Raw genomic sequence first — 52,940 nt, 5'->3', positions numbered from 1 at the left:
CGGGGTGGAGCAGCCCGGTAGCTCGTCAGGCTCATAACCTGAAGGTCACAGGTTCAAATCCTGTCCCCGCAACCAAACAAAAACGGCCCGCATCACGCGGGCCGTTTTGCGTTTGCAGCCTGGGGCTGTGCAGATCCGGCGTAAGCGGTGTTTTGGACCCACCTTTCGAAAATGGTCGCGATCTGTGAGGTTGCCGGTTCTGCATGGGAACGGAGGTCGGCTCGTGTTCTGGACTTGACCTTACGCTCACCTTGAGCGTCGGCCTCGACGTTTCGAGGTGATCAACGAGGCTGGTGATCATGCCTGCAGGCCGGATCCGAAGGTTTGGTGGTAGATCGCCTCGATCCGCGCCGCCTCGTCATCCGTTAGAGCGGCGAATTCCTTTTCACGGGCGCGGTTCGAAAGGCGGCCGCCGTTCTGATGAAGGAAGCGAAAGAGCGAATCGGTCAGACGCTCGGGCATGTCGATGAAGGTGTCGACCTGCTGCCGGAACTGATCGTAGCGGCGCAGGAAGGCGGTCTCGTCGGGAAGATCCTTTTCTATCGTCCGCCGGACGCAGGTGTAGAGAAATTCGGCGTGGGGTGTCGCGTCGAAGAAGCGGTAGAAATCCCCAGTGTCGTTCAGGACACGGACATTGAATTGCGGCGTCGGCTGCCATTCGATCAGCGGCAGCAGGCGCTGCGAATAACTCTCAAGCACGCCCCGGTACTCGTCGATTTTCTCCAGTATCGCGGCCGAAACAGGGAACACTACTCCTGGCGGGTTGAAGCCGCGCGCGGCAAGGACATGATGGATCAGGTAGCGGTGAATGCGGCCGTTTCCATCTTCGAATGGGTGGATGTAGACGAAGCCGAACGCGAGGATCGCCGCGACGATGACCGCATCGAGGCCTTGGGCGGGGCCGCGGTCGAACGCGACCATGCCGTCGATCAACGATTCCAGGTCCTCGGGCCGGGCGCTGACGTGATCGGGCAGCGGCATGCGGTTGTCGCGGTCATGCGCGCCGACGAAGCCGCCCTCCTGCCGAAAACCGAGCTTCACGAAGCGGGCATCGCCGAGCACGATCCTTTGCAGGCGCAGCAGCTCATCGCGATCAAGCGGCTGACGACCAGCCTCGCCGATGGCGCGGCCCCAGCGCTGCACGCGGTCCTGCGGCGGACGCTCGCCCTCTATCGCATAGCTTGATCGCGAGTCCTTGAGCAGAAGGAAAGCGGCCGTCCGAGCAAGCAGGTCGCGCGGCACGTTCGCGACGATCGCCTGCGCACGCCGAGGCAGGTCGAGGCCGATGAATTCTTCAAGGGCTTTGGTGCGGAACACGAGCGGGCAGAAATACGGCGTGCCGGGCAGGTTGTCCTTCACGCGGTAGCGCGGAGCGGTCTTGCCCTGCGCCGCCCATTGCAGTTCGGGGTCGACAACAGGAACATAGCGTCCGGCGGTCGCGTCGGGGAGATCGAGGCGCGTGTCCGTCAGCCACTCATAGAGAAACCAGATCCGGCGGGCGTAGCTGCCGGTCGGGCTTTTGCGAACAAGCGCTTCAATCGGTGCGGTTCCGGTCGCCAGAAACAGCCGCTTGAGGATTGCCAGGTCCAGTCCTTCGTATTTGAGAGCGAAGGTCAGGTGGCCTTCAAGGGTTGAATTCGGCGCATGCCGGGGCGTCATGATGCGCCAGCCGTCCCGCTCGGTGATGCGGTGATGCTCGCCGGTGGCGGAGAGAGTCCGCGGCAGAGGCACGGCAAGCCCATAGGCCCCGATCAGCGCGCTGTAGCCGGCAAGAGTCGCGGTTTCAGGAAGGCGCAGTTCCTGAAAAACCTTCACCGGCCCTGAAAATTGATGCTCCTGCGGAGCAGCCATGAAAACCGTACCTCGCGTTCGAATTTTGGTACGATCCACCAAAATCCCTGAAAAATGATTCTAACTTATGAAAAATGATGCGTCAAATGCGTATCTTGCGAAAAGTGATTCTGAGGGTAGCTGAAAAACTGCTTGAAAATACTTTTTGCTGCTGGTCGGGTTCGTCTGTTCAGCCCGCGCCTCTACCGCAGGCTTTCCAACTCGCGGATGCGTTTGGCGCCGTCGGCCTCGAGCTGCCGGGTGACGGCGCCGATCAGCGTTTCGGCCACGACGAAAAGCGCCGCCGAAGAATCCCAGGCCGAGGGCACGGCGGTGCGCCCGGCGATGACATGGCGGGCAAAGCGGGCGATCGGCGACAGCCACTGGTCGGTGAACAGCACGATCTGCACGCCGCGCTGGTGTGCCGTCTCGGCGAAGCGGACCAGGCTGTCCTGGTAGCGCCTGATGTCGAAGATCACCAGCACGTCGCGCTTGCCCATGTCGATCAGCCGATCGCGCCAGACGCTTTCCTGTCCGGCGAGGTGAAAGACGTTGGGCTGGATGATGGCGAGGTGGGCGGCCATGTAGCGCGCCAGTGGATCGGTGAAGCGGCCGCCGATCAGGAAGGTTTTGCCTCGTCGGTCGGCAAGCTTTGCGACGATGTCGGCAAGCTGCTTGTCGGACAGGTGCCTGAACGTTTCGCGCATGTTGTCGAGCGTCGCCTCCAGCATCGGCGACACCGCGCCGCCGTTCGGCGATGGCGGGTTGAGAGTGCGCGATGCCGGCGACTGCAGTTGCGCCGCCAGTTCGTCCTGCAGCGCCGACTGGAATTCCGGGTAGTTCTGGAAGCCGAGGCGGGCGACGAAACGCAGGATCGTCGGCGAGGAGACGCCAGCGGCAGCTGAGAATTCGGCGACCGTCTTCAGGCCGATCAGCGGATAGCTGGCGATCAGCGTCTGCGCTGCGCGGCGCTCGCCCGCCGGCATCGTGCCGATGCGGTCCGAGATCAGTTCGGCAATGCTCGAAATCATCATTTCCCCATGCCCGGCCGTTTTGCCGAAATCGCATTTGACCCGAAATCGCGTTTGACAAAGCCGGACAAACTGTATGAAATCATCCACAGGGACGCAATGAGGCAAAATACGTAACATACGATACAGCGCTCCCCGGGGACGACAGGATAATGGAGACAGCACGGCCCGCCAGCCTTGCATCGCCTGAAACCGTAGGGGTGACGAACCCCGGCGGATCGAGCCCTTTCGTGCTGACCTGCGACCACGCCTCCAATTTCCTGCCGCCGGAATTCGGAACGCTCGGCCTTGCTGCCGAAGAGCTTTCCCGCCACATCGCCTGGGATCCCGGCGCGCTGCCGGTGGCCCGCCGCATGGCCGCGGCGCTTGACGCGACGCTGGTCGAGACCCGCATTTCGCGGCTTGTCATCGACTGCAACCGCCCGCTCGACGCACCCGATCTGGTGCCGCCGGTCAGCGAGACTACAACCATTCCGGGCAATGCCGGCCTGTCGCAAAAGCAGCGCGCCGCGCGCATCGCCCTGTCCTGGCAACCTTTTCACGATGCGGTCGCTGACATCATCGACACAAGACTGGCGCGCGGGCTCGAGACGCGGCTGGTTTCAATCCATTCCTTCAACCCGGTCTACAACGGCAAGAGCCGGCCCTGGCACATCGGCGTCATCCATGACGAGGATCGTCGGCTGGCAGCGCCGCTCGTCGCCGCGCTGCAGCGGCTCGCCGGCGTCACAGTCGGCATCAACGAACCCTATTCGCCGGCCGACCGTGTCTATTTCACGCTGGAACGGCACGCGCGCCCGCGGGAGCTACTCTGCGCGATGATCGAAATCCGCAACGACGAAATATCCGACGAAGCCGGGCAGCGAAAATGGGCGGATCTGCTCGCGAGGATTTTTTCCGATCTCGAGCCGTCATCCGGATCCCAGGGATCTGGCCGGGGCGGGCTCGGCCATCCGGTGGAACCGGTCAACTGACAAGAAGAAGGGGACTTTCAAATGGCAGGCGGTAATACGAAGCAAGTTGGCAGCGTCGCATACGCGAAGCGCGACAAATCTTATTTCGAGGACCGGCAACTGGTGCGTCACGCCAATGTCTGGCATCTGTGGGCGCTCGGCGTCGGCGCCGTCATATCCGGGCATTTTTCGGGCTGGAATTTCGGATTCGGGACAGGCGGCTGGGGCGGCATGCTGGTGGCCGGCATCATCATCGCCATCATGTATGTCGGCCTCGTCTTCTCGATCGCCGAGATGAGCCCGGCTTTGCCGCACACCGGCGCTGCCTACTCCTTCGCCCGGACGGCGATGGGGCCGTGGGGCGGCTTCATCACCGGGCTTTGCGAAAACGTCGAGTATGTGGTGACGCCCGCCGTCATCGCCTTCTTCATCGGCTCCTATATGGGAGGCATCTGGTCGGTCGCCTTTCCCGACTCCAGCGTCTGGCCACCACTCTGGTGGCTGGTGACCTATGGGCTGTTCCTGGCGTTGAATATTTTCGGCGTCGCGCTGTCCTTCCGCGTCACCCTGATCGTCACGCTGCTGTCGCTGGCCGTGCTGATCGTGTTCTGGATCAGCGCCATCCCGAGCATGGACTTTTCGCGCTGGGCGCTGAACATCGGCGTCGGTCCGGACGGAGCGGCGATGGAGCTTCCCGAAGGCAATGGCTCGATGTTCCCGTTCGGCTTGTCGGGCGTGCTGGCAACGTTGCCTTTTGCGGTGTGGCTGTTCCTGGCGATCGAGCAGCTACCGTTGGCGGCGGAAGAATCGGTCGACCCCAAGCGCGACATGCCGCGCGGCATTATCGCCGGCATGCTGACGCTGATGGTCTCGGCCTTCATGATCGTGCTGCTCAACCCGTCGGTCGTCGGCGTTGGTTCGTTCAAGCTCGCGACTTCCGGCGAGCCTCTGCTTGACGGGTTCCGGGCGATTTATGGCGACTCGGGCGCAGTGCTGCTTGGCGTCATCGCGCTGATTGGATTGATCGCAAGCTTCCACACCATCATCTTCGCCATGGGCCGCCAGGTCTATTCGCTGAGCCGCGCCGGCTATTTCCCGTCGGCGCTGTCGGTCACCCACAAATCGTACAAGACGCCGTATGTGGCGATGTTTGCGGGCGCCATCGTCGGCTTCGGCATCATGCTGATCATGTGGTTCGCGCTTGGCGGCGCTACGGCAGGTTCGCTCATCGGCTCGGTGTTGCTGAATATGGCGGTGTTCGGCGCGATGTTCTCCTACATCCTGCAGGCGGTGTCCTTCATCCTGCTGCGCCAGAACCAGCCGAACATGGAACGTCCCTATCGCAGCCCGCTCGGCGTCCCGGGCGCCGTGCTGACGATCATCATCGGCGTGGTCACCCTGCTCTACCAGATTCAGGACGCGAACTTCACCAAGGGCGTGGTCTGGGTGGCGCTGTGGTTCGCCATCGCGATCGTCTATTTCGGGCTGGTCGGCCGTCACAAGCTGATCCTCTCGCCGGAAGAAGAGTTCGCGCTGGAGCACGCGCAGAAAGCCTGACCTGTCTCGAACCCGAAACCTACCCGGCCGCTTCCCGCGGCCGGGTCCAGATTTGAACTCTCGAAGCGCCACAAGGGCGGCGGAGCTTGCAAGAATGGCCGGAAATTTCTCGTTCGATCAGTTGAAAAAGGCGGTCTCCAGCGGTGAGGTCGATACGGTGCTGGCGTGCATTGTCGACATGCAGGGGCGGCTGGCGGGAAAGCGGTTCCTGGCACAGTATTTCGTCGATTCCGCCCATGACGAGACGCATGGCTGCAACTATCTCCTGGCCGCCGACATCGATATGGAACCGGTGCCCGGCTACAGGGCGGCGAGCTGGTCGAAAGGCTATGGCGACTTCGTCATGAAGCCGGATATGTCGACGCTGCGGCGCATTCCATGGCTGGAAAAGACGGCGCTGGTGATCTGCGACGTGCTCGACCACCACAGCCATGACGACCTTCCGCATTCGCCGCGCGCCATCCTGAAGAAGCAGGTCAAGCGTCTGACCGAGCGCGGCTATCTCGGCTATTTCGCCTCCGAGCTCGAATTCTATCTGTTCAGCGAAACCTACGATTCCGTCCGCAAGAAGCACTGGCAAGGCCTCGACACAGCCTCGCCCTATATCGGCGACTACCAGATCGGCATCACCACCAAGGAAGAAGGCGTCATGCGCCGGCTGCGCAACGAGATGCAGGCGGCCGGCATTCCGATCGAGAACTCCAAGGGCGAGTGGGGTCCGGGCCAGGAAGAAATCAATGTCCGCTATGCCGAGGCGCTCGAGATGGCCGACCGCCACGTCATCCTGAAGAACGGCGCCAAGGAAATCGCCGAGTCCGAAGGCAAGGCGGTCTCGTTCATGGCCAAGTACAATTACGGGCTGGCCGGCAATTCCAGCCATATCCACAATTCGCTGTGGAGCGCCGACGGCGAGACGCCGCTTTTTTACGACAGAAAGGCCGAATGGACACTGTCGACGCTCGGCCAGCAATGGGCGGCGGGCCAGCTCAAATATGCCAGGGAATTCACCTGGTTTCTGGCGCCCTACGTCAACTCCTACAAGCGCTTCCAGGCCGGCACCTTCGCGCCGACCAAGATCATGTGGAGCGAGGACAACCGCACCGCCGGTTTTCGCCTGTGCGGCGAGGGCACCAAGGGCATCCGCATGGAGTGCCGCATCGGCGGCGCCGACCTAAACCCCTATCTCGCCTTCGCCGCGCTGATCGCGGCCGGCCTTGCCGGCATCGATGAAAAGCTTGAACTGCAAAAACCCTTCGTCGGCGATGCCTATCAGGCCTCGCAGCTGCCGGAAATTCCGAAGACCCTGCGTGACGCCACCGAGACGCTGGCGAAATCGGAGATGCTGAAGCAGGCGCTCGGCGACGGCGTGCTCGAGCATTATGTCCATACGGCGCACTGGGAGCAGTTCGAATACGACCGCCGCATTACCGATTGGGAACTGCACAGGGGGTTCGAGCGGTACTAAACTACGCCAGCGTCGCCGTTCAGCTTTGCTGCCGGACGGGCGGGCGGCTCAAAACCGAGATTGTCGTAAATTGCGAGGACCCAAGGAATGACCGAAACGGTCAAGATAAAATCTCCCGTCGATGGTTCGATCTATGCGGAACGGCCCATCGCCACGGACCAGGCGATCAATGCGGCGGTCGAGCGTGCCAAGGCGGCGCAGGAGAAATGGGCCGAGACGCCGATCGTCGAGCGCGGCAAGTACATGCTCGCCATGCTGGAAGCGCTGGTCGCCATGACCGACGAGATCGTGCCGGAGATCGCCTGGCAGATGGGCCGCCCGGTCCGCTATGGCGGCGAGTTCGGCGGCGTCAGGGAACGCACCAGCTACATGGTCGAGATCGCCGAAGCGGCACTGAAGCCGGTGATGGCCTCCAATCCGAAGGACGGGTTTCGCCGCTATGTGAAGAAGGTGCCGCTCGGCGTGGTCCTGGTGATTGCGCCGTGGAACTATCCCTATCTCACCGCCGTCAACACCATCGTGCCGGCGCTGATGGCCGGCAGCGCCGTCATCCTCAAGCATGCGGCGCAGACGCTGCTGGTCGGCGAACGTTTTCAACAGGCGTTCGACAAGGCAGGCCTGCCCAAGGGTCTGTTCCAGAACCTCGTCATGAACCATGCGCAGACCGAAAAACTGCTCGGCTCGGGCAAGATCGACCATGTCAATTTCACCGGCTCGGTTGCCGGCGGCCGCGCCATCGAAAAGGCCGCAGCGGGCACCTTCATGACGCTAGGCCTTGAACTCGGCGGCAAGGATCCGGCCTATGTCCTGGCCGACGCCAAGATCGACCATGCCGTCGCCAACCTAGTCGACGGCGCCTTCTACAATTCCGGCCAGTGCTGCTGCGGCATCGAGCGCGTCTATGTCCACGAGAAGGTCTATGACGAATTCGTCGAAGGCTTCATCGCTGAAACCAGGAACTACGTCGTCGGCAACCCGCTCGACCAGGCGACGACAATGGGGCCGATGGCCCAGGCGCGCTTTGCCGACCTGATCCGCGAGCAGAAGGCCGAGGCCCTGCGCAAGGGCGCCAAAGCGCATATCAACATGAGGGTGGCCAACGACGAGCAAAGCTCGCCCTATCTGGCGCCGGAAGTGCTGACCGAAGTCGATCACCAGATGAGCGTCATGCGCGAGGAGAGCTTTGGGCCGATCGTCGGCATCATGAAGGTGCGCAACGACGAAGAGGCGATCGCGCTGATGAACGACAGCCCCTACGGTCTGACGGCCTCGATTTGGACCAGCGACACCGAGCATGCGGCGGCGATCGGTGATCGCGTCGAGACCGGCACCGTGTTCATGAACCGCTGCGACTATCTCGATCCGGCGCTGGTCTGGACCGGCGTCAAGGACACCGGCAAGGGCGCCGCACTCTCGGCCATCGGCTACGACAATCTGACGAGGCCGAAATCATATCATCTGCGTGAAGCCATCTGATTTTTTCGAAAGACAGAAATGACAAAATTGATTTCCAAATGGAACTATCCGACGACCGTGCGCTTCGGCGCGGGGCGCATCAAGGAATTGCCTGATGTGCTTGATGCCACCGGCATCAAGCGGCCGCTGTTCGTCACCGATCCTGGGCTGGCCAAACTTCCGGTCGTCGCTTCGACGTTGAAGATCCTCGACGACGCCAAGGTGCCCTATGGTGTGTTTTCCGAGGTCAAGCCGAACCCGGTGGACTCCAATCTGACCGCCGGGATTGCGGTGTTCAAGAAGGGCAAGCATGACGGCGTCATCGCCTTCGGCGGCGGCTCGGCGCTCGACCTCGGCAAGCTGATCGCTTTCCAGGCCGGCCAGACGCGGCCGGTCTGGGATTTCGAGGATATCGGCGACTGGTGGACGCGCGCCAACGCCGACGCGATCGCACCGATCATCGCCGTGCCGACCACGGCCGGCACCGGCTCGGAAGTCGGCCGCGCCGGCGTCATCACCAATGAAGCGACCCACACCAAGAAGGTGATCTTCCATCCGAAGCTTTTGCCGGCCATCGTCATCGCCGATCCGGAACTGTCGGTCGGCATGCCGGGCTTCATCACCGCCGGCACCGGCATGGATGCGCTCGCCCATTGCCTCGAAGCCTATTGCGCGCCGGGCTATCATCCGATGGCCGACGGCATCGCCGTCGAAGGCGTGCGGCTCGTCTTCGAAAACTTGCCGAAAGCCTTCGCCAACGGCAAGGATCTCGTCGCCCGCGCCCACATGATGAGCGCCGCCGCGATGGGCGCCGCCGCCTTCCAGAAAGGGCTGGGCGCCATCCACTCGCTGTCGCATCCGATCGGCGCGCTCTACGACACCCATCACGGCATGACCAACGCCGTGTTCATGCCTTACGTGCTGGCCTTCAACCGCGACGCCATCGAGGCGCGCATCGCCCGGCTCGCGGCTTATTGCGGCATCAAGGGCGGCTTCGACGGCTTCGCCAAGGCCGTCACCAAGCTGCGCAAGGAATTGAAGGTGCCGCACGCGCTGCCGGGCCTGATCCAGGGGCTCGACATGGACAAGAAGCGCAAGGGCCTGATCGCCGACATGGCGGTGGTCGATCCGACCGCCGGCGGCAACCCGGTCAAGCTGACCAGGAAGGCGGCGCTGACGCTGCTCGAAAATGCCATTGCCGGCACCGCCTGACACAGTATTCGCGCCGGAAACTGATCCGGGAAATTGAGGGCAAAGAAAGGGGGAAAGATGAAAGGTAAGACGGAAACTCGTTAGCCGGAAAAATAGTTGCGAGGCGATTGCTACAGCCGGTTAAAAAGAGTTTACTTTTTCGTACTGCAGGGCATCGCTTTCACAAACCATTCATCGGGCTGTCACACGAAAACGATACCGCATCGCAGGCGTCCAACGGCGTCAGTTCAACGGAGAGAACACATGTTCAAATTCACGGGAAAAGTACTTTCCCTTACGGCCGTCGCCCTGATGGCGACCTCTGCCATCTCGTCGGCGCAGTCAATGGATGAACTGGTCGCCGCCGCCAAGGCGGAAGGCCAACTCACCACCATCGCGCTGCCGCATGACTGGTGCGGCTATGGCGCGGTGATCGCCGGCTTCAAGGCGAAATATCCGGAAATCACCGTCAACGAGCTCAACCCCGATGCCGGCTCCGGCGACGAGATCGAGGCGATCAAGGCCAACAAGGACAATAAGGGCCCGCAGGCGCCCGACGTCATCGACGTCGGCCTGTCCTTCGGCCCGACCGCCAAGGCCGACGGCCTGATCCAACCCTACAAGGTGTCGACCTGGGACACGATCCCCGACAGCGCCAAGGATCCCGAAGGCTACTGGACCGGCGACTATTACGGCGTGCTGGCGATGATGGTGAACAAGGATCTGGTCAAGGAAGTGCCGACTGATTGGGCCGATCTTCTTAAGCCGGAATACGCCAACGCAGTCGCGCTCGCCGGTGATCCACGCGCCTCGAATCAGGCAATCCAGGCGGTCTACGCCGCTGGTCTTTCAAGCGGCGCCGCGGCCGGTGAAGCCGCAGGTACTGCCGGCCTCGAGTTCTTCAAGAAGCTCAATGCCGCCGGCAATTTCGTCCCGGTCATCGGCAAGCCGGCGACGCTTGCACAGGGTCAGACACCGATCCTGATCAACTGGGACTACAACGCGCTTGCCGGCCGCGACACGCTGAAAGGCAACCCGCCGGTCGACGTCGTCGTGCCGAAGACCGGTGTCGTCGCGGGCGTCTACGTGCAGGCGATCAGCGCCTACGCGCCGCATCCGAACGCTGCCAAGCTCTGGCTGGAATATCTCTATTCCGACGAAGGCCAGATCGGCTGGCTGAAGGGCTATTGCCACCCGATCCGCTTCAACGATCTCGCCAAGAACGGCAAAATCCCGGAGGACGTGATGGCCAAGCTGCCGCCGGCCGCATCCTATGAAGCCGCGGTGTTCCCGTCGCTCGATGAGCAGGGCAAGGCCAAGGAAGTCATCACCAAGAACTGGGACGCCGTCGTCGGCGCCAACGTTCAGTAAGGTTGAAAACCGCCGGGCGGCTTCACCGCCGCCCGGTATTCCCGCTAGAGCGACGTGCGTCGGACGCACAAAGTAGGCTCTAGAACTCAAATTTCCGCATCGTGCTTTCCGAAAATCGAGTTCGATTTTCGGGCCGATGCGATAAGACGGTAGCCGGCGCATGACCGATCTCTCGCTTTCCGATCACGCGATTGCCGGGAAGACGGCGCCGCCCAGCGAGGCGCGCGCGTTTCGGCTGCCGACGCAATGGCTGGGCGTGGCGCCGTTCTTCATCTTCGCCATCATGTTCCTGGTCCTGCCCACACTCTATCTGGTGCTTGGCGCCTTCCAGAACGCTGCCGGCACGTTCACCTTCGACAACATTGTCGGTATCTTCGACCCACCCAATCTGTCGAACTACATACAGTGCCAATATGATTCCTGGATCTCCTGGGTCGACGGAAACTGCAGGCTGCCCACTATCCTTGCCGCCTACTGGATCTCGATCAAGATCAGCCTCGCTTCGTCGCTCATCGGGGCATTTGCCGGTCTAGCCATTGCCATTGCCATCGTGCGCGGCGGCCTGCCGAACTGGATACGTTCGGCGACGCTGACCTTTTCCGGCGTGGCTTCGAATTTCGCCGGCGTGCCGCTAGCCTTTGCGTTCCTCGCTACGCTCGGCCGGCTCGGCCTCGCGACGGTGATCCTGAACACCGTGTTCGGCCTCAACATTTACGCCCACGGCTTCAACATCCTGTCGTTCTGGGGTCTGACGCTGACCTATGTCTATTTCCAGATCCCGCTGATGGTGGTCATCATCACGCCGGCGATCGACGGACTGAAGAAGGAATGGGGCGAGGCGGCCGCGACGCTTGGCGCCACCACGGCGCAATACTGGCGCATGGTCGTCATCCCAGTGATATGGCCGAGTTTTCTCGGCACCGTCATCCTGCTGTTTGCCAACGCCTTCGGCGCTATCGCCACCGCCTATGCGCTGACCGGCTCGTCGCTCAACATCATTCCCATCGTGCTTTACGCACAGATCCGCGGCGACGTGCTGCACAACCCGCATCTCGGCTATGCCATTGCCTTCGGCATGATCGTCATCACCGGCCTCGCCAACGTCTTCTACATCTGGTTCCGGACGCGCAGCGAAAGGTGGCTCAAATGAAGAGCGGACGTTTCTGGGCCTGGGTCGTCTTCGCGCTGGGCGCGGCCTATTTCTTCATTCCGCTGATCGCGACCGTGGAATTCTCGATGCGCATGCGGCGCGGGGTCTATTCCTTCGACGCCTACGAGGTCGTGCTAGGCGACCCCCGCTTCCAGGCGACCTTCGGCTATTCGGTGCTTGCCGCCATCTTCACCATCATCCTCGGCGTGCTCATTGTTGTGCCCACCGCCTACTGGATCCGGCTACGGCTGCCGCAACTGAGACCGGTCGTCGAGTTCATCACTCTGCTGCCGCTGGTTATCCCCGCCATCGTCATCGTCTTCGGCTACATCAGAATGTACGGATCGAACTCGCCGCTGCCGTTCCTGGCGAGCGACACGGGCACCAACGCCTTGCTGGTCATCGGCTATGCGACGCTGGCGCTGCCCTATATGTACCGCGCCGTCGACACCGGGCTTCGCACTATCGACGTGCGCACGCTGACGGAAGCGGCGCAGATCCTCGGCGCCGGCTGGGGCACGATCATCGCCCGTGTCATTCTGCCCAATGTGCTGATCGCGGTATTGTCGGGCGCCTTCCTTACCTTCGCTATCGTCCTCGGCGAATTCACCATGGCCAGCCTGCTCAATCGGCCGGCCTTCGGTCCCTACCTGCAGAACATCGGCGCCAATCGCGCCTATGAGCCGGCGGCACTTGCCATCATCGCCTTCGCCATTACCTGGGCGTGCATGTCGCTGATCCAGATCCTGTCGCGTTTTGCGCCGCGATCGGCGAACCGGCCAAACTGACCGAAAAGTACTGACCGAAAGAAAAAAAGCCATGGCCGAGCCATTCCTCTCCATCCAGCATGTGCGAAAATCCTTCGGCGCCACCACCGTGGTCCAGGATTTCAACCTCGACGTCGAGCCGGGCGAATTCGTCTCCTTCCTCGGGCCATCGGGCTGCGGCAAGACGACGGTGCTGCGTATGGTCGCCGGCTTCGAGGAGCCGAGCGCCGGCAAGATCGTCGTGGCCGGCAAGGATATCACCCGGCTCAAGCCCAACCAGCGCAATGTCGGCATGGTGTTCCAGGCCTATGCGCTGTTTCCCAACCTGACCGTGGCGCAAAACATCGGCTTCGGGCTGAAGGTCGCGGGCATGCCCAAGGCCGATGCCGACAGGCGCGTTGCCGAGATGCTCGACCTCATCAAGCTGCCGCAGATGGGCGACCGCTATCCCTATCAGCTCTCCGGCGGCCAGCAGCAGCGCATCGCGCTGGCGCGGGCGATTGCGCCGAAGCCGAAGCTCCTGCTGCTCGACGAGCCGTTATCGGCGCTCGACGCCAAGGTGCGCGTGTCGCTGCGCGAGGAAATCCGCTCGATCCAGAAGAAGCTCGGCATCACCACCATCTTCGTCACCCACGACCAGGAAGAGGCGCTGTCGATCTCCGACCGCATCGCCGTCATGTATGGCGGCAAGGCCGAGCAGGTCGGCACGCCGTTCGAGATCTACAACCGGCCGGCGACCAAGTTCGTCGCCAATTTCGTCGGCACGCTGAACGTGCTCGAAGGCACCGTCACCGATGCAGCCTCGGGCAAGGTGCGCGTCAATTCGCAAGAGGTCTCGCTGCAGGGAAAGCTAAACGGCTCCAAGTCCGGCGACACGCTGTCGCTGGCGCTGCGGCCCGAGGCGATTTCGCTCGGCCGCCATCCCGGCCGCGACTCCAGTCTTTCGGGCGAGATCACCGAAGTGCACTTCCTCGGCTCGGTCATCCGGGTTCGCGTCGGCATCGGCGGCAGCACGGTGTCGCTCGACACGTTCAACAGCCCGGCCGCGCCGCCGCCCGCTGTCGGCGAGAAGGCCGAGATTTCGTTCTCGTCGGGCGACATGCTGGTGCTGCATTAGGGGAAGAGTGAATGGTGTGAGTAGTGAATAGTGAATAGTGAATAGTGAATAGCAAGAAGGCGCTTTACGCGCCGGGATTTGTCTGCAAGCGACCATTCACCATTCACCATTCACCATTCACCATTCACCATTCACCATTCACCATTCACCAGCCGAGCCATCGCCGTTTTTGCAGTGCCAATCGCCCGGCTTCGCCGCTACGATAAGGCATGGCGCTTTTCGAGCTGACCCTTGTTCTCCTGCTGATCGCCGTCGCGCTGACGGCGTTGTCGCGGCGTCTCCAGGTTCCCTATCCGTCGTTGCTGGCGTTGGCAGGCGCGGGCATCGCCTTTCTGCCGTTTGCGCCGACCATCGAGATCGATCCCGAACTGGCGCTTGCCTTGTTCATCGCGCCGGTGCTTCTTGACGCGGCCTACGACACGTCGCTGCGCGATCTTAATCGCTACAGGCTGCCGCTTGTCCTGCTGGCGCTTGGCGCCGTCGTTTTCACCACCGCTGCCGTGGCGCTCGTTGGATGGACGATGGCAGGCCTGCCGATCGCTGCGGCCATTGCCCTGGGCGCGATCGTGGCGCCGCCCGATGCCGTGGCGGCGTCGGCCGTGCTTGGACAGTTCAAGGTGCCGCACCGCGTCACCGCGATCCTGCAAGGCGAAAGCCTGCTCAACGACGCCACGGCACTGCTGATCTACCGCATGGCGGTTTCCGCAGCCGCCGGCTCCATCCTGCTGAGCAGCGCGGTTCCGATGATCTTGCTGTCGACGGTCGGCAGCCTTGCCGCTGGTTACGTGCTCGGCCGATTGTCTCTCGTCACCCTCAGCCGCATCAGAGATCCGGCGAGCGGCACGGTGGTGCAATTCGCCGGAACGTTCGGCGTCTGGATCCTGGCCGACAGGATCGGGCTCTCCGCCATCATAACGATCGTCGTCTATGCCATGACCATCGCGCGCACCGCGCCGCGCCGCATGCCGGCCAGAAATCGCGTCAGCTCCTATTCGGTCTGGGAGACGGCGGTGTTCGTGCTCAACGTGCTGGCCTTCGTCCTGATGGGACTTCAGGCACGGTCGATCGTCGGCCGACTTGCCGAGCAGGGGCAGGTCGAAGCGTTCGTCTTCGCCGCAGCCGTGCTGGCTGTCGTCATCGTCTCGCGTCTCGTCTGGGTGCTGGGATGCGGCGCGATCATGAGGTGGCTCGCCAGCTTCGGTGACGCGGAACGGCAGGCCGAGGCGCCGTCATTTCGCGGCGGCGTGCTGATCGGGTGGTGCGGCATGCGCGGTCTGGTTACCCTTGCGGCAGCATTTGCCTTGCCAGCTGACTTTCCCGGCCGCGACCCAATCGTACTCGCCGCTTTCTCGGTCGTCCTCGGCACCCTGGTGCTGCAAGGCATCAGCCTGAAGCCGCTGCTGCGCCTGCTTCGTCTCGATCCGGACGGAACTGTCGACCGCGAGGTCGCGCAGGCACGCGTCGCCATCATGCAGGCCGCGCTGGACGTGTTGAGCGGCAAGACATCGAATGCCGCGGCCGTGGTCCGCGAGCAATTTGCCGCACAGCGCACGATCGCTGAAAACCCGGAGGACGCCCAGGCAGCGACCGAGTACGACAGGTTGCGCCTCTATGCCATCAAGAGCCAGCGTGACGCGCTGGAGCAATTGCGTATCGACGGGACGATCGGCGACGAAGCGTATCATCGCCTGGAGGAGGAAATCGACTGGTCGGAACTGGCCGCCTCTCCGCCGGGACGATTCCAGCCGCTGACGACTTAGCTGCGCTATCTGGCCCAAGCTCTCTGCATCCGGCTGCACATTGCAACCAATCCGCCAAACCGCTACTGCCATCACGAAATTGAGCCGGTTAAGCAATGAAGCTGGTCAGCTACAACATCCAGTACGGTTTCGGCAGCGACGGCCGCTACGATCTCGCGCGTTCCGCCGAGGTTGTCGCTGGCGCAGACATCATCGCGTTGCAGGAAGTGGAACGGCACTGGCTGCGCAGCAACGAGGATGACCAGCCGGAAATCCTTTCGCGACTGCTGCCCGAATACTATTGGGTTTATGGGCCGGCCTTCGACATGGACGCCTGCGAGCGGCGTGACGGCCGCATCGTCAACCGGCGGCGGCAATTCGGCACCATGGTCCTGTCCAAGCTGCCGATCGTCTGGTCGCGCCTGCACACGCTGCCGCTGCGCCGCACCGTGCGTCCGCTCAACACCCGCAACGCAGCGCTGGAATGCATGATCCACACCCCTGCCGGTCCGGTGCGGGTGCTGTCGCTGCATCTGGCGCATATCGCCGCCGAAGAGCGGCTGGAGCAGATCGACTATCTGCTCGCCGAGCATCGCCGCGCGCCGTCCGACGGCGGCCCGTGGAGCGGCGCCGACGATGAGCCCGTGCGCAACTGGAGCAATGGCGAGCCGGAGCCGGAAAACCCGCTGGCGGCGATCTGGTTGGGCGATTTCAACATGGAGCCGGGCAGCGCCGAGTACCGGCGCATCGTTGGCAGCACGCCGTACCATCGCGGTGCTGCCTATCTCAACGGTTTTGTCGATGCCGCCGCCGTCGCCAGCGACCCGACGGCGGATTTCCATACCCATGTGAAGACCATCGACGGCAGGCTGGCAAAGCGACGGCTCGACCATTGCTTCGTCGGCGGCATGTTGGCGGGGCGGGTGCGCTCGGCCAGTGCCGATGTCGGCGAAATCGCCTCCGACCATTTTCCGCTGCGGGTCGACATCGACCTGGAAACGCCGTTCGCGACGGGGGCCGAAGGCGCATGAGCCGCCGATGACCTTGTTCGTCTTCTTCGCGGTGCTTGCTGCCGCCGCCATGCACGCGATCTGGAACGCGCTGGTCAAGGTTCATCTCGACCGCTTTTTGTCGATCACGCTGATGACGCTCGGCATGGGCGCCGTGGCGCTTCTGGCGCTGCCTTTCGTCGAGGTGCCGAAAGCGGACGTGTGGCCTTATATCATCGCCTCGGTAATCTTCCACATGGGCTACAGGACGTTCCTGATCGCCGCCTACAGGGCCGGCGATTTCGCCCAGACCTATCCGCTGGCGCGCGGCACCGCACCTCTGCTGGCTGCACTTGGCGGCATCGTGGTGGTCGCCGAAGTTCCGGCGCCGCTCGCCATTCTCGGCATTGTTCTCTTGTCGGCCGGGACGCTGGTGCTGTCGTTTCGCGGCGGCGCGCATCTGGAAAGGCTGAACCTGCGCGCCGTCGGCTTTGCGCTGGGCACCTCGATCTTCATCGCCAGCTATACGCTGTCCGACGGCAGCGGCGCGCGGCTGGCCGCGACGGCGTCCAGCTATGCCGCATGGCTGTTCGTCTGCGATGCGCTGTGGGCGCTGGTGCTGTGCCTGATCTTTCGCGGACCAAAAGCGCTGCCGGTGCTGGCGCGCGACTGGAAGGCGGGCGTGTACACCGGCGTGCTCAGCGGCGCCGCCTACTGGATCGTGATGTGGGCGATGACCAAGGCGCCGATCGCCTCGGTCGCGGCGCTGCGCGAAACCTCGATCCTGTTCGCCATGATGATCTCGGTGTTTGCGCTTGGCGAGAAGATGACCGCCTGGCGCGGTGCCGCCGTGCTCAGCATTGTTGCCGGCGTCGTCGCGCTGAGGCTTGGATAGGCTAAAGCGCGTCGCGTTCGATCGACCTCACGCGACGCGCTTTAGGTTGTTGTTTTATGCATGTCGTTAACGCAAAACCGCTGCACACCCTCGGGTCAGTGCCCGAGGGCATGCTTTTGCGCGACATGCATTAAGCGCCTATCTCGAGGTCGAACACCATCAGCCCGTCGGTTCCGCCTTCAAGCGCCGCGACCAGCCGAGCGCCGGCTCGGCTGTGAGCCTCATGCACCAGGTAGGCGTCGCGTGCGGCGGCATCGCTGAAGTCGATGGTGAAGCCGTGCGTGAAGCCGCACGCGAACGGTTCTGGGCTGACATTGGCGCTGAATTCGACCTTGGCCATGCCGTCGATCACCGACCGCAGCGCCTCAAGATCGGCATGGATTGCCGCGCGCTCGTCGTCGGTGACGTCATTGCGGAATCGAACGAAAACACAGTGCCTGATCATTCTTGGAATCTCATGCCGCTTGGTTGGTGGAAAACACGGCCGGCGGCAGCGGGTCGCGGCCAAGGATCAGATCGGCGCCCTTTTCGCTGACCATGATCGTCGGCGCATTGGTGTTGGAGGAGGGGATGCGCGGCATCACCGAGGCGTCGCAGACGCGCAGGCCCTCGATGCCACGCAGCCTGAGATCGGGCGTCACCACGCTCATCGCATCATGGCCCATGCGGCAGGTGCCGACAGGGTGGTGGTCGGTCTTGGAACTGCGGCAGGCATAGTCGAACAGCTCGTCGTCGCTGGTGAGTGCCGGTCCCGGCAGCACCTCGCGCAGCACGTAGGGGGCTAGCGCTTTCTGCCGCATGATCTCGCGCGCCAGCCTGAGCCCCTTGATCGACATGTCACGATCGTAGGGATCGGACCAGTAGTTCGGGTCGATCAGCGGGTGGTCGGCGGGGTCGGCGCTGTTCAGCCGCACCGTGCCGCGCGAACGCGGGCGCAGGAAGGCCGAGTTCAGCGTCACGCCCGGATTTTTCAGTTTTTCGACACCGGCCTCGATGCCGGAGCCGAGGCCGAGATGGAGCTGGATGTCGGGCGAGGCGGCGGTCGGGTCAGCGTACCAGAAGCCGCCGGTCTCGAACAGGCTGGAGGCAACCGGGCCTTTTTTCAACAGCAGGTATTGCAGGCCGGCCCATACCGTCCGGTGCAGCTTGGCGTAGTTGTCGTAGGTGTGGTCGCCGGTGCATTCGGCAATGACGAACAGGTCGAGATGATCCTGCAGGTTGGAACCGACGCCGGGCAGATCGTGCACCGGCGTCACGCCGACCGACTTCAGATGGTCGGCCGGGCCGATGCCCGACTGCATCAAGAGCTTCGGCGAGCCGATGGCGCCGGACGAGACGATGACTTCGCGTTCGGCACGCAAGGTCGTCGGCTGGCCGCCCGGCCTGTCGACGATCTCGACACCGACGGCGCGGCCCTTGTCGATGACAATGCGCGTGACCAGCACATCGGTCCTGACGGTCAGGTTGTTTCGCGCGCGGATCGGCCTGAGATAGGCGACCGAGGCGGAGGAGCGTCTCGCGTTCTTCTGCGTCAATTGGTAATAGCCGACGCCTTCCTGGGCTACCCCGTTGAAGTCGGGATTGAAGGGAATGCCCATCTCCTGCCCAGCGCGGAAATAAGCCTCGCAGATCGGCAGCGGCGCAATCGGGTTCGACACGCCGAGCGGACCCTGGTCGCCGTGAAAATCGTTGGCGTAGCGCTGGTTGTTCTCGGCCCGCTTGAAATAGGGCAGCAGGTCGCGATAGCCCCAGCCGGCAAGGCCTTCTTCCTTCTCCCAGGCGTCGTAGTCGCGGGCATTGCCGCGTGTGTAGATCTGGGCGTTGATGGAGGAGCCGCCGCCGATCACCTTGGCCTGCGTGTATCGGAAGACGCGGTCCTTCATGTGCTTTTGCGGCACGGTCGACCAGCCCCAGGCGGCGATGCCCTTGGTCATCTTGGCGAAACCGGCCGGCATGTGGATCAGCGGGTGCCAGTCCTTGCCGCCCGCTTCGAGCAGCAGCACTGAATTCGATGGCTCTTCGCTCAGCCGGTTGGCCAGCACGCAGCCGGCCGGGCCGGCGCCGACGATTATGTAGTCGGTCATGGCGTCACCTTTTCACAGCCTCGGCACCGACAGCGCGCCGTCGACATTGATGATCGAGCCGGTCGAAAAGCCGAGTTTGCCGCCGGCGAGTGCCACTACGGCGGCGCCGACATCGGCGGCTTCGCCCCAGCGCCTTGCCGGCACCAGCCCGCCGTCGATCAGCGCATCGTATTTGGCGGTTACCCCCGCGGTCATGTCGGTGTGGATGATGCCCGGCCGCAGCTCGAATACACCAATGTTTTCGGCGGCGAGGCGTAGCGCCAAGGTTTTCACCCACATCGAAAGTCCGGCCTTGGAGATGCAGTAGTCGGCACGTTCCGGCGAGGCCATTTCGGCGCTGACCGAGGTGATGGTGATGATCGATTTCGGGTGGTCACCCGGCGCCGCAAGCATCGCCCTGGCAACGGCCTGGCTGAGGAAGACGGTGCCGCGCAGGTTGATGGCGAGGATCCGGTCGAAGTTTTCCGGTTTCAATTCCAGCAGGTCACCGCGTACCACGGCGCCGATGCCGGCATTGTTGACCAGGCAGTCGATGCGGCCGAAGGCGCTCGTCGCGGCATCGACCAATGCGGCATGGTCGTCGAGGTCGGCAATGTCGCCGCAATGGTAGGCGAATTTCGCGCCGCGGGCGGTGATGTCAGCGGCAACCCCGTCGCCGGCCTTTTCGGCAAGGTCCACGACAAGGATATCGAAGCCGGCATCGGCCAGCGCCTCGGCGCAGGCAAGGCCGATGCCGCGCGCGCCGCCGGTGATGATGGCTGCCGGACGGCTCATGTGAAGATGTTCCTTTGGACGTCAGCGCCGCCCCTCATCGCCCTGCCGGGCACTTCTCCCCGTATAGTGACGGGGACAAGGACGCCTTCATCGCCTGCTTCGCCAATCGCCAGCGTTGCAAAAAAGGCGCCGGGGTTGCGGCCAGCGGGCTTCTCCCCGTTCACGGGGAGAAGGTGCCGGCAGGCGGATGAGGGGCGGCGCAGACCGATCATAGGACAAGCTCGCTCTTGCGGATGTGGTCGGCAACGCGCAGCGCTTGTGCGGCGATCGACAGCGCCGGATTGACCGCGGCCGAGTTCGGCAGGAAGCCAGCGTCGACGACAAACAGGTTCTTGTGGTCGAACGAGCGGCAGAACGGGTCGAGCGGCGAGGTCGCCGGATCGTCGCCCATCTTGACCGTGCCGCACTGGTGCGACGGCGTGCGCTTGTCGAAAGGCCGCGACAGGACGATCGGATAGCCGCAGGCGCGGAAGTTCTCGCGCATCACCCTGGTCAGCCCGTCGAGCGACTGCATGTTGGAGCGCCGCCACTGCATGACGATGTCCTTGCCGTCGACCATGATGCGGCTTTCGGGGTCCGGCAGGTCCTCGCACATCAGATACCAGTCGACGGCGTGGCCGGCCATGAAGTCCAGCGCGAATTTGGGCGCAAGCTTGACGTTGGCCCTCAGCATATGACCGTCGATCTTGCCGAGAAGCTGGACATTGCCGAGCGGCTTGCCGCCCTTGCCGTCGGATAGATAGTAGTCGTTGAGCATCAGCGTCTTCTGGTAGACGGAGGTGTTCCTGCGGCGCGGATCGATCGCCAGCATGGCGCTCGAATTGTGGTTCATGAAGTTGCGGCCGACCTGGTCGGAGCGGTTGGCAAGGCCGTTTCCGTTCGGGGACGGCGAACGCAGCAGGATGGCGGCGGAATTGACCGCGCCGGCCGAGAGGATGACCAGTTTCGGCGTCACTTTCTTCAGCCTGCCATCCTGGCGATAGTGAACGGCGGCGATCGTCCTGGCATCCGATGAGGCTTCGAGGTATTCGACATGAGCACCGGTCTCGAGCCTGATGTTCCGGTCGGCAAGTGCCGCTGTCAGCGGCCCCGATTGGGCGTCGACCTTACCGGTCCCGGTGTTGGGAAACGCGTCCCAGCCTGTCTTGCCGTCCTTTAGCCAGGCATCGATGTCGACTCCGAGCGGCAGCGATGCCGGATGCAGGCCGAGGCCCATGAGTTCGGCGCGGGCGCGGGCGATCGGCGGCTCGTCCGGCACCGGCCCGAAGGGGTAGGGGATCGAGTGGAACGGTTCGGTCGGGTCTTCGCCGAGTGCGCCGCGCACGCGAAAAAGCTGCTCGGCCCTGGAATACCAGGGCTCGAATTCCTCATAGGAGAACGGCCAGGCCGGCGAGACGCCGCCATAGTGCTCCATGACAGAAAAGTCTTGCCTGCGGTAGCGGATCAGCACCGCGCCATAGAATTTCGAATTGCCGCCGACATAGTAATAATTGCCGGGATTGAACGCAGCACCCCCGGCCTCGCGCCACATCTCCTTCGGCCGGTAGTGGCCGACGACGAAGATGGCGCGCGTGTCGCGCGTGTGCGGCGTCGCCGGCAATAGTTCGCCGCGCTCCAGCATCAGGATCGAGGCGCCACTGCCGGCAAGGCCGGAAGCGATCGTGGCGCCGCCGATGCCGGAGCCGATGATGACGATGTCCGGGTTTGTCATGGCTGTCAGAGGATGCGGTTCTCGGTCGCCGGATCGAAGAACACCGCCTTGGTCAGGTTGAAGGCGAGCGGCGTGCTGGTGCCGGGCTGGATGTTGGCGTCGGCGCGCAGACGCGCCACCACCGCCTTGCCGCCGAGATTGGTGACGGCGAAGGTGTCGGAGCCGGCCGGCTCCACGACCTCGATGTGACAATCGGCGGTGGCGATGTTCGATGCGTTGCGTTCGGCTCCTTCAGGATCGGTCAGGGCCTCGGGACGGACGCCAAAAATGATCGGCTTGTCGTGGAATGCCGACAGACCAGTCGGCGCATCGGCCAGCGGCAGCGAGATCGGCTCGCGCGCCTCGCGCTGCAGCACCACGGAAAGCGCGTTGCCATTGCCGCCGATCGTCGCCGGGATCAGGTTCATCGCCGGCGAGCCCATGAAGTCGGCGACGAACAGGTTGGTCGGGTTGTTGTAGATTTCGGCAGGCGTGCCGAACTGCTGCACCTCGCCGTCGCGCATCACCGCGATCTTGGTGGCCAGCGTCATCGCCTCGATCTGGTCGTGGGTGACGTAGACGATCGTGGTGCCGGTGGTTGCGTGCAGCCGCTTGATCTCGATGCGCATGTCGACGCGCAGCTTGGCGTCGAGATTGGAGAGCGGCTCGTCGAAGAGAAACAGCTTGGGGTCGCGCACCAGCGCCCGGCCCATGGCGACGCGCTGGCGCTGGCCGCCGGAAAGCTGGCTCGGCTTGCGCTGCAGGAGGTGGCCGATTTGCAGCACCTTCGCCACCTTGTCGATCGCCTTCTGGCGCTCGTGGGCCGGCACGCCGCGCATCTCCATGCCGAAGGCAATGTTTCCCGCGACGGTCATGTTCGGATAGAGCGCGTAGCTCTGGAACACCATGGCGATGTCGCGCTTCGAAGGGTGGAGATCGTTGATCGTGCGGCCGTCGACGCGGATTTCGCCTTCAGTGATGCTTTCCAGGCCGGCGATGGTGTTGAGCAAGGTCGACTTGCCGCAGCCGGACGGGCCGACCAGCACGAGGAAGCCGCCCTTTTCGAGATCAACGTCGATGCCCTTCAGGATCTCGACCGATCCGAACCGCTTCCTCAGCCCATCAATTTCGAGAAAAGCCATTCGATTATCCTTTGACGGCGCCGGCCATCAGGCCGCGCACGAAATAGCGGCCAGCGACCACATAGACGAGAAGGGTCGGCAGTGCGGCGATCATCGCCGCCGCCATGTTGACGTTGTATTCGACGACACCGGTCGAGGTGTTGACGACGTTGTTCAGCGCTACGGTCATCGGCATCGCGTCACCGGTGCCGGCATAGGCCGAGGCGAACAGAAAATCGTTCCAGATGTTGGTGAACTGGTAGATGACGGTGACGACGAAGATCGGCATCGAATTCGGCAGCATGATGCGCCGGAAAATCTGGAAGAAGCTGGCTCCGTCGACCTGTGCCGCCTTGACCAGTTCGGTCGGGAACGCCTCGTAATAATTGCGGAAGAACAAAGTGGTGAAGCCAAGCCCGTAGACGACGTGGACAAAGACCAGATTGACCGTCGGATTGCCCAAGCCGAATGAAAATCCCGTTGCGTTTCGCAGCGTCACGCCGAAGCGGCCGAGGCTGCCGAGGATCGTCGCCATCGGCAACAGCACCGACTGGAACGGAATGAAGCAGGCAAACAGCATCAGCCCGAAAACCAGCGTGTGGCCGCGGAAGCGCCATTTGGTCAGCACATAGCCGTTGAGCGCGCCGAGCAGCGTCGAGATCAGCACCGCTGGAACCACCATCTTGATGGAATTCCAGAAATAGCCCTTGATGCCGGCGCAGGTCAGGCCGACGCAGGTCTCGCCCCACGCCTTCAGCCACGGCTCGAAGGTCGGCGCCTGCGGCAGCGCCAGCATGTTGCCGTTCTGGATCTCGTCCATTGTCTTGAACGAGGTCACCAGCATGACGAACAGCGGCATCAGGTAGAACAGCGCGAACAGCGCCAGCAGGCCGTAGATGACGATGCGGTTGACGGTCCTGGCGCTGATGCCGCCAGTGCTCTGGCGAGTGGGCGTGGCAATGACGCTCATCGCGGTCGCTCCCTGAGCTCGGAATAGAGATAGGGCACGATGATCGCGGTGATGGTCATCAGCATGATCACGGCGCTGGCCGAGCCGACGGCCATTTCGTTGCGCTTGAAAGTGTACTCGTACATGAAGTTCGACGGCAGCCAGGCCGAGCCGCCCGGCCCGCCGCTGGTCAGTGCTACGACCAGGTCGTAGGACTTGATGGCGAGGTGGGCGAGCACGATGAAGGCCGAAAGGAACACCGGCCGCAGCAGCGGGATGACGATGCGGCGATAGAGCTGGACCGTGGTTGCGCCGTCGATCTGCGCCGCCTTCATGATCTCCCCGTCGATGCCGCGCAGGCCGGCCAGGAACATCGCCATGATGAAACCCGAGGCCTGCCAGACGCCGGCGATCACCACGGTGTAGATGACGAAATCCTTGTTCTTGATCCAGTCGAAATGGAAGCTCGTCCAGCCCCATTGATGCAGCGTCTGCTCGAGGCCAAGGCCGGGATCGAGGAACCATTTCCAGGCGACGCCGGTGACGATGAAGGACAGTGCCATCGGGTAGAGATAGATCGGCCGCAACATGCCTTCGCCACGGATCTTCTGGTCGAGCAGGATCGCCAGGAAAAGGCCGAGCGCCAGGCAGATGAAGATGTAGAGAAAGCCGAAAATGCCCATATTGGTGATCGACGTGTACCAGCTCGACGGCGGGTCGCTCTCGAAGGTCCAGCGCCATAGCCTCTGATAGGCACGCGGCCCAGTCAGCGCATAGGACGGGAAGGTCTTGGAGTTGGTGAAGGACAGATAGACCGTCCACAGGATGAAGCCGTAGACGAAGACGATGGTGATCGCAAAGCTTGGCGCCAGCACGATCTTCGGCAGCGCGTCCTGCAGGCGCGAACGCACCGACGCGCCCGGGCGCGCATTATGCTCCGGCGTCAGCTTGATCTGGGTCGCGACCGTTGTCATGGGCTCCTCCCTCGCGGGTCCCTTCACCGCCAGGCGGGGAAGGATAGCCCCGTCGAGACGGGGCGTGTTGGTTGATCGCCGGCGCCATTCCGACCAGAAGCCGACCATCCTGGCTTGGTGGAACCTTCCCCACCGGAGCGGGGAAGGTCCTTTCATGCCTGGTTCTTATTTGGCGTCTTCGATTGCGTTGACCAACTGGGTCACGGCCTCGTCCGAGGTCTTGATCTGGCCGTGGACGAATTTCGAGACGACGTCCTTGTAGGCATTGGCGACGGCCGGCGGCGCGCCATAGCCCTGCGCCAGCGAACCGAACAGCGTGCCGCCTTCGTTGGCGGCCTTCAGGTCGGCCATGCCCTTCTTGCCGCAAGCGTCGAAATCGGTGTCGGGCACGTCGGTGCGGGCCGGGACCGAGCCCTTGACGACGTTGAAGGCCGACTGGAAGCTCTTCGACAAAGTTGCGGTGGCCAAGGCGGCCTGGGCGGCCTTGCGGTCCTCCGGAACGTCGAACATGCCGAACATGTCGGAGTTGTAGACCACGCTGCCGTCGGTGCCCGGGAAGCGATAGCACAGGAAGTCGGTGTCCGGGGTCTTCTTGGCGGCGTTGAATTCGCCCTTGGCCCAGTCGCCCATCACCTGCACCAGAGCATCGCCCTTGATGACCATGGCGGTGGCGAGGTTCCAGTCGCGGCCGGAGAAGTTCGGGTCGACATAGGTGACGAGCTTGGCAAGGTTGTCGAACGACTTCTTCATCGTGTCGGACTTCAGCTGCTCCTCGTCGAGGTCGTTGAAGGCCTTCTTGTAGAACTCAGGTCCGCCGGTCGACAGCACGACCGAATCGAACATGGTGGCTTCCTGCCAGTTCTGGCCGCCAAGCGCGAGCGGGATGACGCCCGCCGCCTTGGCCTTGTCGAGCAGCGCGATGAAGTCGTCGAAGGTCTTGGGCTCGGTGCCGCCGATCTTGTCCATCACCGCCTTGTTGATCCACAGCCAGTTGACCGAGTGGACGTTGACCGGAGCCGCGACCCACTTGCCGTCATAGACCGAGAATTTCTGCAGGGCGGCCGGAACGGATTTGTCCCAGCCTTCCTTTACCGCCGTCTCGGTCAGGTCGCCCATTACGCCGGCAGCCGCGTAATCGAGCACGGTATAGCCGAGCATCTGCGAGGCAGTCGGGTAGTTGCCCGCCGCGACCATCGCCTTCAGCGCGGTCATGGCGGCGTCGCCGCCGCCGCCGGCCACAGGCACGTCCTTCCAGGCAAAGCCTTGCTTGGCCAGATCCTCCTTGAGCACGTTCAAGGCAGCCGCTTCGCCGCCAGACGTCCACCAATGCAGCATCTCGACTTCCTTGACGTCCTGGGCATGGGCCGCGAACGCAAGACCCGAGCCGAGAGCCGTTCCGATAAGCAGTTTGCGCAACATGTACTTCCTCCCTTGTTGCAGCTACACGACCGGCGGCTGTCCGCCGGGTTCTTCACAGCTCAGCCGACCCACCATCCGGTGCGCTGGCCGCGATGAAACTGGATTGTCTTTTCCTCGGTATAGTCCTCGACGGCGCGCTTGCCGAGTTCGCGTCCGAGACCGGATTGCTTGTAGCCTCCGAAAGGCAGCTCGGGATAACCTTCCATGAACGTGTTCACCCAAACGGTTCCCGAACGCACACTCCGCGCCACCGACATGCAGGTGTCGATGCTGGCGCTCCACACACCCGCCGATAGACCATAGGGCGTGTTGTTGGCGATGCGCAACGCCTCTTCAATCGATCCAAACGTCAGCACCGACAGCACCGGGCCGAACACTTCCTCACGTGCGATGGCCATGTCTTCGGTGACGCCGCGAAGGATGGTCGGATCGAGATACTGACCGGCACTGGAGGCGATCTGCTTGCCGCCGCTATAGACGCTGCTGCCGTCGTTTGCCGCCGCCGCCACGTAGCCGGTGACCTTGGAAAGATGCTCGGAAGAGATCATCGCGCCGACCTTGGTTCTGTCGTCGAGCGGATCGCCGACGGTGACCCTGGCGGTGAGCGCCTTCACTGCGCCGAGCAAGTCGTCGGCGATCGCCTCATGGACGATCAGCCGGCTGCCGGCGTTGCAGCATTCGCCGGCGTTGAAGAAGCCGCCGAACACCGCTGCGTCGGCCGCGGCTTCGAGGTCGGCGTCCGGAAAGACGATCTGGCCGTTCTTGCCGCCGAGCTCCATCGAGACCTTCTTCAGCGCGTTCGCAGCCGACGCCATGGTCACCTTGCCGACCCGGGTGGAGCCGGTGAACGACACCATCTCGACCAGCGGGTGGGCGACCATCGGCGCGCCGACATCGGCGCCCAGTCCAGCGAGGATGTTGACAACGCCATCCGGCAAGCCGGCCTGCATCAGGATGTCGCCGAGCACGAAGGTCGAGGCCGAGGTCATCTCGCTCGGCTTGACCACCGCCGTGCAGCCGGCGGCGAGCGCGAACGGCAGTTTCTGACTGACGATGAGGAACGGAAAATTCCACGGCGTGATGATCGAGACGACGCCGATCGGTTCACGCAGCACGACGCCCAGCATGGCGTCGCCGAGATTGGCGTAGGTCTCGCCATGCAGCGTTCGGGCAAGCGCCGCGGCATAGCGCCAGATGTCGACGGCGCCGCCGATCTCGCCGCGCGCCTGGGCGATCGGCTTGCCGGATTCCAGCGCGTCGAGCCGGGCAATCTCCTCGAGCCGCGCCTCGATCAGGTCTGCCGCCTTGAGCAGGATCGCGGCGCGCTCGCCGGCCTTCATACGCGGCCAGGGGCCGGTCTCGAAAGCCTTGTGCGCGGCCTGTACCGCCGCCTCGACTTCCGCCGCGCCGGCTTGCGCATAGCGCGAAACGGTGAAGCCGTGGCCGGGGCTGTTGCGCTCCAGCGTGCGGCCGTCGCGGGCATCGACGAACTTGCCGTCGATCAGCAGCCGGTAGGTCTTCGGTGCCGCGGATGCCTCGGCGGGCATGGCGATGGTGAGGGGCAAGTTCATGTGAGGTTCCGCTCGCATTCTCATGATCTTGAAAACGCTGGTTTCTGCTTGGTCTTGAAAGCGTCGACACCGGCCTTGAGATCGCCGGTCAGCGCGATGAAGCCGCTGGCCAGCGCCTCGGTTGCGGCGGCACTGTCCTCGCCTTCGGCGATCGCGATCATCAGCTTGGCGGCTTCGGTTGCCAGCGGGCCGCGCTCGGCGATCTTGCCGGCCCAGGCCTTGGCCTCGGCGAATGCGTTGCCCGTTTCGACCACCCGGTCGACGATGCCCAGAACGAGTGCTTCGGCAGCCACGAACAGTTCTCCGCCAAGCGCCATGCGCCGCACGGTCTGGGCGCCGAAGCGGCGCACCGCGCGCTGCGTGCCGGACCAGCCGGGCACCACGCCGATCGAGGTTTCCGGAAAACCTAATTTCACCTGCGCCTCGGCGACGCGGAAGTCTGTAGCCGCCGCCAGTTCCAGCCCGCCGCCCAACGCATGGCCGGACAGAACGGCGATCGTCGGCTGCCGCAATCGCGCCAGCCGATCGAAGACGCGGTGGCCGTAGCGAACCCATTGCACCTGGAAATCGGCGGCGCTCATTTGCGACCAGGCTTCGACGTCGCCGCCGGCGCAAAAACCCTTGCCTTCGCCGCACAGCAGCACGACGCGGACGCCGTCCGCGGCCTCGGCCGTATCGAGCGCGGCGTCCAGCGCGCGCAGCATCGCGATGTCGAGCGCGTTGAATTTCTCCGGCCGGCGCAACGTGACGATGCCGAGGTCGCCGTCTGTTTCAAAGCTGACGAGACGCTCAGACATGCGCGCCTCCAAGCGAGGCGCGGCCATTGAGCGACAGTCCGATCGGCCGGTCACGGTAGAGCGCGTCCGGCGTGACCTTCAGGTCGTTAGCGACGGCGAGGGGGAACTCGGCCTGCGCCAGCACGTCGCGCTCGAGGTCGATGCCGGGTGCCAACTCCGTCACCATCAGCCCATCCGGCGTCAGCTTCATGACGCAGCGCTCGGTGACATAGGTGATGTCCTGTCCTTGCGCGACAGCGCGCTTGCCCGAGAAGGAGATGTGCTCGACCTCGCCGACCACTTTTTTGACCTTGCCTTCCCCGTCGATGCGGATGCCGCCATCGGCCAGCGACAGTTTGGCGCCGGCATTGAAGAAACCGGAAAAGACGATCTTCTTGGCCCGCGCGGTGATGTCGACAAAACCGCCGGCGCCGGCGGTGACATGCGGCCGCGCCGAAAGCTTCGACACGTTGACCGAGCCATGGCGGTCGATCTGCAGGAAGGACAGCAGCGAGGCGTCGAAACCGCCGCCCTGGAAGTAGATGAACTGGTGTGGCGAAGGCATGAAGGCGTCGGCGTTCGACGAGCAGCCGAACTTGAAATCGAGCAGCGGCACGCCGCCGACCGCGCCCTGTTCGATCACCCAGGTGACCTTGCCGTGCTGGCCCTCCTCGATAAGGATGCGCGGCACGTTGGCCGAGATGCCGAAGCCAATGTTGACGGCCATGCCGTCGGCAAGCTCCATGGCGACGCGCCGCGCGATGACCTTCTGGACGCTCATCTCGGCGTTGCGGAAAGTCGACAGCGGCCGGAAGATCTCGCCGGAGATTGCCGGGTCGTAGGGTGTCAGCGTCGTCTGCAACTGGTCGGGCGCCGCCACGATATGGTCGACCAGCACACCGGGTACGCGCACGTCATGCGGCTTCAGCGTGCCGTTCTCGACGACGCGCTTGACCTGCGCGATGACGATACCGCCATTGTTGCGGGCGGCGAGCGCCTGCTCCAGCCCGCCGAGATAGGCGCCCTCGTGCTCGTAGGTGAGGTTGCCGCGCTCGTCGGCGGTGGTGGCGCGGATGATCGAGACATCAGGCACGATCGAGCGGAAATAGAGCCATTCCTCGCCGTCGAACTGCTGCACCGAAACGATCGGCTCGCTGGCCGCCGCATTCATGGCGCAGCCCTGATGACGCGGGTCGGCGAAGGTGTCGAGGCCGACCTTGGTCAGCACGCCGGGGCGCTTGGCAGCGGCCTCGCGATGCATGTCGAACAGGATGCCTGAGGGCACGTTGTAGGCGGCGACCGAATTGTCACCGATCATCTTCCAGATCTGCGGCGGTTCAGAGGATGAAGGGCCGGACGGATAGGAGCCGCACAGCGTGCGCTTCAACAGGCCGGGCTTGGCCAGATGGTCGATACCCCTGATGCCGTACATGTCGCCGGCGGCGATCGGGTGCAGCGTTGTGATGTTCTTCGGATGGCCTTCCGCGTCGAAGCGCTCGCCGATCGCGGCGAGCACCGCATCCGGGCAGCCGAGACCGCTCGACGACGACACCGAAACGACCATGCCGTCCATGATCAGGCTGGCGGCTTGCGCTGCGGAGACGAGTTTGCTCACGCTGCGCCCCTTATTTTTGGATCGATCGGGGATTCGGATCGATCGCGACCGATTTTCCGGACTTCGCGGATTGCAACGCCGCTTCGGCTGATGCCAGCGACCAGACGCCGTCCTCGCCGGTGGCCGACGGCTGGCCTTCGCCACCGATCGCCGCGTGGAACTGGCGCAGGGAACGGACATAGAGATCTTCGCGGTCGAAGCTCAATTCCTCCTCGCCCTTTGCCGTGCGCAGCAGCACAGAGCCGATCGGCTTCTGCGTCATCACATCTTTCGCGATCAGGGAGCCTTCGCTGCCATGCACCTCGAAGCCGGTGCCGGCGAATTCGGTGGTGAAGCCTTCATGCGACTGGGCGATGATGCCCGATCTGAAGCGCCAGATGCACATGGCGCCGTCTTCCAGCCCGCCGCTAGCCATGCCTGCGGCCTGGGTGAACGCCGAAACTTCGAGCGGATCGTCGCCGAGCACGAAGCGCAGCGTGTCGGCATCGTGCACGGTGATATCGAGCACCACGCCGCCACCGGCTTCCGGCCTGGTTATGCGCCAGCCCTGCAGATTTTCGGGCAGATAGACCGAGTGGAAGACGCGCGCAGCAATCGGCTTGCCGATGCGGCCGTCGGCAATGGCTTCGCGCATCGCCCGGTGCGAGCCGGCATTGCGCAGATGATGGTTGGTGCCGAGCACGATGCCGGCCGGCTTGGCGGCGGCGACCATCTTCCGTGCATCGGCGCTGGTCAGAGCCAGCGGCTTTTCGCACAACACATGTCTTCCCGCGGTGATGGCGGCTAATGCCTGTTCGAGATGCAATTCGTTGGTGGTCGAGATGTAGACGGCGTCGATGTCGGAGCCGAGCAATGCATCGAGCGTCGAGACGGCGAGCGCAATGCCGTTCTCCTTGGCATAGGTCGTAGCGCGCTCCGGGCTGGAACTCATCACCGCCGTGATCTCGCTGTTCGGTTGCGCGCGAATGGCGTTGATCACGAATTGCCTGGCGATCGTGCTTGCGCCGATCAGTCCCCATCTGACGGTCATGCCGCGTCTCCCATTCCGGCACGGCGATCAGGACCGCAACTGTCCCTGACGACGAGGTTGACGGCGCCGATATGATCCTCGGCGCGGGTGGTGCGCGACTGGATCATCTTCAGCATGACATGGGCGGCGCGCTCGCCGAGGCCTGCCGAATCCACCGCGACACTGGTCAGCGCCGGCATGTAGTGCTGGGCTTCGATCACGTCGTCGAAGCCGACAACGGCGAAATCCGCGCCGGGCTCGAGGCCGCGCTTGCGCAGCGCCAGCATGACGCCGAAGGCAACCGCATCGTTGAAGCACAGCGCCGCGGTCGGCGGCTCGGCCATGGCGAGGGCCGTCTCCAGGCAGGCAATGCCGCCCTTGCGGCTGGTTTCGCCTTCGACGACCAGTGTATCGCGCTTGGCGATGCCGAGCCCCTCGCAAGCCTCGCGAAAACCGCCCAGCCGCTCGTGATAGACCACCAGATCCGATGAGCCGCCGAAGAACGCCAGCCGGCGATGCCCTTTGCCGATCAGATGGGCGGTGGCGAGCCAGGCGCCGCGATGATTGTCGGGCGCTATCACCGGGATGCGGCTTTCAGGAAGGCGGCGCATGGTGAAGACGATCGGAAGGCCCGCCATCTCGATGCGACGGAAAGCACCAGGGGTCGTGCCGCGCGCCGGCGACACGATCAGCCCGGCGACACCTTGCTCCATCAGCGATTTCAGCACCTCTTCCTGGCGCACCGGGTTTTCCGCCGTGTTGGCGATGAACGGCACGATGCCCGCCGACTGGAACACACGCTCCATGCCGACCGCCATTTCGGCGAAGAACGGGTTCGTAAGGTCGTTGATGACCATGCCGATGACGTTGGAATGGGCCTTGCGCAGATTGGCGGCGCCGCGGTTGTAGACATAGCCGACATCCTCGATCGCCTTGCGAACCTTTAGCGCAGTCTCAGGTCGGATCAGCCCGCTGCCCTGCAGCACCAGCGACACCGTCGACTTGGACACGCCCGCCTCACGGGCAATGTCGAGTATCGTCGCCTTGGGCCTGCTGGCCATTCAGATACGTCCTCCGGTGTTTTCCGGCCGAATTTATTGGAACGTTCTAATTCTGGGCTGGATTTGAGTCAATAAGGATTTTTCCAGAATTCGAGAAATCCGGCAGTCGGCGCTTAAATGCCGCTCTTAAACGGCTTTCTTCGCTGCGACGCAGCATTCTGGGGTATAGATCGAGAATCCACAAAGGTCCTTGATTTGTTGGAACGTTCCATTTAATAGCGCGACGAAGGGAGAGATCGATGGACATTGCCTTGCCCGGGGAGGGCGGTCGCAGCACTCGCTACCGCCTTGTCGGCCAGCCGGCACAGCCGGTGATCGGCGCGCGGTTTTCGCGTATCGCCTATGCCGCCGCCCATGTCGTTGCCGATCCCCTGGCGACGACCGATCCGTGGTCTCATCCCGCGGTCGACTGGGAGCGCACGATGGCGTTCCGCCATCATCTGTGGCGGCTCGGCTTCCGTATCGCCGAGGCGATGGATACTTCGCAGCGGGGCATGGGTTTCGACTGGGCAAACGCCAGGGAATTGGTCCGCCGCTCGATCGCCGAGGCGCGAACCGTCGAGGGCGCCGACCTCGCCTCAGGCGCCGGAACAGACCATCTGGCGCCAGGCGCCGCCAGGACGCTCGACGATGTCATCGCGGCCTATGGGGAGCAGTTCGATTTCATCGAAGGCCTCGGCGGCAAGGCGATCATGATGGCCAGCCGCGCGCTGGCGGCTGTCGCAAAGGGTCCCGAAGACTATGCCAGCGTCTATGACCGCATCCTGTCCCAGGCATCCGGCAAGGTCATCCTGCACTGGCTGGGCGACATGTTCGATCCGGCGCTGAAGAATTATTGGGGCAGCCATGATTTCGAGACTGTGCTCGATACGGTCGTCGCCATCATCGAACGCCACGCCGGCAAGGTCGAGGGGATCAAGATATCGCTGCTCGATGCCGGCAAAGAAGTTGCCCTGCGCAACCGGCTGCCGGAAGGCGTGGTCATGTTCACCGGCGACGATTTCAACTATCCCGAGTTGATCGCCGGCGATGGCGAGAGACATTCGCACGCGCTGCTCGGGATTTTCGACGCCATCGCGCCGGTCGCCAATGCCGCGCTGGCGAAACTGGCCGCTGGCGACCGTTCAGGCTATGACGCGCTGATGGCGCCGACGGTATCGCTGTCGCGGAAAATCTTCGAGGCGCCGACCGAATACTACAAGGCCGGTATCGTCCTCATGGCCTGGCTGAACGGCCACCAGGACCATTTTTCGATGGTCGGCGGCATGCAGTCGGCACGCGGCATTTGCCACTATGCCGATGTGTTCCGCCTCGCCGACCAGGCCGGATCGCTGGCCGACCCGGAGCTTGCCGTCGCCAGAATGAAGAGCCTGTGCGCCGTGGCGGGTGTCTGACCGCCATACGACAAGAAGAGCTCGCCCGAATCTCCGATTTGCCTTGTCCGGGCAAATCTGAATGCGCTATGCGTCCGAAGCAGGTTCATCCGGCGCGCCGACGCCAGATGGTCAAAGCGGCCGTTCTGCATAGGGATACGCCAATGGATTTCGACCTAAGGGGCAAGCGCGTTTTCGTGGCCGGGCATCGTGGCATGGTCGGCTCGGCCATATTGCGCAGGCTGGCGGACGAGGACTGCGAGGTCCTGACCGCATCCCGCGATGAACTCGACCTGATGGACCAGGCCGGCGTGCGGCGCTGGATGGCTGGCCACAGGCCGGACGCGGTGGTGATGGCGGCGGCCAAGGTCGGCGGTATCCTGGCAAACAACAGGTTGCCGGTCGATTTTCTGCAGGACAATCTCATCATGCAGACCAATGTCATCGAGAGCGCCTTCCGCAACGAAGTGCAGAAATTGCTGTTTCTCGGTTCGTCCTGCATCTATCCGAAGTTTGCGGCGCAGCCGATCTCCGAGGATGCCTTGCTGACCGGTCCGCTCGAACCGACCAACGAATGGTATGCGATCGCCAAGATCGCCGGGCTGAAACTGTGCCAGGCCTATCGGCGCCAATACGGTGTCGAGTACATCTCGGCGATGCCGACCAACCTCTATGGCCCCGGCGACAATTTCGACCTCTCCACCAGCCATGTCGTACCAGCCCTGATGCGCAAGGCACACAAGGCCAAGCGCGCCGGCGACAAAACCCTGGAGGTCTGGGGATCGGGCACGCCGATGCGCGAGTTCCTGCATGTCGACGACGCCGCCGACGCTCTGGTCTGGCTGCTGAAAAACTATGCCGGCGACAGCCACGTCAATGTCGGCTCGGGCGAAGACATCACCATTGCCGAGCTGGCCCGCACCATGCTCTCCGTCGTCGGCGCCGAGACGGCGCTCACATTCGATGCGACGAAGCCGGACGGCACGCCGCGCAAGCTGATGGACGTGTCGCGCCTGTTTGCCACCGGCTGGCGGCCGCGCTACTCGCTTCAGAGCGGATTGGAGCAGACCTATGCGTGGTTTCTCCAGCATATCGAGACGGGCGATCTCCGCCTCGGCGCGGCTTGATCGTCGACGCTGATTGATGCCACCAGACATGACGGCTTGGGCGGCCGTCTGTTGGCCGTGTCCAATGCAAAGCCGCTCGCCGACATGTTGGATGCCGTTTCGGATGCACCTGGAAGAGCGATGCCTCCAACGGACACCAGATTTCATATCGTCGATGTAGCCGAAAAGATATTCTCAGCCGACTTGAATTGAGAAGCTTGGCTGGGGCCAGCTTGGCATTCTCAAAAATACGGCATTCACGCGGTCCAGCTTGGACGCACCCGTAAATCTGCGGGTACGAGAGACGGCGGATTGTCTGGATGGTGGGCGTGACAGGGATTGAACCTGTGACCCCTGCAATGTCAATATCAAGCTTAGAAGTCCCGGGTGAACTTTCAGTATCCCGCTTTCACTGATATCATTGGAAAAATCACTGCAAGCCTACCCGCAAGACCTATACTTTTCCCTGCATTTTGATTACTACGCGATTGCTGACAGGGGGACTGATTGCAGTGAAGATGCGAATTTCGAAACGCTCCGTCGATGAATTGGTCGCCGGGGAGAAGGACACCTTTTGGTGGGACGATGCCTTGAAGGGGTTTGGTGTCAAGGTAACGCCATTGGGGAAAAAGGTGTTTGTCCTTCAGTACCGTGTAGGCAAGTCCGGCACCCCTCGACGCGTAACAATTGGGGAGTACGGGCAGCCTTGGTCCCCGGATCGCGCACGAGACGAGGCTATGCGCCTGCGTGGGTTAGTGGCTTCTGGTATCGATCCGGCACTGAAACCGGCTGAAAAGGCTGTAGTTACGGTAAGGCAGCTTTGGGAAAAATATCTCGAGCAGGCTTCTGCCCATAAGAAGCCATCCACGCTCGCACGTGACCGTAGCTCCGCAATTCGCCACATCATTCCGCTCATCGGCGACAAGGATGTTCGTGTTCTTACCAAACCTGATGTCCAGTCCTTCTTTTCCTCCGTGAAGGCCGGGAAAACAGCGATCGATCAGAAGACCGGTCCAAGGGGTCGAGCAATCGTGAAGGGAGGGCCGGGGACCGCCAACCGAACCCTAGACCTTCTATCTTCAATTATGACGTTCGCCATTGAGTTGGGCATCCGACACGATAACCCCACGAAGGGGATCAAGAAGTTCTCGCTCCGGAACCGCGATCGGTACCTCAACTCTGAGGAGCTCAAACGGCTAGGGGAGGCCCTTGCGGCCGAACAAGCTGCGGGAACCAACCCCATGGCGTTGGCGGCCATTCGCTTCTTGTCGCTTTCAGGATGTCGGAAGAGCGAGGCTCTTGGTCTTCAATGGAGTTGGGTAGACCTAGAAAATGCCTTGGTTTCGCTGCCCGACAGCAAAACGGGCGCGCGCCAGCTTCATCTTGGAAACGCTGCCAAGGAACTGCTGAAGAATATGCCTCGGTTTGCAAACTCCCCATGGGTTTTTCCATCTGGGAGGGGAGATGGTCCGGTGGTTGGGATTCGTAAGATTTGGGATGCTGTTCGCATCAGGGCCGGTCTCGGTGATTTCCGTTTGCACGATTTGCGACACAGCTTCGCAAGTTCGGCGGTGTCATCGGGGCAAAGCCTCTATGTGGTCGGAAAGCTCTTAGGCCATAGTCAAGCGCGCACTACCCAGCGATACGCCCACCTTGCCAAGGGGCCGGTTCAAACAGCTGCAGACGCGATCTCAGATGAAATCGCCAAGAAGCTGGCAGGCGGCCAATGAGGCATCCCAATCGGGAGGCTATCGCTTTCAACTGTTAGGAAAATCGCGTCTGGCGGTTGGCGCTGCCGACAGCTTGTACGCGATTAGGTCCAAGCACCTCCGCCGCCTTCAGTTTTGCTAAATGGGATCGCCACCCGCTGCCATCACGCTGATCGCTGTCAAACCCCAAGATCAGGAGCCGCGGCTTGCAGTCGATTATTGGAGGTGATGAGGCCTCCGCGATGCTCAACACCAACGGATCGAGTAGCCCGTTGAAGCCATCTCCCCTCACATGTTGCCGCATGGCAGACAGCTTCACCAACGCCCTTGCTACGTTGACATATCCTGCTGCCAGCGACGCGGCATAGGCAGACAATGCCTGTTCGTAGGCCGCTATCTGGGTAAGCACAGCCGGTGGAGCGTCCCCGAGCGCTCGCAAATCCCCGTTAGAGAAGTCCTTCGCCTCATAGAACGTTATAACAGGACCTTCCGCTGAATTGCGGACCACCGCGGCATCCAGCCGATCCTGTCGCCTTGCCGCCGGAGGAGCTAGGATCTTCTCACCCTCCTCATCGTCCTTGTCGGCTTCTGTCGGGCGCACTAGCGCAATTTCGGCATCAATCACCTTCGGATCGTTGACCAGCATGGGATGCAGGCCAGTCTTTTCCCACCCTGCAAGCCTCTTCGCCGCCCCTATCATTGAATCGAGTGTTTTGGGTCCTTCATAGGTTCGCCAAAAAAGCTTATCTGTCGTAATCTCGAACCCGGACTCAGTGAGTGGGATATATTGCTGCTCTTGCCGAACAAGGTATTTAGCATGTGTGGATATTAAAATCGTTCTGCCGTTCCAATCGATCTTAAAGATCGAAGCGCCATGGTTGTAGACATTAATCGAATTGCGTCGGATCGCTATGACGACATCTGGTCTGAGCAATACGTCACGCCACCAGTTCCCTGAGAATGACTTAGAGAGATCGTCAAGGGCCATCAGAAATTCTTCAGCGAGATACCGATGGGCTGGCGTGATATCAGACATGAAACACCCTTCATACGACTGGCACTGTGCTTCTGGGCTGGTTCGCCACCTCAGTTCAGCGCCTTTCCCACGGCCTTCCAGTCTGCCTCGATGGCCGCCAGTCGCTCTGAATAGGTCGCGCTCGGCAGGCGACCATTGATCCCGAGTTGACCGGGGTGAGCCAGCGCAAAGACCGACAAATCACCGTGCCTAACCGGCTTACGCGCATTCATATGCATTCGCCAGTCACCGGAACTTCCTAGCCAGCCCATTACGCCCTCGAACGCAGGCTTACCAAGACAAGCTACAACTCTCAGGTTCGGCATTTTCTTGGTAACGAACGCAAATACCGGTGCCGACGCCTTGACCCCCTTGGTTGGCGAGACATTCCCCTCCTTGAGGAAGAATGAGGCGTTGCCGTAAAGCACCCCGCTGTCGAACGATTTTCTACCTGCGAGGTCAATGTTCCTTCCAATGCCTCCAAGATGACGGCAAATGTTTTCGTTGGTGATCATTCCGATGCCATAACGGCCATCCCCATCATTGTGACGCCAAGCGCCTTTCGAGCCATGCTTCTTCAGGACTGCTCGCACATCATTGGCAGGCGCAAAATCTTGCGCCAACAGCAATAGGTCCCCGTCCCAATCTCCGCATAGAGTTTCCGTGCCAAACAGGTTCGGGCCATCTATCCCGATCTGTAGCGGGTTGACGAAGTCCATCGGTGGCTTCAACCGACGAATGCTGTCGGGGATTGCAGGTGTCTTAAACATGAGGCCAACTCCCTTTTGCCCCACGTTTCTTTTGCGACCGTGGGGTACAATCTACTAAGAAAAACTGATTTGCTATGCAAGAAAATCCGCGTGTAAAAAGCCACAATTGGAAAAAGATACAAAAATCAACGGGATATAGGATGTAGGTATTGCTCCGGCAACCGATTTAATGAGACGGTTATCGGAAGATATTTACATCTAACGGATTAGCGAAACGCGGCAAAAAATTCGACGAGCGCGTGGTGAGTACTTCTGCAACGCTTCGATTCACGCTTTCACGACTATCCTTTGAACACACCTTCCGTGGTCGAGCGAAACAGGCCGCAGCAAAAAGGCGAAGCGTGGCCTTACGATCAAAGCCGCAGGCCGCTGCGCCATCCTCGATGAGGGAGCCTTAGGAGCTAACTGCCTGATTTTACCTGGATTCTTGACATAGGAATATTTTCCTGATAGTATGTTTGCGGCAAGCTGCGTCGCCCGACGGGCTGGGCCAGACCCTAACAGGAGCGTTGACATGCCTTTGACAGATCGACCCGACACGCCATGTCGGCAGCATTCAAATCACACCGTAAGGGGCCTTCTGGGCCCCTTCGCATTTCTGGAGGCTGCTCAATGAAGGTGGCTTCCGAAACCACTTCCTCGCTGATTGTTTTTGGCCGAGATGAAAGCCGCAAACCTCATGCCTCGATTTTTCTGTTGCCTGATGTTGAGGCGGCGGAAAGCGCAGCGAGGCTGATGGGGATGCATTCGCATCGCGTTGAGCCCGGCGAAGCACCCGAGATTGTCATGCGCCTTCCTGCTGGCAAGCTGTTCGATAGCGGCAAGGCTTTCGTGCCGTTCGTGAAGGCCGAAACTTATCAGCGTATCGCAGCCCTTGCGGGCGTCGCTGACGAGCGCGACAGCGGGTCAGGCGACGACAAGGCCGCCGACAGCCCCGAAAACGCATCAACGGGCTCGCCTGAGCCCGTGGCGGGCCATGGCGAGGGCAATGATGAGGGCGGTCAGGGTGGCAACGGCGGTTTGGCCGACCCGTGGGCCGGTTTGGCTGTGGGCAGCATCGTGCTGGCATCGGAAGGCCCAGACGAGGGTTTCTTCGAAGCCCGGATAATGAAGGTCAAAGCCAAGGGCATGTTCACTTTGAAGTTCCTGGACTACCCCGACAGCCCCCAACTCGACCGCAGTTACTATCAGCTCGGCCTGATCCACCCTCGCCAGTTGGCGACGAAGTAACCGGCGCTGCCACGGGCCGGGTTCGTCCTGGCCCGTCACCTTCTCGACAATCACCAATTCGAAGGAACCAATTCATGACCTGCTCGATAGAGGGCCGCGATCGGTCATCGGCGGCTGATCAAAAGACGCGCATTCGAACTCTCAACGACCAATTGCGCCAGACCGGCACTGGCGGGCGAGTGGTGTTGACCGCCGGTATTGCAGCACTGCCAGCAAAGGACATTGCCGACATTCTGATGGCCGTCGCCAACTTCGACGCTTTCGATGGAAACAACGATCCATGGGGCGAGCATGACTGCGCCCTCTTGCACGTCGACGACCGGCAGCTCTTCTTCAAGATTGACTACTACGACCGTGCGTTGACGAACCTGTCGCCCGACGCGACGGACCCTGCCGTTACGATCCGGATCATGACCGTCATGCTCGCGGAGGAATACTGATGATCTTAGCGGCGCAGGGCACAGGGGCACACCCTAAAGCTCGAGCTCTAACCTGCCTTCGACTTTCGACCGGACGACAGCGGCGCGGGCTGCCGTGCGCCCTTGGGAGGTTCGATCAAAAGTGCGGCGACAGGGACGGCAAGAACGCTCGCGAACGTCTCCAACGTATCAATGGTTACGTTCTCGGAGCCTCGCTCAACTCGACCGACATAAGAACGATCAATCTCTGCCGCCAGTGCCAGTCGCTCTTGCGACAACCCTTGCTCGACGCGGAGCTTGCGGAGATTCCAGCCAATGATCTTGCGCACGTTCATCGTGGGCAAGAAGGCAGTATAAACGGCTTGACAATCGACGGACTGGCAGTCCCCTATTTAGCTTGGGTATTGCTGAATGGTCCGGGTCAATTGACCGGATCCAGGCTTTCGGGGGCACGGAAATGAAAATCGCAGTTGGAATTATTGGCATTCTGCTTGGCTTGATCGTGCTGCTGCAGTCCTGTGCAGTAGCCACCGGCGGCAGCTTGGCATCGAACCAGGAGCTTGCGGGTGCCGGATCGGTCGGTGTGTTCGTCGGGCTACTCTTCTTCGTCGGGGGAGCGTTTGCCTTCGGACTGCCGTTGGTCTCGGCAATCATCTTCGTCATAGGCAGCTTGCTCGCTTTGATGGCGGCGAGTGCGTTTGGCGATATGAAGATTTGGGCGTTTGCCGACCTCATCCTCGCAGCCATGGCATTCTTCGCATGGCGAAGCGCTCGCAGACGCCAAACTGACATTTCCGGTTCGGGTGCAAAATGACGACTACTCGGACTTACGACGAGAGCAGGCAACCCTTTGGGCCGATCGAGGCAGTAGGAGGCAATCCGAAGACTGGAGTGATGAGGCCACTCATGAAGGCAATCGACGAGCTCTGGCGACGCCGCACCTCCTTCAAGCGACTTTTGACTGCCGTGCTATTCATAACAGCAGTACTGGGTTTGTCCCTGAGCGTCGGCCAAGCACTTGCCGACGAGTCCGCGTCAAGCTTTCGCGGCATTCAGCTTGGTATGACCGAAGTCCAGTTAGCGCAATCTTTGGACGGATCGTTCGTCCTCAAAAACGAGCTTCCTGCACCGAAGGCTTTCGGCAAGCGCACCGACGGTGGTCCTGATGTAATTCGAGCCCCGAGCGGTACGCTCTACATCGTGAGGGGTGAGCAGCAGTGCGGTGGAGTCATTTTCCGGGACAGACAAGCGGATCGTCTGGACCTCTATCAATGCTACTTCGACATTGCGGGTGGAATGTCCATACAAGATTTCGCACAGCAAGTGATCGATGCCTACGGCATCGAAGATGGCATGGCGGGCAGCTCGCAGACTCGAGGAGACGGCGCCTACCAGTTCGAGTACATCGAGTATGTGGGCGTTAAGCAGGCGACTTCTGAGCGCTTCACCGCGTCCTTCAACGGACTGAGCAACAGTCTCAAACTGACGATCGAACGAATTCCGAGGGCGAATTTCGACTAACGGCAAGGTCCGCAGCATCATCGACCAAATCAGCGGCCACTGGTAGCTTTGGCGGCATGAGCAAATCCGAAAAGATTCGCGAATTGGCTAAATCCGGCATGACCACGGCCGAGATCGCTCGCGCCCTCGGCATCCGTTATCAACATGCCTACGGTGTGCTTCAAGGTTCAAACCTTGGCCAGAAAGGTCGCGACGGGCGCCCCTCCAATACGATCACGGCCAAACCTGACAAAGAGCCGCTTCATGTGGGGATGCATGTCGTGGCGGCTTTGAGCATGGGAAGCCGGGCCGAGTCTCGGCTGACCCAAACGCGGTCGCTGGTCCGCCAAATTCCTTCACCCCAATTTAGGCTTGGACTGCGACCTGTACCGCTTGATGACGTCAACCAAGTTGTCGAAGCTTTCCTTAAGGACGGTATCAAACGCTTCCAGCGCATTTGCCTTGGCACTCACGCGCGTTAGAAGCATCCCCATAAGGTGACCAACAATAAACTGGCTGAAGACGTCTAAGTCAGCATTGAATGTAACCAGCTCCTCTTGAGTCACTGGATGCTCCGCTTTCGTGAATAGCTCCTTCTTGAAGCTTTGAATGCTGACTATCTTAGTTCTAAATACTTTTCTAGTATTCTTCCCTGTAAAGAAGCTATAGGAGTCGTGGACATAGCGGTTTCGAATCGGTCTCAGTTCACTATCAAGAAAATTCAAAGCCTTTTCTAGCTTGCCATACGACCTTCGATCGTCTGCGATGAAAGCAAGGGCCTTTATGAGTTCGCATTTCCTAGAAAGATCGAGGACGCTGGTTGCCACGTTTATGTGCTCCGACGGGGCCTTAATGTATTTTCCCAAAATCATGCCGAGGCTCGCGTCGATTTGCGACCAATTGACGCAAATCGCGCCAATCTGGAACGTAATCATTCTGGATTCGGCTGTCGGAAAAGCAAAATCGTCAATCATAAAAATGCGGTCTCCTAGTCATCGACCAAGACTTTACATTGTTATTCGCGTTTCGGTGGCTAGAAGTTAATGTCGGCTCGTGCGGGTGATAGACTGATTAGCGTAGTCTCCGATATGCAAGTTGAAAGCGTACGCCGCTGGCTACAACCTCTTTCACCCTTGCGGGGATGCTGGATGAGGAAAATCGGGCCTATTGCTGTAGGACGCGTGTCGAGCAACGGGCGAACCGTTCGCGTGAGCCTTGAACGACCCCTAAGCTACGCCACCCTTCGGGCAGCAACCCTGAACGGATGATCGATATCGAAGGCGTCTGGGCGGATACATCGCTCGACCTGTTTCCATGTCACAGGATGGGCAATTGGGAAGCCGGGCCGAGCTCGTGGGGAGAACGCTCCGACCGCCGTGTTGCCTCGTCCGTTGCGAAGGTAATCGATGAAGATACGGCCCTTTCGGGCGGAAGGTTCAGCGGACAGGAGATAACGATCCGGGTGAGTCTGAACGAGCCGCTGGGCGAACGACCGAGCGAGGGTCCGGGCATGATCATGTGTGATCTTCGTCTTAAGCGGGGCCATCAGGTGAATACCCTTGCCGCCCGTCACCTTCGGCCAGCTCTTTAGGCCTTCTGCTTCCATGATGTCGCGGAGCCCCAGCGCAGTCGCGATGATCTCCTCCCATTCGACACTCTCGCCCGGATCGAGGTCTAGAACAATGCGGTCGGCATGTTCGATGTCGTCAACGGTGGCATTCCAGGGGTGCAGCTCAACAGCATCCATCTCAACCAGCCCCAGCAACCCAGCGAGATCGTCAACCCACACCCGGACCCCTTCGCCACCCTCCCGCTTCTGCACCCTCAACTGATGGACGGCAGCAGGGATCTCCGGCAGCTTGCCCTTGTGATAGAAAGTCACCCCACGACTATGGCGAACAAGCTTGAGCGGTCGGTGGCCCAGATGGACGAGTGCTTGATTGGCGACGTTCTCCCAGTAACGCGCAAGTTCGTCTTTGGGAGGAGAGACGGCGTCCGGCAGCAGTTGCAGAATGTTCTCGCAAGGAATCCCATGTTCTCGGGCAGCATTTCGTCTCTTTGAAGGGGCGGGAGGCTTTGCCGGTATCGTTGCGAGGTCCTCGCGGATGCCCTTGAACACTGCCTCCCGCAAGATGCCGCGGTCCGTGACCCCACTGAACTGCACCTCGGCCAATACATCTGGTCTGACCCACGTCGCTTTTGGCTTCACAATAGGCTCTGAGAGAGGTGATTTGCTGATTATCAGCGGGTCAAGCCGCTCTCGAAGCAGTTGCGCAATCCTCAGGGTATAGCCGCTGCGAGCCTTCCCGGCATAGAGTAACCGGTCGCCCTCACTGCGCCCTACGTAGAGTGACGCAACGCGGCGCGGGCGAGCGCCGAGTTTCTCAACGAATGCCACGATAGGGAAAGTGTCGCTCTTGATGCATTTGACCTTGAGCCAACTGGTCTGAACGCCTGAGCGGTACATGGCATCGGTGCGCTTGGACACGATGCCCTCCAATCCCATCCGGCAGGCATGTTCAAATACCTCCATACCGCTTAGCTCCAGATGCTCGGCGTACGTTAGTGTCGGGGCTGAATCCCTCAGCAGCTTCTGTAACGCGGCCTTGCGTTTCAGTAGTGGCTGCTGCCTGAGATCTCGCCCGTTGAGGTGGAGCAGGTCAAACGCATAGAAGATGATCCTTGGCGAGTTTGGGTTGCCCAACTCCCGTTCCAAGGCTTGGAAGTCAGGCAGCCCAGTGCCGCCGAGAACGACGGCCTCTCCATCAATGATTGCCGCCTTAACCGACAGGCTCGCGGCTGCCTCCACTATTCCTCCGTATCGATGCGACCAGTCGTAGCCCCGGCGGGTGAAGGCCCTTGCTGCACCGCCCTCAATGATCAACTCGGTGCGATAGCCGTCGTACTTGATTTCGTGAAGCCATTGGCTGCCTCCGGGAGCCTTTTCGACCAGTGTGGGTGACTGAAATTCAATGAACGAGAGCCGACCCTTGCTAACCTTCAAACTCATTAGAAACTCCTGAACCATCCACCCAAACCTAGGTGCCAAGGAATAAGTTCCGGAATACGGCAGGCCAGAAGGGGGTTGCGGGGTCCGGGCCACCCTCCGATCCTTGGCGCCAACCGGGCGTGGCTGACGGAACTATTAGTTTAGAGGTCACTTATGTAGATATGTCGCTCCATTGGTTTTCACCCCCGGTCCCCGTCAAGACCGGCCGACCCGGCTCCACATACGAATGCAACAACGTCGAGGGTGCCGCCGAGCAGCTCCTGAAGTGGACCAAGCGCGGCCCTAAGTGGCACAACGCGGTGCAACTCTGCATGGATGCGATGATCGATCGGGCGAAGCCCGAAGTGGTTCGCAGGGCGTTCCTTGAGGCCGCCAAAGAGGAGGGAAAGCTACTGCCGCCGTAGCTCTTGGGTGGGAAGGAAACTCATTCCATATCAGGCACATCGCCGCTGACGAACAATGTCGTCGGCTCGCCGTATTCGCCTAACGCGGGATTGGCATCGCGCGACCACGCAATGACGCCAGCGTGTTTCCCCGCCAGACCCTTGGCGGTTCTTATCGCCCGGTCTTCAGTCTGCTGCTCGGCTGGCCCAAAGACCGGCTGAAGGTCGCCGCTCTCGTCGCGGTCAAAGGCAGTGACTACGATCAGCTTAGGGGTCTTTTGCTGCGGGAGAATGTTCTCTGACATGCTCATTGTCACTCGTTGAACCGACGCTCAGCCGCCAAGGAGGCGAGCTTACCCATTGGCAGGATTTGGCGTACGCAGTCGGTCGATTCCCGTGGACCAGTCGCAACGGCGCCGACTACAGGGACCATCGGCAGGTCGTGTTTTGGCGCTCTCTGTTCGCCCTTTAGGTCTGCGATCTCCTCGTCACGTCTCGCTATTCGGCTTTCCAGATTGGCGATACGCTCGGTAAGCAAGTAGCGCCCGACTAAGAAGCCGCCGCCTCCGAAAAGAACGGCAAACGTCGCAAAGACGGCTGGGTTCGCCAGCACCAGCGCCGAGTTGGCTTCTAGGAAAGCGATGAGGTCATGCATCGGGCAACATCGTCCTCGCGTGAGCGCCCACGGCTATCATTTTAGGACTGGCGGCGTGTCGTCGTAGCTGACGTGCACCAGCCCCGGATGGCGGTGCGCGAGAGCGACGATCTGGGTCTCAAGCTCACAGTTGTAAGCCATGAGCGCCTTCACTGTCTCAAGCGGGCTTTCGTAGCGAGCGATGAGTCTCTCGGCTTCGGAGTGCAGTTCCGCCTTCGCTTCTGGGTCCAGATCCATAATGCCCATTGGTGCCTCCTACTGTGTCGCCCGGCGCGGAACCGGCAAGGCGTCGAGTCGCTCCTGAAGGTGGCCATTGAGGACGATCATTTCCTTGAGCGCCTTCACCGCATCGCCCTTGTGCTGTGCAATGTACCTGTCCGCGATTTCCTGAAGGGCGGCTTCCTGGCGGCTGTCCAGCGTTACAATGTGGTCCATGTTGATGACTCCCAACGTTCCATGCGGCAGTGAACAAAAAGGGAACAAAAATGTCAAGGACGAATTGACTTGGCGAGGAACGCATTCCTATTTTCGACTATGCCGGAGCCGAGCCGAAGAACCCGCCGCGTTGTGCAGACCCTACACCGTGCGCATGAGATCGGCCAACTCATCCGTGTCCGGTGCATCAACTGCAACATCACCCGCCACTATCTGCCCGGGGACCTTGCTAAGCTGGCTGGGGACATTCCGTTCTGGGACGTGGACCGACACATGCGCTGTGAACGATGCAAACGTCGCGACCTCGAGGTGGATATCCTGCTTCCAAGCGCTTCGGAGGGCATGAAGATACGCGTCAGGCGACTAGTCGAAATCCGTATGGTGCGCCGCGTGATCTGGCGAGACGATTAACAGAAACCGGGGCATGGGCACTCTACCCCGGCCGACAGTGCCTCGCTCCTGTGAGGCATTGACTCCCAATGTCCTCGGCAACGCAGTTGGACAGAATTTGGAGGGGAGGAAATTTCTGATTGAACACGTGGCCAAGGCACCAAGCCGTCTTACGCTCTGGCAAGCTCACCCAGTACTTCTCAAGCCGCAATCTCCTTGCCGTCTCTTCTTTAACACAATCTTTTGAAGGGCAGTAACTCGCGCTTTTGAAAGCTGCCAGCTCTACGGTAGTCTGATCGGGAGCGCAAAACACGCGGCCCTCAAGGCAGGCCTTTTCCCAGCGCCGTGGCGACGAAGTGACTGACAGTTATGTGCGTCTGGAAGCGAACTTCTTTGATATAATCATTCTTCAATTTCCCCGCTTCGGCACCGTCAACAAGATACCAAAAGGGCAGCAGCGCGGCCCTTAGCTGTTTCTCTCCCACGAGGCATTTTTCTTTTTCGACCTGCTGTTCCGTCTTGACGAGCATCTTTGAAACCAAAGCAGTGCAGTAGCCCTCGGTATCCAAATCAGGGAAAGGTACCCCCTCCGCCGCGCTGGCGATTTGTGAGATCAGCAAAGCCGTCACAAGCAACAAGGTCCGCATCTGCTCACTCTCACATGTTCGAAGCCGTCTCTAGAACAGGGACCCTTGTGACGATCCCGGCGCTGGCACTTTGATCTGTGTCGCGGGTTTCTCAACGATGACGAGCGCATCGTCCGGAGCGGTGCGCTGTAGCCGCTTCGCCTCCGACCACGGCGCATTGAGCCACGTTTCCGTTTCCTCTTCCGTCGTCAGGATCACCGGCATGGCCTTCTCGTGGATCGGCGCAATGAGGACGTTGGGCTTGGTGGTCATGAAGCCATAGACTTCATGATCGCCGGGACCTTCCTTGACCTTGCGCACCCCGCGCCAGTGCGTCCACAGACCGGCAAAAAAGAAGAGCGGGCGGTCCTCGTTCAGGGCAAACCAGAAATTCCGCTGAATACCGCCGGTCTCGGGGTCCTTATCATTTGGGGTGGGGCTGGGCTCGGCGAAGCTGGTCACCGGAACCACACAGCGATGCTCGATCCCGACATATTGCCGCCAGTGGCCATACTGCGGATTGCGGACATTGGTTGTGCCGGAATCCGCATTGCCCTTAACCCGCTCCAGCGGCGTCGGCATTCCCCAGCGCAGATTAGCAAGCTCGCGCGCGCCGTCCGGTGCATTACGCACCACCGGACCAAACTGATTGGGATAGATGTCAATGGACGGCTCAAGATTGCCCAAGATGTCACGCAAGGCGCGGGTCCATTGGCGGATGGCCTCTTGCGATGTTGTGATGTTATAGAGGTTACACATGCGGAGCCTGACTATTTCCCTAGCCACCAGTTGAGACGCTTGCGCCACCGGACAAGGTGCGGATTTCATGCCTAAAGCCCGCAGAAGAGCGAACCGATCAGGTTCGTCAACTGCAACTACCATCGATCCGGTCGTCTAACCTTCGTGAACGCTGCCGATGCGTGACATAGATGCGGAATGACCAAGATGGGTGAGATGGGAAGCTGTCCTTAAAGGTTGCGGAGGTTCAGCCGGGGATAGGGGTGCGGAAGCCGTGGGTATCGCAAAGCTTTTTGGCCCTTCCATCGATTTGGGAGTCACTATCAATTTCTTCGACTTCGACAGCCCCATCTGTCTCATGCGCGAAGAAGAGAATGGACGTCGACACGCTGCCACCATCCGTAAGCCCACAAAGGTAGACAACCCCACCTTCTCCTATGCGAGCCATCGCGATCCACACTATTGGTTCCGTCGAGATGGCAAGGTGCTTCCGGATTGCAAGCTTCAATGGAGCTACATCGCTAAGCGTGATGTCGTGGGGAAAGGTTTTCTCGGTGGCATCTTGAGCTAATGCCGAACTAGTCCACGCTCCGACGACAAACCATGCAAGAAGAATCAAACCTCGCGTCATCCGAACTCCACCGGTGCAAGTTGCCTTTTGATTAGGATGATTGCGAAGGGAAGGTATTACAAGTCGGAAAGCGTCCGCAATGGGTCGCTTCCGACTGAGGCTTTCATGCGGCGGAATCTGATTCATGCTCCGCATGAGCCGATACGATCTGACTGACTTCGAATACGCGAGCGTTGGATCGATCGTTTGCTTTGACGTCCAAGCCAGCGGGCTCGGAAACGCAAGCACTAACCACCCTCTTCGAGAGTATGAACGGGCAGCCTAAGCCGTCGCTGTTCATCGTCAAAGGCCAACAGGCTTGTGGCCGAATCGTCGTGTGCGACGGCGTTGCCGCTCGCCTGCGGTTATACCAGTGCTACTTCGATATCGGCGATGGGATGTCGATTGACGATTTCGCTCGACAGATCGTCGAGGCCTACCAGCTTGAAGACGGCATGTCTGGTCACTGGGAGATGCGCGGCGATGGTGCGTATCAGTTCAAGTACACAGAGTACGTCGGCATCAGGCAGGCCACCTCGGAGCGGTTTACTGCCTCACTCCATCAGATGGACAACGACCTGACCCTGACAGTCGAACCAGTTTCCCGCGCTACCTTCAACCAATGAAATATCCAAGGGCTCACTGTGCTTGTTGTATCGGGCCGCGCCAGATGTCCTTCGCAACCTCGAATAGTGCCCCGGCTCGTTGTTCAAGGTCGTTTTCAGTCCAATTCTGACGCGCAGAGACCCACTTATTTAGCTCGAAATGGCTATCGGCCAAGAGAGTTCGCTTTACCGAAAATGGTGAGTTGGAGAGCTCGCTATTGTACGCAGTCAGCGTTAGGTTTGGCAGCAAATCCAACCAACGCTCGTGTATCGTTGCGTAGGAAGGGCCGAGCATCTCGTTCCATTCAGCTGTGAGGGTTTGAGGCATAATGTGTTCGATCGTCGCCGAATGGAACGCTGCTGGCTCTTTGTGCCCTGCGGCGTGTTCGATTGCCTCAAGTAAAAATTTGCAGCGATCGAGCGGCTGAGCATAGGCGCGATACCTCAGAAGCCCCTGCATAAATTCGTCGTCCTTTGGCCATCTGCGACCGCTAGACCCGCTCGCAAGCATGTTGCCCAGCCAATCCGCAATTCCAGACTCTGGAACGTCTTTGGCTGAGCTGATAAAAATCCTCTTCAACTGGTTAGTCGGCACAGCACAGACCTGCCTCCTAACGGCGAATGACTCTATAATCTGCAAACAATCAGAAATGTCCTTGGCGTCTGTCGCGCCTTCGCGGTATCTCTCCAGCATTTTCAAAATCAGAGTATTGGCAGTCGAGATATCCCACCTGCGCAACCTCTCAAGCCCCTTTGCAATGTCTTCATCGGGACACTGCGTCAATCCCACGATCTGAGCGTACAGCACTGAACTGCGTTCCATTCGTTGCAGTTCGGCAAAGACAGAGCTGTCCTCAACATTCAGCAAACGCCGCTTAAGAACTGAATAGATGGCGGACTTGGCAACCTCGTCACCCGACAACATCAGAAAATGTCTCATAAATTCCGTAAGGTGATCTCCGGAAAGTAAGCTTTGCATCGGAAGCCATGCTGTCTCGTACGCAGTTTGTTGATCATTCGAATGGAGGCGCAAAAGCAGGTAATTACGGATCAGATCAGCTTGGGTTAGAGGTGCTCCCTTAGCATTCAAACTCTCAAATATGAGATAGGGGTCGTCAACGTCACCGAGGTGTATCGCTACTACGGTCAAACGAGTTTGGACTGCATCGGATAGCCGTTCGAGGTCGATCGCAACGCCGTCCGAGTCCGTACTCGAGAGTTTCTGACGAAAGAACTCATAGGCCTGAGTGAATCGTGTTCCTAGCACTGGGCTTTGTTGCACAAGACCCTGAAATGCGGAACGATCGGGCTGCGTTGGTAAAAGCTTAAAGTAGTCCAATCCATCATCGTCTTCATTAACGAGAAGCCGGGTTAACTTTCGGTATTTCGGCGTGTGTCGATCGAAAAACGATCGAATGGAAGTGATAAGTATCGCTACCGTAGTTAGACGCTGCTGACCATCAATCACTAGATACTTAGACACGCCGACCGGCACGGACTTAGCAGGAGCCGTCACCACCGCTCCAGTGAAATGCGATGCTAAAGTATCTTCTTCGGATCGCTCGTATTGCTCTAAGAGGTCGTCCCATAGAGACTGCCATTCCCGCGAGCCCCATTCATATGGCCGTTGGAAAAGCGGAACCAGCAACTGCTTAGTTCCATTGAAGAATTCTGATATTTGGCATGGTCTGGCTTCCATATTTCCCCACCCCTGAATCATTATTTCTGAGCCCAAGACGTCGTACACCGAGCGCTGAGCGTTCCGCCACTGCTTTTGCTTCGTGATCCCGAGAAAATATCGTCGGGCTTATGTCCAAAAGAACGCTGTGCCTATTGTCGGGCTCCCGGACCTGATCGCCAGTGTTAATTATGCACTTTTAGGGATCGGCCAGACTCCAAAACCAGCTGAGCCTGAGCTCATTCCCGCAGTTAATCCAAAGAAGTCTGTGTTCCCCGACTACATCGTCTGCTTGGAAGACGGAAAAAATTCAAATCTCTTAAGCGACACCTCAATGTCCACTATGGTCTGACTCCCGAGGAGTACCGGTCAAAATGGGGCTTGGCGCGGGACTACCCGATGGTCGCGCCGAATTACGCGGCGCAGCGATCTGCTCTTGCAGTCCGCAGGCCTCGGCCGCAAGATGGTTACGAAGCCCGCGGCCAAGAAGGCCCCGGCAAAGCGCAAGGCGAAGACTTAACTCTTCCCCAACCAAAGAGCCCAAAACGTAGTGAGACCTCGATACTAATGGGTAAATGAACAAAGGGCACAGGGGCACAGCCGTCGACAGGCTCCTCAGCTCCTCTTCGACTTTCGACCGGACGACAGCGGGGTAGGCTCGACCTTCCCCTTCGAAGGATCGATCAAGAGTGTTGCGACGGGCCTCCCTAACTGTCCTACTCGGGAGGCTATTTTGGACCCTGTTGAAACCGCCGCTTCAGGGCTTCCAATTGCTCTTCGCTCGGACTGGAATTTTTAGACTCGGTAAATCTGCCTACAAGCTTGCCAAACTCCTCATCAACAAATTCGCTCATCCCTATGTATACGCCCCTCTCGTATCGCATAGTTCGGTTAGGGTCCCCCTTGAAAGACAACCAGTTGAAACTAGTCGTAATTACGAAATCAGAATCCTTTATTAGGATCTTTTCGTGTGTATTCCCAAGATCTACGAAGTAGAAATTGGCATAAGCTTTATCCATTTCGCTGAGCTCGGAAACCACTTTCGCATCGTTGTCTTTGGCGCGGTCGCCTTTTCCGATGCCCCAGCCGATATACACTTTGCACGACGATTCTAGCAGGTTGCGAAGTGTTCGAAGCCGCTCTCGGTCTGACCACGTATCCACGGGGAAATGATCAGGAGCCTCGATTTGCTCTCTTTAAGAGCAATATCAAGGAATGGCGGATGCTCGAAGACCTCGATATGCCTAATCTGCAACCGCTTTAGTTTCTCGAACGCCTCCGAAATGGCATCCTCTGATTGAATTGGTGAAGGGGGATCCGCGTCGCGGAAATCGGGCTCGTCCGCAGGAGGGGTGTCAAGTGCGCCTAGTTGCGCAGCCTCATAAATCTCAGTTGCCTCGGCAGTCGCGTTCTCCAGCAGTAGTTTTTGAGCACCGCTAAGCCGCGTTACAATTCCTAATTCAGGAGGCAAGAGGGCTATTGCGTCACCGATCCCAAGCTTGCGGAGGCCACCTTGCCTTACGAGCGCATCCTTGTGTGGTTCAGACGGTAGGCCATCGACTATCACAGCGAAGTCGGAGTCGTTATCAGACACTGAACGATATAGAAGTATCTGAGAAATCTGAAAAAGCCGATTTGATCCTTCAATTGACTTAACGGAGAGCAACTGCCGCTTCGATCTGCCACGCTGCTCGCTCAACTGAGACGATATTTTCCTCGCGTCCTGTATTGAGATTTCGGCAAGTGAGGGTCGCCTAGGAGGCTTCGCAGCGATCTCCAAGATTCCTGCCGCTGTCAGCTGCCGGTACTGCCACAATGCATCGGACGTCGGAGGCAACAGTCTCCGAGTGAGACCGTCGAAATGAATGACGATCTCTGAAACCGTTGGAATGATCGTAAGTGACTTCTTTATACACTCTAAGCCCTTCGTCGTGAGCGCTACCTCTCGTGATCTCGTCGAGGAGATTTTTATAGTGATAAGATCGACCGCGTCCAAATCCGCCAATACGTCCGCGACATGACTTCGTTCTATACCCAAGAAAGTCGCGACGTCATCATCTCTATTGAATCCGGCGTCCAGACTCCGCAAAACAAACTCATGAAGCGCGGGGAGAGGTTTCTCCTCCAGAAAAGAT

Annotated in this window: 51 protein-coding genes and 1 pseudogene (1 of these 52 only partly in view); 22 read left to right on the top strand and 30 right to left on the bottom strand. The window is 60.7% G+C overall.

Translation table 11 applies throughout. The annotated features are described in order from the left end of the window. Positions 1-297 precede the first annotated feature (297 nt). Positions 298-1,851 carry a Fic family protein gene (locus tag AC0L28_RS22915; protein WP_473480345.1) on the bottom strand — a complete coding sequence of 518 codons (1,554 nt, stop codon included), beginning with the start codon at positions 1,849-1,851 and terminating at the stop codon, positions 298-300. A gap of 182 nt (positions 1,852-2,033) precedes the next feature. Next, positions 2,034-2,861, bottom strand: a complete 828-nt coding sequence (locus AC0L28_RS22910; protein WP_023798113.1) for a MurR/RpiR family transcriptional regulator — start codon at positions 2,859-2,861, stop codon at positions 2,034-2,036. A gap of 152 nt (positions 2,862-3,013) precedes the next feature. Between AC0L28_RS22910 and AC0L28_RS22905 the strand changes: the two genes are divergently transcribed. From AC0L28_RS22905 to AC0L28_RS22850, 12 genes are all read left to right on the top strand, one after another. Beyond that, complete coding sequence (locus tag AC0L28_RS22905; RefSeq protein WP_473480343.1) at positions 3,014-3,835, top strand: N-formylglutamate amidohydrolase; 822 nt, start codon at positions 3,014-3,016, stop codon at positions 3,833-3,835. Between the two features lie 21 nt (positions 3,836-3,856). Further along, the gene (locus AC0L28_RS22900; protein ID WP_091600395.1) at positions 3,857-5,371 is read left to right on the top strand and encodes an amino acid permease; all 1,515 of its coding nucleotides are present in this window, start codon (positions 3,857-3,859) and stop codon (positions 5,369-5,371) included. A 94-nt stretch (positions 5,372-5,465) separates the two neighbouring features. Next, a complete protein-coding gene (locus tag AC0L28_RS22895; RefSeq protein ID WP_473480341.1) occupies positions 5,466-6,836 on the top strand; it encodes a glutamine synthetase family protein in 1,371 nt (456 codons plus the stop codon). 87 nt (positions 6,837-6,923) lie between these two features. Continuing rightward, positions 6,924-8,312 (top strand): aldehyde dehydrogenase family protein, encoded by a 1,389-nt coding sequence (locus tag AC0L28_RS22890; RefSeq protein ID WP_473480339.1) that lies wholly within the window; start codon positions 6,924-6,926, stop codon positions 8,310-8,312. 18 nt (positions 8,313-8,330) lie between these two features. After that, complete coding sequence (locus tag AC0L28_RS22885; protein WP_473480337.1) at positions 8,331-9,503, top strand: iron-containing alcohol dehydrogenase; 1,173 nt, start codon at positions 8,331-8,333, stop codon at positions 9,501-9,503. A 243-nt stretch (positions 9,504-9,746) separates the two neighbouring features. Next, a complete protein-coding gene (locus AC0L28_RS22880; protein ID WP_023798107.1) occupies positions 9,747-10,853 on the top strand; it encodes an ABC transporter substrate-binding protein in 1,107 nt (368 codons plus the stop codon). A 160-nt stretch (positions 10,854-11,013) separates the two neighbouring features. Further along, a complete protein-coding gene (locus AC0L28_RS22875; protein ID WP_027153284.1) occupies positions 11,014-12,003 on the top strand; it encodes an ABC transporter permease in 990 nt (329 codons plus the stop codon). After that, positions 12,000-12,791, top strand: coding sequence for an ABC transporter permease (locus AC0L28_RS22870; RefSeq protein WP_027153283.1), 792 nt, complete (start codon positions 12,000-12,002; stop codon positions 12,789-12,791). Before AC0L28_RS22875 ends, AC0L28_RS22870 begins: the two co-directional genes overlap by 4 nt. Before the next feature lie 31 nt (positions 12,792-12,822). Then, positions 12,823-13,887 carry an ABC transporter ATP-binding protein gene (locus AC0L28_RS22865; RefSeq protein ID WP_473480334.1) on the top strand — a complete coding sequence of 355 codons (1,065 nt, stop codon included), beginning with the start codon at positions 12,823-12,825 and terminating at the stop codon, positions 13,885-13,887. A 209-nt stretch (positions 13,888-14,096) separates the two neighbouring features. Next, entirely contained in the window at positions 14,097-15,647 is a 1,551-nt protein-coding gene (locus AC0L28_RS22860; RefSeq protein WP_473480332.1) for a cation:proton antiporter, read from the top strand. A 95-nt stretch (positions 15,648-15,742) separates the two neighbouring features. Continuing rightward, positions 15,743-16,657 (top strand): endonuclease/exonuclease/phosphatase family protein, encoded by a 915-nt coding sequence (locus AC0L28_RS22855; RefSeq protein ID WP_473480330.1) that lies wholly within the window; start codon positions 15,743-15,745, stop codon positions 16,655-16,657. 7 nt (positions 16,658-16,664) lie between these two features. After that, positions 16,665-17,510 carry an EamA family transporter gene (locus tag AC0L28_RS22850; RefSeq protein ID WP_473480328.1) on the top strand — a complete coding sequence of 282 codons (846 nt, stop codon included), beginning with the start codon at positions 16,665-16,667 and terminating at the stop codon, positions 17,508-17,510. A 130-nt stretch (positions 17,511-17,640) separates the two neighbouring features. Here AC0L28_RS22850 and AC0L28_RS22845 read toward each other — a convergent pair whose 3' ends face one another. From AC0L28_RS22845 to AC0L28_RS22785, 13 genes are all read right to left on the bottom strand, one after another. Further along, on the bottom strand, positions 17,641-17,955 hold the full coding sequence (locus AC0L28_RS22845; protein ID WP_473480326.1) for a Dabb family protein: 315 nt from the start codon (positions 17,953-17,955) through the stop codon (positions 17,641-17,643). A gap of 10 nt (positions 17,956-17,965) precedes the next feature. After that, positions 17,966-19,594, bottom strand: coding sequence for a GMC family oxidoreductase (locus AC0L28_RS22840; protein ID WP_473480324.1), 1,629 nt, complete (start codon positions 19,592-19,594; stop codon positions 17,966-17,968). Between the two features lie 12 nt (positions 19,595-19,606). Continuing rightward, positions 19,607-20,368, bottom strand: a complete 762-nt coding sequence (locus AC0L28_RS22835) for a 3-ketoacyl-ACP reductase (protein WP_091600407.1) — start codon at positions 20,366-20,368, stop codon at positions 19,607-19,609. 208 nt (positions 20,369-20,576) lie between these two features. Beyond that, positions 20,577-22,079 carry a GMC oxidoreductase gene (locus AC0L28_RS22830; protein WP_473480322.1) on the bottom strand — a complete coding sequence of 501 codons (1,503 nt, stop codon included), beginning with the start codon at positions 22,077-22,079 and terminating at the stop codon, positions 20,577-20,579. Positions 22,080-22,084: 5 nt separating this feature from the next. Beyond that, complete coding sequence (locus tag AC0L28_RS22825) at positions 22,085-23,200, bottom strand: ABC transporter ATP-binding protein (RefSeq protein ID WP_091600409.1); 1,116 nt, start codon at positions 23,198-23,200, stop codon at positions 22,085-22,087. Between the two features lie 4 nt (positions 23,201-23,204). Further along, the gene (locus AC0L28_RS22820) at positions 23,205-24,149 is read right to left on the bottom strand and encodes a carbohydrate ABC transporter permease (RefSeq protein ID WP_091600410.1); all 945 of its coding nucleotides are present in this window, start codon (positions 24,147-24,149) and stop codon (positions 23,205-23,207) included. Next, entirely contained in the window at positions 24,146-25,102 is a 957-nt protein-coding gene (locus AC0L28_RS22815) for a carbohydrate ABC transporter permease (RefSeq protein WP_091600425.1), read from the bottom strand. Before AC0L28_RS22815 ends, AC0L28_RS22820 begins: the two co-directional genes overlap by 4 nt. Positions 25,103-25,267: 165 nt before the next feature. Beyond that, complete coding sequence (locus AC0L28_RS22810) at positions 25,268-26,521, bottom strand: ABC transporter substrate-binding protein (protein ID WP_473480319.1); 1,254 nt, start codon at positions 26,519-26,521, stop codon at positions 25,268-25,270. A gap of 59 nt (positions 26,522-26,580) precedes the next feature. Then, the gene (locus AC0L28_RS22805) at positions 26,581-28,092 is read right to left on the bottom strand and encodes an aldehyde dehydrogenase family protein (RefSeq protein ID WP_473480317.1); all 1,512 of its coding nucleotides are present in this window, start codon (positions 28,090-28,092) and stop codon (positions 26,581-26,583) included. Positions 28,093-28,112: 20 nt separating this feature from the next. After that, a complete protein-coding gene (locus tag AC0L28_RS22800; RefSeq protein ID WP_473480315.1) occupies positions 28,113-28,889 on the bottom strand; it encodes an enoyl-CoA hydratase/isomerase family protein in 777 nt (258 codons plus the stop codon). Next, positions 28,882-30,483 (bottom strand): acyl CoA:acetate/3-ketoacid CoA transferase, encoded by a 1,602-nt coding sequence (locus tag AC0L28_RS22795; RefSeq protein WP_473480313.1) that lies wholly within the window; start codon positions 30,481-30,483, stop codon positions 28,882-28,884. Before AC0L28_RS22795 ends, AC0L28_RS22800 begins: the two co-directional genes overlap by 8 nt. 10 nt (positions 30,484-30,493) lie before the next feature. Continuing rightward, positions 30,494-31,513: a Gfo/Idh/MocA family protein gene (locus tag AC0L28_RS22790; RefSeq protein WP_473480311.1), complete on the bottom strand. Its 1,020-nt coding sequence runs from the start codon at positions 31,511-31,513 to the stop codon at positions 30,494-30,496. Continuing rightward, entirely contained in the window at positions 31,510-32,553 is a 1,044-nt protein-coding gene (locus AC0L28_RS22785; protein ID WP_023798089.1) for a LacI family DNA-binding transcriptional regulator, read from the bottom strand. Before AC0L28_RS22785 ends, AC0L28_RS22790 begins: the two co-directional genes overlap by 4 nt. A gap of 239 nt (positions 32,554-32,792) precedes the next feature. Between AC0L28_RS22785 and AC0L28_RS22780 the strand changes: the two genes are divergently transcribed. From AC0L28_RS22780 to AC0L28_RS22770, 3 genes are all read left to right on the top strand, one after another. Beyond that, a complete protein-coding gene (locus AC0L28_RS22780; RefSeq protein ID WP_287175685.1) occupies positions 32,793-33,947 on the top strand; it encodes a dihydrodipicolinate synthase family protein in 1,155 nt (384 codons plus the stop codon). 143 nt (positions 33,948-34,090) lie between these two features. Continuing rightward, a complete protein-coding gene (gene fcl, locus AC0L28_RS22775) occupies positions 34,091-35,053 on the top strand; it encodes a GDP-L-fucose synthase (protein WP_287175683.1) in 963 nt (320 codons plus the stop codon). Between the two features lie 497 nt (positions 35,054-35,550). Next, on the top strand, positions 35,551-36,762 hold the full coding sequence (locus AC0L28_RS22770) for a tyrosine-type recombinase/integrase (protein ID WP_473480357.1): 1,212 nt from the start codon (positions 35,551-35,553) through the stop codon (positions 36,760-36,762). A 34-nt stretch (positions 36,763-36,796) separates the two neighbouring features. On the opposite strand, the gene AC0L28_RS22765 is transcribed toward AC0L28_RS22770, so the two are convergent. Beyond that, positions 36,797-37,777 (bottom strand): hypothetical protein, encoded by a 981-nt coding sequence (locus tag AC0L28_RS22765; protein WP_473480309.1) that lies wholly within the window; start codon positions 37,775-37,777, stop codon positions 36,797-36,799. 50 nt (positions 37,778-37,827) lie between these two features. Further along, positions 37,828-38,526: a hypothetical protein gene (locus tag AC0L28_RS22760; protein WP_473480307.1), complete on the bottom strand. Its 699-nt coding sequence runs from the start codon at positions 38,524-38,526 to the stop codon at positions 37,828-37,830. A gap of 612 nt (positions 38,527-39,138) precedes the next feature. Between AC0L28_RS22760 and AC0L28_RS22755 the strand changes: the two genes are divergently transcribed. Further along, complete coding sequence (locus AC0L28_RS22755) at positions 39,139-39,756, top strand: hypothetical protein (protein ID WP_473480305.1); 618 nt, start codon at positions 39,139-39,141, stop codon at positions 39,754-39,756. Positions 39,757-39,941: 185 nt separating this feature from the next. Next, on the top strand, positions 39,942-40,196 hold the full coding sequence (locus AC0L28_RS22750; protein ID WP_473480303.1) for a DUF3768 domain-containing protein: 255 nt from the start codon (positions 39,942-39,944) through the stop codon (positions 40,194-40,196). 47 nt (positions 40,197-40,243) lie between these two features. On the opposite strand, the gene AC0L28_RS22745 is transcribed toward AC0L28_RS22750, so the two are convergent. Then, complete coding sequence (locus tag AC0L28_RS22745; RefSeq protein WP_473480301.1) at positions 40,244-40,510, bottom strand: helix-turn-helix domain-containing protein; 267 nt, start codon at positions 40,508-40,510, stop codon at positions 40,244-40,246. A gap of 122 nt (positions 40,511-40,632) precedes the next feature. Here AC0L28_RS22745 and AC0L28_RS22740 point away from each other — a divergent pair, with 122 nt between their 5' ends. Together AC0L28_RS22740 and AC0L28_RS22735 are read left to right on the top strand one after the other, a co-directional pair. Next, entirely contained in the window at positions 40,633-40,989 is a 357-nt protein-coding gene (locus AC0L28_RS22740; RefSeq protein ID WP_473480299.1) for a hypothetical protein, read from the top strand. A 92-nt stretch (positions 40,990-41,081) separates the two neighbouring features. Beyond that, entirely contained in the window at positions 41,082-41,696 is a 615-nt protein-coding gene (locus AC0L28_RS22735; RefSeq protein WP_473480297.1) for a hypothetical protein, read from the top strand. Between the two features lie 335 nt (positions 41,697-42,031). Here the strand turns inward: AC0L28_RS22735 and AC0L28_RS22730 are convergent, their stop codons facing one another. Together AC0L28_RS22730 and ligD are read right to left on the bottom strand one after the other, a co-directional pair. Beyond that, on the bottom strand, positions 42,032-42,649 hold the full coding sequence (locus AC0L28_RS22730; RefSeq protein WP_473480295.1) for a hypothetical protein: 618 nt from the start codon (positions 42,647-42,649) through the stop codon (positions 42,032-42,034). A 257-nt stretch (positions 42,650-42,906) separates the two neighbouring features. After that, entirely contained in the window at positions 42,907-44,685 is a 1,779-nt protein-coding gene (ligD, locus tag AC0L28_RS22725) for a DNA ligase D (RefSeq protein WP_473480293.1), read from the bottom strand. A 161-nt stretch (positions 44,686-44,846) separates the two neighbouring features. On the opposite strand from ligD, the gene AC0L28_RS22720 reads away from it, so the two are divergent. Further along, positions 44,847-45,089: a DUF982 domain-containing protein gene (locus AC0L28_RS22720; RefSeq protein WP_473480355.1), complete on the top strand. Its 243-nt coding sequence runs from the start codon at positions 44,847-44,849 to the stop codon at positions 45,087-45,089. Positions 45,090-45,109: 20 nt separating this feature from the next. Here the strand turns inward: AC0L28_RS22720 and AC0L28_RS22715 are convergent, their stop codons facing one another. The 7 genes from AC0L28_RS22715 to AC0L28_RS22685 form a co-directional block, all read right to left on the bottom strand. Then, on the bottom strand, positions 45,110-45,373 hold the full coding sequence (locus tag AC0L28_RS22715) for a hypothetical protein (RefSeq protein ID WP_473480353.1): 264 nt from the start codon (positions 45,371-45,373) through the stop codon (positions 45,110-45,112). Between the two features lie 8 nt (positions 45,374-45,381). Further along, positions 45,382-45,723 (bottom strand): hypothetical protein, encoded by a 342-nt coding sequence (locus tag AC0L28_RS22710; protein ID WP_473480291.1) that lies wholly within the window; start codon positions 45,721-45,723, stop codon positions 45,382-45,384. Positions 45,724-45,759: 36 nt separating this feature from the next. Beyond that, a complete protein-coding gene (locus AC0L28_RS22705; RefSeq protein ID WP_473480289.1) occupies positions 45,760-45,969 on the bottom strand; it encodes a hypothetical protein in 210 nt (69 codons plus the stop codon). A 9-nt stretch (positions 45,970-45,978) separates the two neighbouring features. Further along, complete coding sequence (locus AC0L28_RS22700; RefSeq protein WP_473480287.1) at positions 45,979-46,158, bottom strand: hypothetical protein; 180 nt, start codon at positions 46,156-46,158, stop codon at positions 45,979-45,981. Positions 46,159-46,868: 710 nt separating this feature from the next. Beyond that, complete coding sequence (locus AC0L28_RS22695; RefSeq protein ID WP_473480285.1) at positions 46,869-47,186, bottom strand: hypothetical protein; 318 nt, start codon at positions 47,184-47,186, stop codon at positions 46,869-46,871. Positions 47,187-47,225: 39 nt separating this feature from the next. Further along, positions 47,226-47,933, bottom strand: coding sequence for an SOS response-associated peptidase (locus AC0L28_RS22690; RefSeq protein ID WP_473480283.1), 708 nt, complete (start codon positions 47,931-47,933; stop codon positions 47,226-47,228). Between the two features lie 226 nt (positions 47,934-48,159). Beyond that, entirely contained in the window at positions 48,160-48,543 is a 384-nt protein-coding gene (locus AC0L28_RS22685; RefSeq protein WP_473480281.1) for a hypothetical protein, read from the bottom strand. A 191-nt stretch (positions 48,544-48,734) separates the two neighbouring features. On the opposite strand from AC0L28_RS22685, the gene AC0L28_RS22680 reads away from it, so the two are divergent. Further along, complete coding sequence (locus AC0L28_RS22680) at positions 48,735-49,148, top strand: hypothetical protein (protein WP_473480280.1); 414 nt, start codon at positions 48,735-48,737, stop codon at positions 49,146-49,148. A gap of 13 nt (positions 49,149-49,161) precedes the next feature. On the opposite strand, the gene AC0L28_RS22675 is transcribed toward AC0L28_RS22680, so the two are convergent. Then, the gene (locus tag AC0L28_RS22675) at positions 49,162-50,826 is read right to left on the bottom strand and encodes a DUF262 domain-containing protein (protein ID WP_473480278.1); all 1,665 of its coding nucleotides are present in this window, start codon (positions 50,824-50,826) and stop codon (positions 49,162-49,164) included. 82 nt (positions 50,827-50,908) lie between these two features. Between AC0L28_RS22675 and AC0L28_RS22670 the strand changes: the two are divergent. Further along, positions 50,909-51,325: pseudogene (locus AC0L28_RS22670) on the top strand (Ros/MucR family transcriptional regulator). Between the two features lie 208 nt (positions 51,326-51,533). Here the strand turns inward: AC0L28_RS22670 and AC0L28_RS22665 are convergent. Then, a complete protein-coding gene (locus AC0L28_RS22665) occupies positions 51,534-51,902 on the bottom strand; it encodes a phospholipase D-like domain-containing protein (RefSeq protein WP_473480276.1) in 369 nt (122 codons plus the stop codon). A 14-nt stretch (positions 51,903-51,916) separates the two neighbouring features. Continuing rightward, a protein-coding gene (locus AC0L28_RS22660; protein WP_473480274.1) for a hypothetical protein crosses the window boundary here: on the bottom strand, positions 51,917-52,940 show its 3' portion. It continues 107 nt past the right edge of the window; only the last 1,024 of its 1,131 coding nucleotides appear in the window; the start codon falls outside the window, past its right edge; the stop codon is at positions 51,917-51,919.

The sequence above is a fragment of the Mesorhizobium sp. WSM4847 genome, from assembly GCF_055811335.1.
Note: the sequence above shows the minus strand (reverse complement) of the source record. Positions and strands in the feature narration are given on the sequence as shown.

Coding starts and splice junctions, on each gene's coding strand:
- AC0L28_RS22915 (WP_473480345.1), bottom strand. CDS start 1,851: ATGGCTGCTCCGCAGGAGCATCAATTTTCAGGGCCGGTGAAGGTTTTT.
- AC0L28_RS22910 (WP_023798113.1), bottom strand. CDS start 2,861: ATGATTTCGAGCATTGCCGAACTGATCTCGGACCGCATCGGCACGATG.
- AC0L28_RS22905 (WP_473480343.1), top strand. CDS start 3,014: ATGGAGACAGCACGGCCCGCCAGCCTTGCATCGCCTGAAACCGTAGGG.
- AC0L28_RS22900 (WP_091600395.1), top strand. CDS start 3,857: ATGGCAGGCGGTAATACGAAGCAAGTTGGCAGCGTCGCATACGCGAAG.
- AC0L28_RS22895 (WP_473480341.1), top strand. CDS start 5,466: ATGGCCGGAAATTTCTCGTTCGATCAGTTGAAAAAGGCGGTCTCCAGC.
- AC0L28_RS22890 (WP_473480339.1), top strand. CDS start 6,924: ATGACCGAAACGGTCAAGATAAAATCTCCCGTCGATGGTTCGATCTAT.
- AC0L28_RS22885 (WP_473480337.1), top strand. CDS start 8,331: ATGACAAAATTGATTTCCAAATGGAACTATCCGACGACCGTGCGCTTC.
- AC0L28_RS22880 (WP_023798107.1), top strand. CDS start 9,747: ATGTTCAAATTCACGGGAAAAGTACTTTCCCTTACGGCCGTCGCCCTG.
- AC0L28_RS22875 (WP_027153284.1), top strand. CDS start 11,014: ATGACCGATCTCTCGCTTTCCGATCACGCGATTGCCGGGAAGACGGCG.
- AC0L28_RS22870 (WP_027153283.1), top strand. CDS start 12,000: ATGAAGAGCGGACGTTTCTGGGCCTGGGTCGTCTTCGCGCTGGGCGCG.
- AC0L28_RS22865 (WP_473480334.1), top strand. CDS start 12,823: ATGGCCGAGCCATTCCTCTCCATCCAGCATGTGCGAAAATCCTTCGGC.
- AC0L28_RS22860 (WP_473480332.1), top strand. CDS start 14,097: ATGGCGCTTTTCGAGCTGACCCTTGTTCTCCTGCTGATCGCCGTCGCG.
- AC0L28_RS22855 (WP_473480330.1), top strand. CDS start 15,743: ATGAAGCTGGTCAGCTACAACATCCAGTACGGTTTCGGCAGCGACGGC.
- AC0L28_RS22850 (WP_473480328.1), top strand. CDS start 16,665: ATGACCTTGTTCGTCTTCTTCGCGGTGCTTGCTGCCGCCGCCATGCAC.
- AC0L28_RS22845 (WP_473480326.1), bottom strand. CDS start 17,955: ATGATCAGGCACTGTGTTTTCGTTCGATTCCGCAATGACGTCACCGAC.
- AC0L28_RS22840 (WP_473480324.1), bottom strand. CDS start 19,594: ATGACCGACTACATAATCGTCGGCGCCGGCCCGGCCGGCTGCGTGCTG.
- AC0L28_RS22835 (WP_091600407.1), bottom strand. CDS start 20,368: ATGAGCCGTCCGGCAGCCATCATCACCGGCGGCGCGCGCGGCATCGGC.
- AC0L28_RS22830 (WP_473480322.1), bottom strand. CDS start 22,079: ATGACAAACCCGGACATCGTCATCATCGGCTCCGGCATCGGCGGCGCC.
- AC0L28_RS22825 (WP_091600409.1), bottom strand. CDS start 23,200: ATGGCTTTTCTCGAAATTGATGGGCTGAGGAAGCGGTTCGGATCGGTC.
- AC0L28_RS22820 (WP_091600410.1), bottom strand. CDS start 24,149: ATGAGCGTCATTGCCACGCCCACTCGCCAGAGCACTGGCGGCATCAGC.
- AC0L28_RS22815 (WP_091600425.1), bottom strand. CDS start 25,102: ATGACAACGGTCGCGACCCAGATCAAGCTGACGCCGGAGCATAATGCG.
- AC0L28_RS22810 (WP_473480319.1), bottom strand. CDS start 26,521: ATGTTGCGCAAACTGCTTATCGGAACGGCTCTCGGCTCGGGTCTTGCG.
- AC0L28_RS22805 (WP_473480317.1), bottom strand. CDS start 28,092: ATGAACTTGCCCCTCACCATCGCCATGCCCGCCGAGGCATCCGCGGCA.
- AC0L28_RS22800 (WP_473480315.1), bottom strand. CDS start 28,889: ATGTCTGAGCGTCTCGTCAGCTTTGAAACAGACGGCGACCTCGGCATC.
- AC0L28_RS22790 (WP_473480311.1), bottom strand. CDS start 31,513: ATGACCGTCAGATGGGGACTGATCGGCGCAAGCACGATCGCCAGGCAA.
- AC0L28_RS22785 (WP_023798089.1), bottom strand. CDS start 32,553: ATGGCCAGCAGGCCCAAGGCGACGATACTCGACATTGCCCGTGAGGCG.
- AC0L28_RS22780 (WP_287175685.1), top strand. CDS start 32,793: ATGGACATTGCCTTGCCCGGGGAGGGCGGTCGCAGCACTCGCTACCGC.
- fcl (WP_287175683.1), top strand. CDS start 34,091: ATGGATTTCGACCTAAGGGGCAAGCGCGTTTTCGTGGCCGGGCATCGT.
- AC0L28_RS22770 (WP_473480357.1), top strand. CDS start 35,551: ATGCGAATTTCGAAACGCTCCGTCGATGAATTGGTCGCCGGGGAGAAG.
- AC0L28_RS22765 (WP_473480309.1), bottom strand. CDS start 37,777: ATGTCTGATATCACGCCAGCCCATCGGTATCTCGCTGAAGAATTTCTG.
- AC0L28_RS22760 (WP_473480307.1), bottom strand. CDS start 38,526: ATGTTTAAGACACCTGCAATCCCCGACAGCATTCGTCGGTTGAAGCCA.
- AC0L28_RS22755 (WP_473480305.1), top strand. CDS start 39,139: ATGAAGGTGGCTTCCGAAACCACTTCCTCGCTGATTGTTTTTGGCCGA.
- AC0L28_RS22745 (WP_473480301.1), bottom strand. CDS start 40,510: ATGAACGTGCGCAAGATCATTGGCTGGAATCTCCGCAAGCTCCGCGTC.
- AC0L28_RS22740 (WP_473480299.1), top strand. CDS start 40,633: ATGAAAATCGCAGTTGGAATTATTGGCATTCTGCTTGGCTTGATCGTG.
- AC0L28_RS22735 (WP_473480297.1), top strand. CDS start 41,082: ATGAAGGCAATCGACGAGCTCTGGCGACGCCGCACCTCCTTCAAGCGA.
- AC0L28_RS22730 (WP_473480295.1), bottom strand. CDS start 42,649: ATGATTGACGATTTTGCTTTTCCGACAGCCGAATCCAGAATGATTACG.
- ligD (WP_473480293.1), bottom strand. CDS start 44,685: ATGAGTTTGAAGGTTAGCAAGGGTCGGCTCTCGTTCATTGAATTTCAG.
- AC0L28_RS22720 (WP_473480355.1), top strand. CDS start 44,847: ATGTCGCTCCATTGGTTTTCACCCCCGGTCCCCGTCAAGACCGGCCGA.
- AC0L28_RS22715 (WP_473480353.1), bottom strand. CDS start 45,373: ATGTCAGAGAACATTCTCCCGCAGCAAAAGACCCCTAAGCTGATCGTA.
- AC0L28_RS22710 (WP_473480291.1), bottom strand. CDS start 45,723: ATGCATGACCTCATCGCTTTCCTAGAAGCCAACTCGGCGCTGGTGCTG.
- AC0L28_RS22705 (WP_473480289.1), bottom strand. CDS start 45,969: ATGGGCATTATGGATCTGGACCCAGAAGCGAAGGCGGAACTGCACTCC.
- AC0L28_RS22700 (WP_473480287.1), bottom strand. CDS start 46,158: ATGGACCACATTGTAACGCTGGACAGCCGCCAGGAAGCCGCCCTTCAG.
- AC0L28_RS22690 (WP_473480283.1), bottom strand. CDS start 47,933: ATGTGTAACCTCTATAACATCACAACATCGCAAGAGGCCATCCGCCAA.
- AC0L28_RS22685 (WP_473480281.1), bottom strand. CDS start 48,543: ATGACGCGAGGTTTGATTCTTCTTGCATGGTTTGTCGTCGGAGCGTGG.
- AC0L28_RS22675 (WP_473480278.1), bottom strand. CDS start 50,826: ATGGAAGCCAGACCATGCCAAATATCAGAATTCTTCAATGGAACTAAG.